We start from the raw sequence: 57,671 nt of genomic DNA on the forward strand, positions 1-57,671 counted from the left end.
ACACCTCTAATCCAGGGGGCTGGCCCCCTGCTATTTATCGCGAAAGAATGCTGTCACAAGCAGCTTAGCAACGGGATTTCTGTATGAGGGTGTTTTCAAACTGCACTTTTTTTGACAACTCCAAACCAACAATTGACGAAACTCACACGCGCAATAAACGAACCAACTTCCTGCGGTAGAAACATTACACTTTGAAGTAGGGTGCGATCAAAAATGATGTTTGAAACAAAAATGTTCTGAGCCCCCCCCTGTTTGTGGGTTACAGTAGAGACCCTGACCGAATCTTTGAAAAATGCAGTTTGAAATGGTTAACGTATCAAGAATTTGGTTCGTCGGGAGTTTAATCGCTATTCCGATAGGTGTGAAATCATTGTTTAGTTGTACGCAATCGCTGGAGTGCTCTCCGATTTGCAAGAAGTAAAAGGCGTTTTGAAACTGTACGTTTTCGATGGTTACCATCTGCGAGTTGATCAGTTTAATCGTCGTACCCGCTGTCTTTCCATTAGCATGAACGATGTTGATATCGGAAATACTGCCTGCACGCAGGGTTGAAATACTCGTACCGTCCCACTTAAGCAAATCAGATGTTAATGAGGTATGGGATATCTTGGTACACCACGCGCCAGACCCCTTAATAAACACACCGTACGACGTGATCGTAGTCAGGGCAGAGGAAACGACATAGATACCAGGTGGGAAGAATATAACACCTCTACCATTTGCATTGGCGGCGGCAATGCACATCATGCACATAACAAAAAAAGGGCGGCATCTCTGCCGCCCCCTCGCAACCTTGTCGCCCTAACTCTCTCCAAGCTCTTCACGCTCGCGCTTGGTTAACTTGCTCCGAACGAGAAGGTAGGACTGCTCCAGCATCGCAAGCACTTCCTTGTCCGGCACCTTGCCGTCCAAAACGACCGTGTTCCAATGCTTCTTGTTCATGTGATACCCCGGAAGAACCGATCCGGCATATTGTTGCCGAAGCAGCCAAATTTCTTCCGGATCGGCTTTCAGATTCACGCTTTCATGTTCTGCGGTGCGTCCGAACAACGCGAACATCTTACTTCCAACGTACAATACCGGCAGGTCCGGGTCGAAAGGATACCGGAGAGAAACGCCGCTTCGTTTCAACCCTAGCTCTATTAATCTCACGTGGTTCACAGGAACTCCACGTACTCTAGGAAACGTTTGATCATAATCGCCGCCTCCGCGCGCGTCGCGTTGCTCTGCGGATTAATCGTCTTGGTCGTCGAGCCTTGGATGAATCCGACGGACACGCACGTTTCCATCCCGGACTTCGCCCAGCTGCTTACTTTGGCTTTGTCTTTGAAACCGTTAAGAGCGCTGCTTGACGAGTCCCCTGCAACACCGGCATATTTCATCGCCCGCACCAGAATGGTAGCCATCTCTTCGCGCGTAATCTGAGCGTCCGGACGGAATCTGCCATCGGTGCCGCCCTCTACGATACCGGCTTCGCTTACGGCGCCGATATATGAGGCTTTCTTATGCGAAACTCCGACGTCCTTAAACTTCTTCGCTGCTTGGCTGTTGCCGGAAAGCCCCAAGCCGCGCGCGATATATTCTGCGAATTCGGAACGAGTGATCGCCCGCGTCGGAGAGTATGCCGTTAGCGTAGACCCTCGAACGATATACTTGGAAGCCAGCAGCGTAACCTCGTTTTTCGCCCAATGCTTGGTCATATCGGAGAATTCGATATTGCTCCTGATCGCTGCATAAACGCTGTTGCCCTTGCGTTTGAAGCTCACGTTCGCTCCCGCCGACGTCGTTCGAACGTTCGTCGGGACATACGTAACTTCTCCCGAATCGGGGTCGATTCGTACGACGGCTATCTGATTGCTCGGCACGCCGTTAGCGGACGATAGCACGAAGGTTCTTGTCACATAGGTTTCGTAGCTTTCGACTTCTCGCTCTTTGCCGCCTGCCAAGATACTGGCTGTAAAGTTCGCCGCCGACGTGATCAACGCTCCGCCTTTGCCTGCAATGGAAGTGGAGATCGGAGTCGTCGCTACTTTTTCGATATTGAGCAACAAGTACGCGGAAGATATGTCTCCCCCCGCTTCCTGCAACTGTTTGTTGTAATTAATCGCCTTGAGAGGCAAATCGAATTTCAAATCCCCAAAATCCAATTGGAACGATGTATTCGATGCTTTTGATGCGGCATCCACGACGGCTCTGAGAGGAATGCCGACTAGAGCGGCCGCTTCCGTAGCCGGAACCTTGAACGTAATCGTAGGTACGTTAACGCCGCTTCCCGGTTTAATCGCATCATAAGCAGCAAGAAACTTATCCGCGCTGATCATGTATCGATAAGTCGAGCGACCGGAAGGTGCGGCAGCCGAAACTCTGGTCGAGGTTTTGTCCGTAATGAACCGCTGCCCGCCCGCTCCGTCGGATTCCAGGAAATCGGGCAGTTTGCCGTTAGTAGGTGTCGTCGTACCGTTTCCGCCGTTATTCGTCACGACCAGGTCCGTAAACGCCACGACCGCTTGACTCAAATAATCTTTCAACGAGACGCCCGCTACTTTGTAGCTTACCGTGACTTTTTGTCCTACGTTGGCGGAAGAAGACATCGTTAATAAGACTTGTGGACCGGATACAGATACGCCTGTAACAGGAACGGTAACCCCGTCATACTTAACTGTATATTGCGACGTATACGGTGCAGTCGTAGCGCTTAGATTCGTCGAGTACGTCAACGCAATCTGGTTGCCCGATATAGCCAGAGTCGATAGCTGCGAAACAGCGCTCGAGCCGGAAGTAAAGCTGTATGCAACGATGGAATCCGCGATATTTCCGGATAGATCCGCAATGGCAGGGTTATTCGGATAATAGTAGAAAAGTAATGCAATATTCGCAGCCACATTCGAGGCCAGCGTGAGCTCGATCGTATTGTTGACCACAGCGACGTTCGTGATCGACGGAATCGTCGTATTCGTTCCGCTCGGCACAATAGAGAAGCTGTTCTTAGGCGGTACGTTAGAAAGACTTAGCCCTTCATTATAGGTCATCACGACTTTATTCGCATTCAAAGTAACGGAAGTCAATTCGGGTTTAAGGTTATCGTAGTGATTGCGGACATAGAAGTCCGTAAATGCCGGTACCAGATTTCCGCTCTGGTCACGCATCGGAAGCGTCCCCGTTCCCGGCAAATAAGAAATCGAGACCGGCAATGGAACTGTCGATGTCGTAGAAAGCGTGAGATAGATCGTCGTGCCGCTTATTATGGCACTGCTAATTCCGATGACCGTGTTATTCTGCTTGATCGTGAATTGCGAGAGCGCGCCTTCGGCTAAATTTGCGATCGAGCGGTTAAAGGTCAGAACAAGAGAATTCCCGTAAAATTGACCGCTTACCGGTTTGGGCAAAGTCGATTGCGTATTGTTCGTTACGACCCTATTGTTGAAAGTAGCCGCTTCTACTCCGCCGACGCTTTGCAACCTTCTTGCCGCAAGGGTACCATCCGGATAGTAGGAGATTTTGACCGTCTGTCCGACCAGCACGTTGTACAGCAAAGCAACGCGAACCTGTGAACCGCTAACGCTTACTCCGGAGACCGTCGTCACCACGTCGTTTACCGTCACATAGAAGTTGCCTGCAGACGGAACCTTGGTCGAATCCAGAGTCTCGCTGTAGTTCAAAACGATGATATTGCCGTCAATCTCCGCGCTGCTCACGACGGGCGTGCTGTTCGTGCCAGTTTGGAAAGTCCATTGATAGGGATTGGAGATTCCCGAATATTTATTGCCCGCCAAATCCTGAATTTTATTTTCCGGCACGGATATCGCATACAAAGTCGACGGGCTTAGTTTGGCAGTCCCGACAAGCTTGAACAATACCCTATTAGTCGCCGGATCGATCGACATCGTCAGTTCCCGCGTGCTTTTCGGATTATTTTGCGGGTAAATATAAGCCTTCGACGTACCGAGTAGCGGGCCTAAAGGTTTATTGAACGTTAGACTGAAATCCGTAATAGACGTACTTACGCTCGTCGATGACACCGCTGGGCTGTACACGGTAACCACAGGGGGTACAGTATCTACCAGAGCCGTAAACTGCCATGTTGTCCCGTCGAAATAGTTCCCGGTTGCATCACGATACACGTCCTTGTCAACGAACACCGAGTATTTGGTATTGTTGACGAGTTTAGGACAAGCGGATGTTGCCGGATTAATATTTATCGTAATCGTGTCGCTGCCTGCCCCTCCAACCGTTGACTCGGCGGCAATCGTACATACGATCGCATTCGTCGTCGCGTTCCGCATGACCACGCTTTTATTGCTGTTCGCGAATACCTTTTTATCGAATTGGATCGTCAGAGCGGTAGCGTTCAGATCACTTAGATTAGAGCCATTGGCCGGACTGAATGCGACTGCCTTCGGATTAGTTTTATCCAATGCCGGCTTCGTCGTGAACGTCCAGGCTCCTGCAGGGATCCCAGCGTAATCTCCGCCGTTATTGGCGTCTTTAATTACACCGGAGTCCATTAGAACATAATATCGCGTGTTGAACTCCAAACCTTTTAGCGGGCCGCTGACGTTCGTTCCCGACACCGTAAGTTCCGAAGCTGCAATGGTATGGACCGTGACGTTATCCGTCGCCCTTTTTATTTGTATGAAGCCTGCCCCCCCTTTAGTTACAGCGCGGGAGAACACCAAAGATAGCGTCGTTTGCACCGCGGGATCTACGGAAACGTATCCATTGTCCGGCGAGTAATTCGTGACGACAGGTAGTAGCGCTTCTACCCGGAACACCCAGTCCGTATAACCAATTCCTGCGAATTCGTTCGTTGTCGTATAACTCGTAATGGCACTTGAAGGAACCTCGACATGATAAGTTCCCGCAGTTAACGAGCCCGGAATAACGACAATTGATAATCCGGCGTCATCGCGCTGGACGGCAGTAGGATCCTGTACGTTAATATCCCTTCTGAAAGCCGAATCTTCTTCTTTCGTCAACGTAATGAGACCTGTCCCCGGAAGGACGACTTCTCCGAAAGTCAGTTTCAAGTTTGCATTCGTCACGACGGATTGCGTCCCATGGAGAGGGAAAAGCGTCGGCTTTAAATTGGCATCAACCGCCAGAGCCCGGACTTCCCACGGCGAAGGAGCCGCTGCGGCCGTTGTTGCAAAGAACAATTGTGAAAACAAGGAAACAATAAGTAGTAACGATAATGTACGATTACGTTGCAACCAAATAACCTCCCGGAAATAAACATAACTGTACTTATTACTTCGGCTAGAACGGGCCAGTTAATTAGCTTTCTCCGCATAAAAAAAACACATTGCGCCGGATAACCGGTAAGCAATGTGTTTCCGAATTTAATTCGCAAGTTAAGCTTGAGCTCCTTGCTTCAAAGCCTCGACTTTGTCCAAGCTTTCCCATGGAAGATCGATGTCCGTGCGGCCAAAATGGCCGTATGCGGCCGTCTGACGGTAAATCGGACGACGCAGGTCCAACATTTTGATAATGCCGGCCGGACGAAGATCGAAGTTGCTTTTGATCAATTCAACCAATTTCTCTTCGGCCACTTTCCCCGTGCCGTAAGTGTCGACGTTGATCGAAACCGGACTGGCTACGCCAATCGCGTAAGCAAGCTGGATTTCGCACTTATCGGCCAGGCCTGCAGCAACGATATTCTTAGCCACGTAGCGAGCCGCGTAAGCCGCGGAGCGATCAACCTTCGTCGGATCCTTGCCGGAGAACGCGCCGCCGCCGTGGCGAGCGTATCCGCCATAAGTGTCGACGATGATTTTGCGGCCCGTAAGGCCGGCATCCCCTTGCGGTCCGCCGATAACGAAACGGCCCGTCGGGTTAATGAAGAATTTCGTATCCGCATCCAGCCATTCGGCAGGCACTTCCGGATAGATGACGAATTCGCGAACATCTTGTTGGATTTGCTCCAAAGTAATTTCTTCGGAATGCTGCGTGGACACGACGATCGTATCTACGCGAACCGGCTTGCCGTCCTCGTATTGAACCGTAACTTGCGTTTTGCCATCAGGACGCAGATATCCCATTTTTCCGTTCTTGCGCACTTCGGATAAGCGACGGGACAAACGGTGGGCGAGTGCGATCGGAAGCGGCATCAATTCCGGCGTCTCGTTGGAAGCAAAGCCGAACATCAAGCCCTGGTCCCCTGCGCCGATGTCTTCGTTTTCCTTCTGTACGTCTTTACCGTCGCGCGATTCAAGCGCTGCGTTAACGCCTTGGGCAATATCCGCGGATTGTTCGTTCAGAGACGTTAACACCGCGCAAGTGCTCGAGTCGAATCCGTACTTCGCGCGAGTATAACCGATATCCTTAATCGTACGGCGCACGATGGCGGAAATATCGATATAATCGGCCTTACTGCTGATCTCGCCAATGACGAGTACAAGCCCAGTCGCAACGGATACCTCGCAGGCGACGCGCGCATACGGGTCCGCTTCCAAAAACGCGTCCAATACCGCGTCGGAAATTTGATCGCAAATTTTATCCGGATGGCCTTCTGTGACCGATTCGGACGTGAAGAGATGCCGTCCTTTAATCGACAATGTCTTCAACCTCCATATATAAAAATCAACCTTTCCCTATTGGAAAAGGCTGTTAAGATAAACCTTCAGGTAATAATGATATCGGAATTGTCAATCAGTGTCAACGAAAGACCTATAATTAGATAATGGTTTGCTGCGCCTGCTGAACCAACTTTTTTGTAATTCCTCCACCCAGAGATCCCGCTTCTCGCGAAGTCAGACTGCCAAGATAATTTTGCCCGAATCCGCCCGTTCCTATGCTTCCCAATTCTCCAGCAAATTCCGTATCGAATCCTTCTCCATGCTGCTGCCCGATCTGGACTCCAAGCTCGGAAGCGACCTCGTATTTCATTTGTTGAATGGCCTTCGCGCATTCGGGTACGATAAGTTTGTTGCTTCTATTCGCCATGATGAATGCCTCCTTGAATGTGATGGTTTTAGTGTGTCCGGTCCACGACATTCAAGGCCTATTACATTATGGGACTTGGGGTAAAAGAAGGTAAGGCGGCTTTTGATTAATGTTGGATTTTTCTACTTTGAACCAACTTACGCTTGCGCCATGCCGATGGCAATAGCCGAAATAAGTTTAACCAACTGACACCTAGCACTTTTGGATCGCGAGTCAGAAAATAACCGTTCAGAGCTATTTCATAAGCGACCAGCAATGGAAATCTCAACCACCAACGAAAATTAAAACGTTCATTCTTCAAAATCATCAGATATCGATTCTGATAAGAATGTCGGCGGATCTTTAATGCTATCTGCTTCCTATCGCTATTTACTCTCCACTGTCGTACATGAGAACCTTTAGCAGTTGGCTCATACCAAGCTTTCCAACCAAGTAATCCGGCTCGCCAAGCCACATCTACATCTTCTTTATATGCAAAAAAGTCTTCATCGAATAATTGTCCTTCGATTGAGATTTCATTAATCATCTTTCTTGAATACATGGCAGCCGCACCGGATACTCCGAATACTTGGCAAGCTTCGCAGTAATTATCCAAAGCTTGGTCCGCCCCTCGTTCAACCGCTTTACGCGTCCAATTCATCTCTAGACCAGTTGAGTCGATGAGCTTTGGATTATCAGCCAATGTTAAACAACCTGTAGTGCTTCCTAAAAGCGAATCAAGCTCTAGCCTTTCGACTAGCTTCTTCACATAATCAGGATCAAGCACCACATCCGGATTTAGGACAAGAACATAATCAGATGAACTCGATGAAATAGCTTGGTTCTGTCCTCCAGCGAACCCCATATTATCCCGATTTGCGATAATCCGAACATTAAGATCAATACTGTCGATAATCTCAACCGTATTGTCAGATGATGCGTTGTCCACCACGATTATTTTTAAGTTGGGCCACGATTGAAGCTTGATTCCCTGAAGGCACGCCCTAATATAATTCGCACTATTATAGGTGACAATACATACAGAAACCAACGGCTGCTTCAATAACCGACTCATGAATTCAATTCCTTCAAAAATGCCTGCAGGCCTTCTCTCCAAGGACGGAGATCCGTGAACCCATTCTGGCGAATAGCGGAGTGATCCATAACCGAATAGAGCGGACGGGGGGCTGGGCGAGGGAAGTCCTCTGTCGTACAAGCTTCAACCTTCATGGATAATTGATTTTCCTCGAAGATCGCTTGGGCAAATTCATACCATGTACATTTCCCTGCATTCGATGCGTGATAGATACCGTACGCTTCCGTCTGAACAAGCTCTATAAGGAATCGTCCCAAATCATATGTATAAGTAGGAGATCCGATCTGGTCGTGCACAACCGATACCGAGGACCGCTCTGAAGCGAGCTTTAGCATCGTTTTCACAAAATTGTTACCATACTTCCCATATACCCATGATGTTCTTACGATAAAGCTCTTTGAGGAATATTGTACTGCTGCCTGTTCTCCCTCAAGTTTAGTTTTCCCGTATACGGTTTGCGGTTCCGTAAGATCATCTTCACGATAAGGTTCACGTCCATTGCCATTAAAAACATAATCCGTGCTGATATAGCAAAACTTCGCGCCAACGGCCTCCGCCGACTTTGCCATATTGCTAGTTCCTGCCACGTTGACCATCCATGCCGCCTCTGGTTCGGATTCAGCCTGATCAACCGCCGTGTAGGCCGCCGCATGAAGAATAATATCTGGTTTTATCGACGCTACGGCGTTCATGCACTGTGCGGCATCCGTAACGTCCAGTTGCAATCGGTCAAGCCCGATAATTTCATAAGGTGTTCCCTTCAGCCGTACAATCTCCTCGCCTAATTGTCCCCCGGCTCCCGTAACCATAAGAACCGATTTCCTTCCGTTCATCTCCTATAGTCCCCCGTCGCGATCCTGGTCAGCCACTCCTGATTCTCTAGGTACCACAGGATAGTCTGCCTGATTCCGGATTCATAGTCGTATTTCGGCACCCATCCGAGCTCGTTTCGGATTTTGGTCGCATCTATCGCATAACGGCGGTCATGGCCTAGTCTGTCGTCCACATGTCGGATCAAAGAGGTCGGCTTGTCCAGCTCCCTCAGAATCGTCTCCACCACTTGAAGGTTAGTCCGCTCGTTGTTTCCGCCTATATTATAAACTTGCCCTTTGCCTCCTTGATGGAGCACGAGGTCGATCGCCTGGCAATGGTCTTCGACGTGAAGCCAATCCCGAACTTGCAATCCATCCCCGTATACCGGCAACGGCTTATCCCGCAATGCTCGCGTAATCATGAGGGGAATAAGCTTCTCCGGGAATTGATACCGGCCGTAATTATTGGAGCAGCGCGTGATATTGACATTCATGCCGTAAGTTTCATAGTAAGCGCGGACAAGCATATCCGCTCCGGCTTTACTTGCAGAGTAGGGGCTGTTCGGCGCAAGCGGAGTCGTTTCCGTAAATACCCCTTCCTCGCCCAGCGTTCCATAGACCTCATCCGTAGAGATTTGCACGAACTTCCCCACATGGTATTCTCTCGCTAAATCCAACAAAGCCTGCGTCCCCGTCACGTTACTGCGAACGAATATCCCCGGATCTTCAATGCTTCTATCGACGTGCGATTCCGCCGCGAAGTTAACGATAGCGTCAAAACCTTCTCGAATAACTTCATCCATTGCTATCCGATCCGCGATATCGACTCGAATAAACTTATATTTCGGAGACTCATCAATCCCGTACAGATTGTCCAAGTTGCCTGCGTAAGTTATAAGATCTGCATTTGTAATATGATAATTCTCATATTTGGAAAGTATATAGCGGATAAAATTACTCCCGATAAAACCGGCACCGCCCGTTACTAGAAGCCTCATTATATTCTCACCTTTAATAAACGAAATTATTGTCGGCATCACCGATGAGGGGATGACCGATGTCTTTGGATGAAAGTACCGGTGGAGTGACTGGCCATTGAATTCCAAGCCCCGGATCGTTCCAAGCAATTCCTCGATCATGCTCGGGGGAATAGAAGCAATCGACTTTGTACTGAACTTCCGTTCGAGATTCCAAAGTGCAAAAACCATGGGCGAATCCCTTGGGGACAAATAGCTGCAATTTATTCCGAGAAGACAGTTCAAATCCTTCCCACTTGCCAAAAGTCGGGGAGCCTTGTCTGATATCGACTACGATGTCATATATCGCCCCGGACGTCACCCGGACAAGCTTGCTCTGAGCATGCGGATTCAATTGGTAATGCAGGCCTCTTATCACTCCGACTTCGAGAGATAAGGAGTGATTATCTTGCACGAATTCTGCCGTTATACCGGCCTTCGCCAACTTTTCCTTATTGTAGCTTTCCAGAAAAAAGCCCCGATTGTCTTCGTAGACAGTCGGTTCGATGACTATTATATCCTTTAGTATTTGCCCTTCTCGGATCTTCATAGAAATCACCTTGACGTTATATAAGTTTTCCGAACTCGTCTCCGAACCGAATGTCTTTAGCCAGCTCGTTGGCTGCCATTAACGACGAATGAGTTCCTGCATCCGTCCACCATCCTTGGAGCATGTCGTACTCCAAAAGCCCCTTTTCGATATATGCGTTATTCACGTCGGTGATTTCAAGCTCGCCGCGGCCAGATGGTATTAAAGTCTTAATAATATCGAATACGCTGGGGGCGAACATATATATACCGGTTACCGCATAGTGACTCTTCGGATAGCGCGGTTTTTCTTCAATTGACTTAATTTTATTCCCGTGGAGCTCTGGGACTCCGTATCTAGTAGGATCTGGGACCTCTTTCAACAAAATCTTCGCGCCTGATCCATATTCCCGGAAGTTAGAAACGCACTTGGCAATGCTGTCTGAAAATACATTGTCCCCGAGTATAACGACCATGGAATCGTTGCCCACGAATTGCTCGGCCAAACCTAGCGCTTGAGCAATTCCTCCGGCCTCATCTTGCACTTTGTATGTAAAAGTGACCCCCATCTCTCTGCCGCTGCCTAAGAGATTTACGACATCCCCCATGTGCTCTTTGCCTGTTACGATCAATATATCCATAATATCTGCTTCTTTAAGTCTCGCAATTGCATGGAAAATCATAGGATACTTCCCTACCGGAAGCAAATGTTTGTTGGTTACTTTAGTAAGAGGCAGTAATCGGGAGCCTGTCCCGCCGGCCAAAATAACGCCTTTCAAAAGAAACACTCCTCTCGGACATCTCCTGCTAATTATACACGAAAAAATAACCGCCAACTTAATTAAGTTTGGCGGTTACTTCTCTTGATCGAAACCATCATTATTAAATCAATTTATAAGTGCCTCTGACTAGAACGGTCAGCCCTTTGGATTGTTTAGGATCCGCTTCGACGCCGCGTTCCCCTCTCGGGTTCAGGATAAGGTGATTGTTACCGACGAGCTTGCCCGGCTTGATATCCAACCCGTCCGTCAGATCCGACAAACCGTTGGCATCGGAGCTGTAAGCTAAAGCTCTGCCTGTCCTAACAATGAGCTCGCCCCCGTCCTCGACAATCAGCTTGGTACCCCATGGAACCGTCACGACCTCGAGTTTGGAAGATCCGCCCCCACCGCCAGATGCCCCTTGTTTACTAAGCTCTTGCTGAACCAGCTTAGCTACCATGGAGTCCACGTAACCCTTCGTCACAATAGGATCGTCTACCGACCCGGGAGTGGAGCTCGTATCGGCATAGGCGGACTGGTATAACCCGACAGCTCCGATGATTGCAGCGACGAGAAAAGCAACGGATAGCAATTGTAATAATTTCGAACGCATATTCATCATCCCTCTGCAAATTTCGACATTAATAAGTTAAAGAATATCTATCACTTTAATCATACACGCCAGAACATGCGATGCATACTAAACTTTCGAACGATTTTTCTCGGAATTCGTCGATAAGATAGCCCCATCCGATAACCCAAAAATTTGGCTACCGATTCAGCAAACCACCTTGGGAGCCAGATCCATAACTTAGGTCTGCATAGGTAGCGAAGCTGTGCCTTTATTAGACGTAGTCCTTCACCCTCAGGCCTCGCATATTGAAAAATCCAATCGTTCATCTTGAGAGAGACGCCAATGTCGAAATTCCTGCGGAACTCCTGGCTCAGCTTGTATTGATGGGAATGCAATACCGCAGCTTCCGAGGCATACGCAATGGAATATCCTTTAAGAATACACTTCGCGGCATATATCATGTCCTCATTGGAAATGATCGGTTCGGGAAAGCCCCCCACTTCCACAAATACGTCTTTCCGTATAGCCGAACAGACATCCGAAAAGAAAAAGGTCTTAATCCCGTACTTATCCACGTCCGCAATCGTTTTTAACTTGGAGTCATCAGGATAGTTGAACTCCCGAGTCATTTGTTCAATTGGAGTCGCTTCCGGTCTGGCGATCTGCCTCCCATAGGCGGCGGCCACTTTCGGATCAGAGAAAGGAGCTATCAGTTCTTCGATAAACGTATCGCTCTCAGGCAACGCGTCTTGTGTCATGAATACGAGTATATCCCCTTTGGCATGGGACGCTGCGAAGTTACGGGTCCCCCCATGATCGAAATCATTCCTTTCGACGGATAATATAGTTGCGCCCAATTTCTGTGCCTCGCCAACGGTGTTGTCTTCTGAATTGGAATCTACGACTATGATTTCATGGGGGGGGAGCGTTTGGTTTCGCAGTCGACTAACCAATACTGATATATACAATTCTGCGTTCAATGTGGGCAGGATAATAGATACTTTCATTAATCTGTTTCCTTTCAACGGCTAGGTTAACCCCTTATTATTTCAATAGGATGATACAGGGATACCTTTTTTTCCATTCCTCGCCTCTTGAACAGGACTGTTTATCTGTCTTTCAATAATAGTCATTGGTTTCTTCTTAACCTGTTGATATATTCTCCCTAAGTATTCGCCAATAATGCCCAAAAAAAGTGCATTCAAGCTTAGTGAAAGCAAAATAAGTATCGTAGTGGTTGCAAATCCTGCAGGCCAATTAGCCCCCATAAACTTTCCAACTAAGTAAACCAACAACGCAAGAAAGGTTATCGCGCTTACTATTAAACCTGTATATGTTGCCAAACGTAACGGCACAAGGGAGTGGTTCAATATTCCGTCGAATGCCAGACGAATTAACTGATTAAACTTAAATTTGGATTGTCCTCTTGTTCTTTCGTTCCTGTCATATGGAACTCCGATTTGATTAAAACCCATAGCCGCAATGGCGCCGCGAAGATAGGGTTGCTCATCCTTATATTCCTTTAATTGATCCAATATTTTGCGGTCCACTAATCTAAAATCCCCTGCGTCTCGCGGTATATGATCTTCACTCAGCTTATCTACGATTCGATAAAATACTTTTCTAGTAGTGTTAATTAAAAAACCTTCTTTACGGCTCCTTCTCTCGCCATATACCACTTCATTCCCATTTTCCCAATGTTCCAGAAATACTGGCACTAGTTCAATCGGATCTTGGAGATCACAATCTAATTGAATAGCTGCATCTCCTATTGCATTCAAATAGCCCGTATATATTGATTTCTGATAACCGAAATTCCTAGAAAATCTGATCACGCGAATTCTCTTATCATTTCGTGCCAGCCCTTCGAGTAAAGCGAAAGTACTATCCGTACTGTGATTATCAGTAAATAAGATTTCATAATCATACAATGGCAGTTGATTCATCTGGTACTTTACGGCTTCATACAGTGGGAATACATTTTCTTCTTCGTTAAATACAGGAACAACAAATGAAATAAACTTCTTGTTATTCATCCGCAACCACCACCTTCTGCCGGTCAAGTTGATTCACCATCCGGATAATACCCTCTTTCAGATCGACACGAGGTCTCCAACCCAACCCAACTAATGAACTGATATTCGCTTCTGAAGTTAATATTTCATTTTCCCGATAAGGAAGTTTTCCGAAAAGAAGTTCAGAAGTCGAAGCACACAATTCTTTTGACAGCTCTACAAAATGTCTAATCGAGCAGGTGTCACCTGTTCCTATCTGAAACTCCGAATAATTACCACTTAAACTCGGGAGTGATTCAATAATATTGAGATACGCTGATACGACATCGTCGACATATATAAAATCCCTTCTCTGTTCCCCGAGAGTTAGAGCGATAGGTGACTGATTGTCATAAAGCTGGCGTATAATATTCATAGTAAATTTAGATGGATCATCCAGTGGGCCGTAAATATGTTCAAGTCGAGCGTTAATTAAAACCAATTGTTTAGAAGCGATATAGCTCTGAGCCGTCTCCAAAAAGTACTTCTTGGATAAGCAATAACTATTCAAATATGAATATTTATATGAATTGTTATTATTAAAATAAGTGTCGGTATTGATAAAATAAGTTCCCGGTTGAAGGTTCTCCATGATTTGAAGAGGGAAAATAATATTATCGTTGAAAACCTCACTCGTAGATGCCCCATTTTTCCCGTAATTTGTTGCCAAATGAATGACAGCGTGAGGATTGAATTGCTCCACAATTTCGGATATCGAGGTGAGATCTACATCGAATGATTTTACTGCATGAAGAATCTCCCCAACCCTTGAGAGATTGGAGAAACTCCGTTTCACAATTGCAATATTATGATCTTTCTGCAGCAGCGCTTTAATTAAATAACTTCCTAGAAAGCCGGTAGCGCCTGTCACCAAGATATTCATACACTTTCATACTCCATTATTTGATCAAAGCATACTTTGGACATAGTCTCGCCCGATTCGTAAGCACGTGTCCACTCTACTATTTTATCCAGTGCCGTATCCAACCCCCATTTGGGGTGCCACTGCAAATGCTGTTTCGATTTTGAACAATCCAGCTTTAGATATGTCGCTTCATGGGGATGAGTGGAGTTGAGATCAATATCATAACAGTCCGAACCAAATCCCCATTTATCAGAAATTCTCTCTACGATCCACTGAACAGGTTTGGCGTCCTGATCATTTGGTCCAAAATTCCACGCATCCGCATATTTAACACCATGTTCATAGAGGAGCTGAGATAATAGTATATATCCCCCCAGTGGTTCTAGCACATGTTGCCACGGTCTTATAGAATAGGGATTGCGTATAAGTACTCTTTCACGTTTTAACATTGAGCGAATGATATCAGGAATTAGCCTCTCTGAAGCCCAGTCGCCTCCTCCGATAACATTTCCCGCTCTTGCCGAAGCTATAGCGACGCCATGCTCATGATAACGTACTTTCGGAAAGAAAGAATTACGGTATGCTGCCGTCACTAATTCTGAACACGCTTTGCTACTAGAATAAGGATCATGACCACCTAAAGGTTCGTTCTCTCTATAGCCCCATTCCCACTCATTATTCTGATAACATTTGTCTGTAGTAACATTCACCACAGCTCTAACTGTCGAAGTATTTCTAACCGCTTCTAATAAATTTGCCGTCCCCAATACATTTACCTGATAAGTTTCCAACGGAGATTTATAGGATTCACGTACCAAAGGCTGTGCTGCCATATGAATCACGATATCCGGTTGAGCATCGGTAATCACAGCATTCAATTTAGCGAAGTCTCTAATGTCCCCGAATATAGAGGACTTGATATGGCTTTCTACATTGGCAAGATTAAACAAAGAAGGATCGGTCGGCGGAGTTAATGAATAGCCTGTTACTGATGCACCTTTTTGAGATAACCAAAGAGAAAGCCACGAACCTTTAAATCCAGTATGGCCGGTAATAAATACTTTTTTTCCCCTCCAAAACTCGGTCAGACTTCCATGAACTCCCTGTCCCACGTGTTCCATGGTGCTTTTCCTGTTTTCCATAGTTCCTCCAAATGATTTTTATCTCTCAAAGTATCCATCGGTTGCCAAAAGCCCTCGTGCTTGTACGCCATTAACTCTCCGTCTTTAGCCAGTCTCTCAAGAGGTTCTTTCTCAAACACACTTTGATCGTTGTCGATATACTTGAAGATTTCTGGATTCACAACAAAGAAACCGGCATTAATCCACGAGCCATCTCCTTTTGGTTTTTCTTGGAATCCTTGAACTTCATTTTTACCTGTAATCTCAAGCGCTCCGAATCTTCCACCAGGTTGAACGGCCGATACAGTTGCTAATCTGCCATGATTGTTGTGAAACTTCACAAGCTCAGTAATATTAATATCGGAAACTCCATCGCCATAAGTCAACATAAACGGTTCATTATCTATATAAGGGAGTATTCTCTTTACTCTCCCTCCCGTCATGGTATCAAGCCCCGTGTTAACCAACGTTACTCTCCACGGCTCCGCCGAATGCTTATGAGTGATGATTTGATCTCCATTTCTGAAATCAAATGTAACGTCTGATTCGTGAAGAAAATAATGCGCAAAATATTCTTTGATATAGTATCCCTTGTATCCCAAACAAATAACAAAATCATTATATCCGTGCGTTGAGTAATGCTTCATTATATGCCATAAGATCGGTCTTTCTCCAATTTCAATCATTGGCTTAGGTTTTAAGTGGGATTCCTCGCTAATTCTTGTCCCATATCCACCCGCAAGTAAGACGACTTTCACGTTCGACAACCCCCTAGTAGAGTCATTAGCTCAATTATATCTTTACCACTCGACAAAAAATAGTGTTTGCGGTGTTAATTCATGCTGTATTATTCAGCAAATTTACTAACAAATTCCCTAATCTTGTGTACCGTGTAGTCAATCATCTCATTGGTAAGACCCGGATAGACGCCGACTAAGAATGTGTCATGCAAAATCTTATCCGTATTTTTCAAATCTTTATGGATCCTAAAGTTCACATTCTGAAATGCTGGTTGACGCACCAAATTACCTGCAAATAACATTCGGGTTTGAATTCGGTTGCTTTCCAAATATCTCACAATATCATTTTTGGTGAACTTCACACCATCTTGCAAAGTTAATATAAATCCAAACCAGCTAGGATCAGAATTCTCTGTTGCGGTAGGAAGTATAAAAAATTCCTCTAGATCCTGCAGTCCATCACGAAGGCGCTTAAAGTTATTTTTCCTGGCTGCTGTGAACATTGGAACCTTTTTCAACTGTTCTACTCCAACAGAAGCTTGCATGTCGGTGACTCTAAGATTATATCCGACATGAGAATAAGTGTATTTATGATCATATCCGAACGGTAATGAACCGAGTTCCCAACCAAATCGTTTCTTACAAGTATCATCGCATCCTGAAGGACACCAGCAGTCTCTGCCCCAATCCCGGAACGATTCGATTATCATTTTAAGTTGCGGGTCGTTGGTGTAGACAGCTCCGCCCTCTCCCATCGTCATATGATGCGGAGGATAAAAACTGGATGTTCCAATATGGCCGTGAGAACCGGTTAACTTCCCATTAAAAGTGGACCCTAAAGCATCACAGTTATCTTCTATAACCCACAGCTTATATTTCTTTGCGACTTCCATAACTTTGTCCAACTCAAAGGGATTCCCCATTGTATGAGCTATCATGATTGCCTTTGTCTTAGCCGTGACAGCTTCCTCAATTTGATCCGCGATAATATTGTACGTTCCCAGTTCTACATCCAAGAACACTGGAATGGCACCATTTTGTACGATTGGAGCTACCGTTGTCGGAAAACCAGCAGCAACTGTGATTACCTCATCACCTGGTTTTACCCTGCGATCTCCTAGTTTAGGAGAGGTGAGCGTCGAAAAGGCGAGAAGATTCGCTGAAGATCCTGAGTTTGTTAGAAGAGCATATCTTACCCCGAGAAATTGAGCAAACTCTCTCTCAAATTGTTTAGAGTATCTACCTGCCGTTAACCAGAAATCCAAAGAGGAGTCGACAAGATTCACCATTTCCTTTTCATCATACACACGACCACCATAGCTCAATGCCGTTTTCTCCGAATCAAAGGGCTGATCCTTCACATGGAATTGATGATAAAAAGTATCTACTTTAGAGAGAATTACTTTTCTGAATATAGATTCGAGACTTTCTTTGTTTAATGTTCCTAATACTGAAACGTTAGTTTCCGGAAGTATTTCTTTCTCAGAAACATCACATAAATATTTCCCACCGCCGTAGGTGATGAGTAATTGATAGTTTTCAATCGGGACTGATTGTTCCGGCTTTAATCTAACAATTTCCAATTTGCCTTTTAACACTTCAAGGACGATACCATACGATCGATCGTCTATTAATTCAATAACACTTCCAACCTTAATCATTTTGACACCTCTGTTTGGGATTTAAAACTCCAGTATTTGTGGCCTGTGTAACTCATCATTGTTGTAACAGTTAATGCTACGGCCTGGTTAATTAAGCTATTCCATAAGTTTGCACTCATTAGTATTTCTAACACTGCTAGATTTACTAAATACGTAAGGAAATATACCGAGATAAATTTCAAAAATGGAGCCATGCCACTATAATTTTGTAACCGAAAAGTCCATTTTCGATTCCAATAATAACTATTAACAATTCCAACTAGATAGGAAATGCCTAGCGACCAACTATGCGACAGATTAAAAATCTCAACACATATAACAAACAGCAAGTAAGATAACATTGTGTTCGAGAATCCAACCACGATGAATTTAATTGGTTGTTTATCTAATTTTGCTTTTTGTCTATTTAACCACATCAACAGTAACTCCTAAAGTTCTTTCATCGGTATTTATATTGTGCTCTTTGGGGATAAATGTCTTTTGCACTTCAATATCAATTTTCACGGTATTGGCTTCCGCGGAACTAATTGGAATCGCTATGATAGACTCTCCCGGTTTATCCAATTTAGCCTCCTTGCACAAAACGCCATCAACCCAAAAACGAATTTCATTAGACGAAAATACACTAGGCAGCATGACTTTAAAACTAACTTCTTTCCTACCCTGAGGATTCAATTCTACACTAGCCGTCTTTCCTATCCATCCATCTGGTTGTCGATCTGTCCATTTTACGAAATTGCTACTAACTACTTGATACAACTCATATCCAATATACGTATCCCCAAATACCGGCATCTTTGTATGGTAATCAACATAAATACTTTTTGAATCAACGCGATCTTGAGCAACCAGTTTTAAATCCATTCCTTCGTTTTTAAATATGGATGTGTCATTCATAAATGGACTTGTACCTCTTAGCACCCAATAAGCAGGTATATGTCCTTTAAGTAAAAGAATATAATCATTGACTTTTGGCATTCTATCATCAGTTTTCGGGATTTCATTAAACCGATAAAGCTTCTGAATTTCCGGAGTAACTAATGATGGATCAAAAATATCCCGTATACCATCAACCTTCAAATCTTTTCTTCCGTATATTTCAGCAACTAACGTATTCGTCAGTGTCGTCGGCTCTTGATAAAAAGCCCAATTCTCAATAATCAATCTTTGCCCACTCTGTGCAGTATTTACGTAGTGTTTGATGGCATCTGAATATAATTCAGCCATTGTCGTCTGCGTAGAAGCCATAAAAACATTATACGGAATGCTGTACAACCGAGTGGCTCCAGTTGCTAACATAACGCAAACTAAGATTAGCGTTCTATTACGAATTGATATTAATCTAAACCGCCCTATAAGCACGGACAGAACCAACACGAATATTGCCGCTATAGCATACAAGTAATATCCAAGAGACCATCTCCAAATCAACAATCCTCCTAAATAACTCCATGCCATAGCCAACATTCCTATGAGAATTGGCAGCTCTTGATCAAATCGAGCCCTTTTCCATAACATAAATGCAGCAATACAAAGGGCCAACAGACCAGTGATAATAACATCCGGCTGTTGGATAAAATAAAATTTAATGTTATTTAGGATCAAGTTCAAATCAATAACATAGGAGGTATAAGAAGCATCACCTTTCTGAAATAACAAACCAGGCAATTTAGAAGCTATTACTGCAGCTACCACCCCCACGTAGTAATACAATGACCCTTTTAGTTGAGTGGTTCCATATCTCTTGTCTAACATAAAACTAATAAGACCTGCCGCTATAGCATAAACGGCGATAACCAAACTTGTTTCTTTGGACCAGCACGCTAGAAGAGTACTCAGGACTCCCCCAGCTAGAGCAAGAATCTTTTTTATTCGACTAGTAGATTGAATATATCGAATCTGAAAGAAAACCAACAATAAAATAAAAAAGAGTATTAAATGTTCTTGCTTTCCAATGGTATATACATTTTCAGCTACCGGTGAGCATGTGAAAAATAAAAAAACTGCGAAAATTGCTATTAAGTTGCTTTTACTCATCCATTTCGAGATATAAATAATCAAAAGTGTGATAAGTAACGTAATACAGGATTGAATCAAGAAATACCAAAATAAATCATCAGCGAAAAAGAAATACGTTACTGCATAGTAGAACCAAAAAAACGGAATATAACGGCCGGTTTCATCCGGTATCAGCCATGTTGTATTAAAGAGATTCTTACCAATTTGTGTGAACGTTGCTGTGTCTAGATAAAACCAATCGACCTGAATTAATGACGGATAAACTACGAACATCCACGCCAACACACCAGCCATATATGGAAACAAGGTGCTTGGATTTATTTTTTTCAAGAAAGGGACACCTCTGCTCAAGAATAGATTCGGGTAAACTTATCAGCATTTAACGGAGCTGCAGCATTTTTTTCAAAAAAGAGGCCATTAATTGTTTAATGCATAGTACTGGATGTCTTCTATTTATGGTAATGAATTTTAACAAGGCATAAAATTTTAGTCTCGTTAAGCCTTTTGACGATTTGTACGCACTGCTGTTGTAAACGTAACCGTAAACCCATGTAAGTGGAACGAATCCATAATATTTTTTTACAGTAGTAACGGCTTCGGAATATACTTCATCCGTTCTGGACAAAGTTTTATTCGATTCATATAAACGGGAAGTGGCAAGATATTCAGAAATATATTTGATCTCGTAAGTTTGTCCAATTCTAATCCACAAATCGTAATCCATGCACAGTTGCAGATTCTTATTTAACCCTCCTAAATTTTCAATTACGTTTTTTCTAATAAAAGCTGTTGGCTGGCAGATGAAACAGGTTTGCGCCAGTTTTTCCCAATCGTACTTTTCTGTTGGATACCGATCTAGTATATCCCCATGTTCACTAATATGGTAACCTTCTCCGTATACCATATCAATCCCAGAATTAAGGTTAAATTCATTAGCTACCTTAGATATTGCTCCTGGAAGATACGTATCATCCGAATTCAACCATCCGATAACTTCACCGCGGGCCATACTTATGCCTTTGTTCACCGCATCCGCTTGTCCTTCATCATTCTCTGATATCCACCGAATTCGTTCCCCGTAGCTTTTTAGAATCTCAATAGTCTCATCTGTGGAGCCGCCATCTACTATTATATACTCTATATTCGGGTAATCTTGCGTGAGAACACTTTCAATCGTTTCCTTGATGAATCTACCTTGATTGTATGAAGGAGTAACCACAGTGACAAGCACAGCATCCACTTCTTTCTCTAAAACCAATGCAAGTCATCCCCCTTCATGAACTGCGTAGACTTCATATTCACGAAATTTTATTTGCTATTCGAACAGACAATTGCCGAGAGTCCCTACTATTTCTATCAATTTGAGCTGGGATGACTGTTTTGTTAGCAATAACTCGGATCTCATGCAATTGATCTGAACCCTGTACCTCAACCGAAACTTCTGTAGACTCTGCATGATCGATAGTTAACTTTTTATACAACTGACCATCACTATAGATTTTGATTTTGAGTGGAAGGATAGTGGCGATATCCGGCATAATCGTAAAATCGATTTTTTTGTTTCCAATTAGGTTAATCCGATACTCTTTTCCAACCCATCCATCTGAATATTGAATAGGTAGCTTTTTGTGCATATATTTAAGAAAAATATTAATGACTTTTGAAACTACTTTAAGGACAAAGGGCCTATGATTTAACTGTGTATATAACGTATCAGCACCGTAAAAAAAGTACCCCGGTGGATACTTCATATTGCCATGCTTCCTCATTAAGGATACAAGTTCTCTAAATCTTTTCCAGCCCCCTGTGCTCGTCTTTGTATCTTCATATTCTCTTGAATTCGCTAATACCTGATTGATATACCCAACTTCATGCTTCGAAGCCAGTTTAATCCATAAATCCCAATCCATACACCAATTTAATTTCTCTTCTAAGTACCCAACACTATAAAGCGCATCTCTCTTAAAGAATGTTGCCGGCTGCATAATATAGTCCGACATATGAATAAGGGTCCAAAGGTCAAATGCTTGTGTCCCGATAAATCGTTTCACTTTGTTCCCTTCTCGATCAATGATATCCCCTTCCCCATATACAAGTGCGACATCTTTATGGGCTTCGAAATATTTAACTGCAGCTTCAATTGCACCCGGTTCATAAGTATCATCCGAATTTAACCAAGCAACGATTTCCCCACTAGCCATCTTGAAACCTTTATTGATTGCATCGGATTGTCCCTTATCCTTCTCGGAAATCCACTTTAACTTCCCATCGTATTTTTTAATTATTTCCAATGTGTTGTCGGAGGACCCGCCATCGATGATTAGATATTCAAGGTTAGGATAATTTTGATTCAAAACACTTTGTATAGTTGCCTCAATGAATTGACCTTGATTATATGAAGGCGTCACTATTGTTACTAGTGGGTAATGTAACATCTTAAATACTCCTTTGACGATTTGATTTGATTTGATTTGATTTGATTAGCTCGGCTATATCTAGCCGTTAAATCTTTATTATTCTCTTCAACAACCATAATTTGTTGGCCGTATTTATTTCGTATTCTTTTAGTTTATCCGATAACTCCGTCAATAATTTTTCAGTCGCTTCCCGATCAGCCTCACTATCTAACAACTGGCTCTTTAATTGATTTATAACTCCCAATCGAGCTTGCCTATCTAACTCACTTTCTGCTAAATGCTTCTGTAGATCATTGATAACTTCCAATCGAGCTTGCCTATCTAATTCACTTTCTGCTAAATGCTTCTGTAGATCATTGATAACTTCCAATCGGGCTTGTCTATCTAACTCACTTTCCTTAAGCTTGCTTTCTAGATGATAAATTGTTTCTTCTTGAGTCTCAATTACTTCATCACTTTCTTTTAGCCAAGCCTCGTAGTATTTTGATTTGGCCTCGAGTGAAATGTTCACTATATTACAAAACTTTTTTGCATACAACAGAACATTTTCTTTCGCTTTAGTTCTGGCTTCAGCTTCTTTGCTTGCATTAGGCCCCGGTTCTGTTCTACGAATTAATTTCTCCATTTTTTCCGCTAAATCATTAGAGTCATTCCGTTTAAAAAACACTCCGTGCTCGGGTGCCTGTTCTATATTTACAATCAAATCTGACAAAAGTATATCTTTACCTAAAGCCCTGCTATCCTCAACAACAGTGCTCCATCCTTCAAATAAGGAGGGTTGAACGACAAACAGGCTGCCTCGCATTAACTGAATCTGTTCATCTCGAGGTATCATACCCAATAAATATACAACAGATGACAATCCAAGCTTTTGAATATATTCCTGAAGTTCTTGATAGTATTCTGCAGAACGATAGTCTTCGGTTGAACCTGTGCATACTAATGCAATTTCCGTTTCGGTTTGATCGATCTTAGAAAAAGCTTCGAATAATTTTTTGTGATTTTTATGCACCCAAAACTGGTTGGAACATATAATAAATCTTTCCGGAATCCCGTACTTTTCCCTTACTTCCTTTGGATCTGATTCATACCACGAATCTTGCGGCATAGCATAAAAGTGCAGTACTTCCGTTGTCGCTTTTGAGTTCGGGAAAAACTTTCGAAAATCGCTCCTTGCATCTTCACTGCTAAATATAATTAGATGTGACTGCTCTGCAAGCTTTTGGAACCTCGAGTGACGCCACTCCAAATCTGATTGAGAAAAAAATTCAGGTAAGTAGAAATGTTGGAAATCCGGAATCCAGGTACCTGCATTCTTACGAGGTAGTAGATCCGTATTAACTGGAAAATAAAAATCAATAAAAGTAAAAAGTTTATTATGAGATCGAAAATGAATAACATCGTGGCTGATGTATTTTTTCATTTCCGAATAATTTTCACCAATATAGATAATCCCGCTTACTAATGGAACTAGTGTTTCGTGTAAAGATAAGTCTTTCAAATTATGATCATAAACAATCAAATATAAATCCGGTCGAACTTCTTTTTTTAGTGAAGAAACAGCACGGACAAGTAATTCGATATAGGAGACTCCTCCCATCCACCAAGTGCCACCGATAATTGGAATACCGACACGAATATTTGGGATCATTATATCGCCCCCTCTCATTAATTAGTTGTACCTTGAAACTGTTATATTATTTCTTTCCATACCATTCGCAATATTCTTTAAGCCCTTGTTCTAGTGGTATTGTCGATCGAAATCCTAATTTAGAAATTTTATCTATATTCGCTTCCCAGTTTATTGGATCTCCTAGCCGTACTTCCCCAGTAAACCGAATAGATTTAGAGTTGTTATAATTTTTTTTGATCAGTTCCACGAGTTCAGAGACTGTGGTTTGTCTACCTGATCCTAAATTATATATTCCTTGCGCATTAGGCTTCATCACATAATCCATTGCTCTACAAATATCGAAAATATGTATAAAGTCTCTGCTCTCAGTTCCAGTTCCATATACTTCCACATACTCGGTTGTTGGATCGGTAAACTTCTTACACATATCATAGATGACTTGTTTTCTTAGTCCGATGCCGTAAGCCGAGAATACTCTAAGTATCGTATGAGAAACGCCATAACGTTGGAAATATTCTTCGATCAATTTTTCCGAAACCATTTTATGTGTCCCATAAGGTGATATTGGGGAACAGTTTACCGTCTCCGATATTGGTATGACGGATGGATTGCCATACACAGCTGCACTTGAAGGAAAAATAAGTTTGCATTCAGGAGCATCTTGACGAATAGCTTCAAGAACAGATGCAGTTAAACCAACCGTATTTAAGTAATCGTTATAAGGATCAGCCAATGAGCTTGCAATAGAAGAAGAACCTGCACAATGTACAAGTATCGTAGGTTTAACCTCACGAAGTATTTGATTTAATGTATTATCTGGAAGGCTAACCGTATAATAACCATCCATAGATTTAAACCACGTGGGTTCTGTCTTTGAGAAACGACCTGTGACGTAAACTTTATGATTCTGTGTTTTCAGGTATCGACTGATATGAGATCCCAGAAACCCACCTGCGCCAGTAATCAAAACACGTTCGATCTGAATTACTCTCCTTTCCTAATCGCAAACGCAACACCGTAACCTAATTCAGTGAATTCATATCCAACTAAAAAAGGATGCTGGGCTATTGCTCTTCTCCAAACATCTATCAAATACGGATGTGCCGGGTGTGAAATATCATCGAATACCAATACCCCACCAGGCGCTAGGCGAGGAATAACATTACATAAATCATCGAACGCGCCGTCCTCCGAGTGATCGCCGTCCACAGTGATCATATCATAAGTAACTTCTGGATTGCGCGCTAAAAAATCTGGTACCGTTACGTGGCTATCCCCGTTAATAAACTCCACGTTCCCTCGATGATTGTGTTTCTTTAACTCCGATTGCACAAAATCAGGGCCCGGATTATCCATGCCGGCATAATTGGATATCCACATATCGAATGCTGTGATATTCACGTCAGGGCATCCTCGAACAACCGTGCATACCGATCTGCCCCGACGTACACCGATTTCTAAATAGTTTTTTGGCTGAAGTACCTTGGATGCTCCGTATAATACATTAACGATATCCATATACTCCCAACTGTCACCGAACCGCTTAATACTTTCTCTATAGAAGGCATCCAAGTACTCAACATAATCATCACTTGCAAGCAAATGATGAAAATTCAGAACTTCAAACCAATTTTGCAATGAGGTACAAATATTCGCCATTGTCTTTGGATTCAGTATTACGGACCCATAGTAATTTTGTTTATATTCAAATAAATTATTATTCATAGTTTTTCCCGTCACACTAAGATTCTCCTTTACAGCGATAAAGGAATATAAATCGTATCCGTGAGTTCGGGCTTTAGCGGACTCAGAATCGAAATATTTTCCTTCTTCATATGGGCTTGGATACGTATTTATTGGAGAGGAGTATGGATGATCTATTCGTTTTAATGCTAAGCCTGAACTCTTAAAAGCAAATATATACTCATCTAGATAATAGCAGCCTTCGTCCTTAGTAATGGGATAGAACGGATGTGTATCAAAGAAGTGTTCCCTTTGCTCTTCATTCCATATCACCACATCTCGCAGACAGCAAATGATACCTCCCGGCTTCAAAATCCTTTTCAAATCTGTCAGAAAGGACTGCAAATCCTTAATATGATGAAGAACTTCTCTCATCCAAATAATATCAAAGCTTTCATCCTCGAACTCCAGCTTCTCCCCTTGAGAATGCTTTAAGGTAAAATGTACTCCGTCTAAACCAATGATTTTAGATGCGGCATTAATTCCTGCTATCTCTCCAAGAGATGAATCAATGCCTACTACAGTGTATCCAGCCCTAGCTAACGAGTAGGACGCTACGCCATTTCCGCATCCGAAATCTAATACGCGAGTATTTATATTCGCAGGTTTACCCAACGAATCAAATTGAGCAAGTGCGCTTGCAAATTCTTCACTCTCATAGAAGCGGTGTGCATTTTCACTAAAGTTAGGAGTTTTATAACATAAGAATACAAGCTCTTTGAATTGCTCTGTTTCCCATCCCCATTTATATGCAATATCATACAAATCTTCAGATGAATGTTCTGTATCTGGATAATTAATCATATTGCACCTCTAATCCTTAGTGTTGTATACCTTCGAATCCGATTTTAATTGAAAATTCGTTTTCATATAAGCAACTCCGTGAAAAGTACGCCATTCCGGCTTAACGATCTCCAGCGTTAGACAGCCTTCAATCCAAGTATAAATTTCATTTCCAACTTCTGTTTGGCAATCGCTTGCACCGATCGCTAAAGTATACAGGCCTTGATAGAGACTCATTTCGATCTCGAAGATGGCTTGAAACACTTCTCCCTGCTTTGCCGAAATTTTCCGTTTAGTGACCATATATGAATTCTGCCCAAAGACAACGGTATTGAATCGGTCCGTGAACTGATAAGCAAATGTTAGGTCAGCCACATCCTCTTTCGACTCGGCATAAATAACTAATTTCATCATCTCTCCGGTTTGCGCACTGGTTGTCATTTTTCCGGAATGATCGAGTAAAGCTACGCCCAGAATCTCTACCTTTCCATTTCCTCTTTGCATACCTGCCGCACCCGATATATTTAAGGTTGCTTCTAATGGAACCGAAACTTCTTCTTGGCTGGATTCTAGTAAAGCAACGTCCGTATTGTCTTCTTGAATGTTATGCAATGTATAGTAAAGGTTAACCATCTCGACTGGATGGCCCTCCATATAACTCTTTCCATCCTTCAACAAGATAACATTATCGCAAAACTGAAGAACAGTTTGCATATCATGAGTTACTAAGATGATGGATGTGCCATTATCCATTAATGTATTAAGGAAATTAAAACATTTCTGCTGAAAAAAAATATCGCCAACAGATAACGCTTCATCAACAACATAGATATCTGGTTCTAAATTTGCGTACATTGAGAATGCAAGCCTCACGTACATCCCCGAAGAATAGTTTTTGACAGGCTGATGTATGAAATCCCCTAGTTCAGAGAACTCAACGATCGCATCGATTTTCCCGGTCAGATACTCGTTCGAAAACCCAAGTAGTTTCCCACTATTCATAATGTTGTCTATACCGGATAGTTCCGGATGGAAACCCGTACCAAGCTCCAGTAATGATACCATCTTTCCATTTACACGGAACAATCCGCTTGACGGCCAAATGGCTCCGGATAATATTTTGAGGAGCGTGCTCTTACCTGCCCCGTTCACTCCGATAATCCCTAAGCATTGTCCTTTTTTCAATTCAAAGCTTATATCTTTTAACGCCCAGAACTCATCATGACGCTTCAGTTTACCCAAAGAAGCCCATTCCATCAACCGATGATATGGGCTTTTGTAGATTTTATAGCGTTTGGATAAATTCTTAACCTCAATTACGTTCTCCATTACAATACATCCCTTATCTCACTTCTTAATTTCTTTAATACCAAACTCCCTGTAACTAAAGAGATTATAGTCACGCTCGCCATGACAATCCAATGCATGAGTGAGGGTAATTCCGAGAATACAATGATTTTATGGAGAGAATCAATGAACCAGAATGCAGGATTATATAGAAAGATATCTTGTAAATAATCAGGAACGATCTCTTTCAAATAAACGATTGGTGTCATCCACATCCAGATTTGAATCAATGTTCCTAGAAATTGCCCTACATCCCTAAAGAATACATTGATGACGCCAAAGGTCAATGCAATGCCGAATCCAAACAACTGAAATAACATCAGCAGAGGAACCATTAGTAACCACATTGACGTTATCATGCCGCCATTGATCAATACTACTATTAATAACAGGATCATAGATACGCTGAGCAATAGGAATGAAGACAAGACTACTTGCGCAATGAAAATATGCTCAGGAACAGGCAATTTCTTGAGATAAGTAGCGTTGACGACTAATGCGTTTGTTCCACGCAGAACCGTATCTGTGAATGCCCCCCAAGGTAGAATCCCTGCGCATAAATAGGTTGCGAATGCACTAGCCGAATCAATTCCGGGGAGCCTGGCAACCATTATCTCCGAGAATATAAAAGTAAAAATAAGGATCTGAAATAGCGGCTGTATGATATTCCAAAGCACGCCTAGCAAGGACCCCGCATATCTATTTCGCAAATCTGCTATTGCATTCTCATAGATATATGTGCGATAGACCCATAGTTCTCGCAACATCTGATACTCACCTAATTACTTTGGTTATTTCTGTACCATTCAATCGTCTGTCTCAGCCCATCTTCAAACTTCGTTTGTGCTTCAAACCCGAACTCCTGCTTTGCTCTATTGATATCCAGGCATCTGCGAGGTTGTCCATCAGGTTTGGACGAATCCCAGACAATTTCCCCTTCAAACCCAGTTAATTTAGTGATCAACTCTACCAAATCCTTAATGGAGATCTCCATGCCTGAACCGATATTGACAGGCTCACTGTCGTTGTATTTCTCAGCAGCTGCAACGATTGCTTCAGCCGCATCATCAACGTAGATAAATTCCCGCGTAGCAGAACCAGTGCCCCAGCATACGATCTGCTTATCTCCCCTCTCAACTGCTTCGACGCATTTGCGAATGAGAGCAGGGATTACATGTGAAGATTCCAGGTCGAAATTATCATAAGGACCATATAAATTCACTGGCAGCAAGTAGATAGAATTAAATCCGTATTGTTGGCGATAAGCCTGAGATTGAACAAGCATCATTTTTTTAGCCAATCCATATGGAGCATTCGTTTCCTCTGGATATCCAATCCATAGATCATCTTCTTGAAACGGAACGGGTGTAAATTTCGGATACGCGCATATCGTTCCTACCGCTACAAACTTCTCTAACTCATACTGACGGGATTTTTCAATTAGTTGAGTTCCCATCATTAGATTTTCGTAGAAATATTTTCCCGGATTTACGCGATTAGCGCCAATTCCTCCGACAACCGCTGCCAGATGGATAACGTAGTCAGGCTTCATATCCTCGAACATCTTGACGATACCGGTCTCGGTAATCAGATCGTAATCTTTGCTGCGCGGCACATAAATTTCAGAACAACCGCGAAGGCGAAGCTTCTCTACTACATGACGTCCTAAAAAACCTGCTCCTCCGGTAACTACAATACGCTTATTCTTTAACATGAATATTCTCCTTCCAATATATGAACAAATCAGCTATTGTCTCTTCAATCGTGTATTTAGGTTTCCAATTCAATGTTAAAGTAAGTTTCGAGTTGTCGCCCAACCTTACTTTAATATCGGTTTTTCTAATTTTTTTCTGATCAATTCTTATTATTGGATCAACTATTCCAGCTTGTTGAAACAAGATATTAACAATATCCCGAATGGGCGTCGCATTTCCCGAGCAAACATTATATACGTCCCCAATGACTCCCTTTTCAAGTATGCACAAGTACGCTTCTACAACGTCCCTAACATCTAAAAAGTCTCGTTTCACATCAATATTGCCGGTATAGAGCTCTTGCTTACCATTTCTCTTCATCTGAGCAACTTGATAAGCAAAACTAGAACACACAAAATCCGTTGATTGACCTGGCCCCGTATGATTAAACGGCCTTGCTATCAGGATGTCCATTCCGTAAGACAAATAGTATTGCTTGCACAACAATTCAGCACAAGCCTTCGCAGAAGAATAGGGATTGTTTGGTTCGTATGGGTCCTCTTCAGAGAGAACCCCCTTAGTCGCACCACCGTAGATATCAGCTGAACTAACATACAAAATTCTCGTAACAAGTTGTAGCTCACGTATGGATTCCAACAAATTCAAAGTTCCGGTAAAGATCGTGTCATACGTATATTCAGGCCGATTAAAACAATCCGGTATATAAGCGGGACCGGCGAGATGGACGATATAGTTTGGCTTGTAGCTATTCAAAATCTCTTTGAGACTCTCTTTGTCGAGTATGTCGCATCTGTAATCCCCTGTCTCTATACCGTTCTTAAAACTCGTTGATCTGGAAACGCCTAGTACATCGATACCTTTGTTCATGACCGCTCGCGTCATAAACGTCCCCACAAATCCACTAGCGCCGGTAATTAGTGCTTTCAAAATGACCACACCTATCGTATTTCTTTCTCGATTCTGGCGATGTCGCTGTCCACCATCATTTTGACAAGCTTCTCGAAAGACGTCTTTCTTGGATTCCACCCCAATTTGCTTATGGACTTCTGTGGGTCACCAATCAATAAGTCGACTTCAGCTGCTCTGAAGAACTTGGGATCAACCACGACATAATCTTCATAGTTTAATCCAACATATTCAAATGCTATTTTGCAGAATTCCCTAACTGAGTAGGTTTCCCCTGTAGCAATGACATAATCATCACCACTTTCTTGTTGCAGCATTAGCCACATACACTCTACATAATCCTTAGCGAAACCCCAGTCTCGCTTAGCATCCAAGTTGCCCAACCGCAGTTCTTGTTGTACGCCGAGCTTAATTCTAGCAACCGCATCCGTAATTTTTCTCGTGACAAACTCAATCCCTCTACGCGGAGACTCGTGATTAAATAGGATTCCGGAGCATGCATAGAGATCGTAGCTCTCTCTATGATTTACAGTGGCCCAGTGCCCATAGAGCTTAGCTACACCATACGGGCTTCTTGGATAGAATGGAGTCGATTCTTTTTGCGGCACTTCAACAACCTTACCGAACATTTCACTGCTGCTAGCCTGATAGAATTTCGCTTCCGGGCTCGTAAGACGGTATGCTTCCAGCATATTAGTAACACCTAGGCCGGTTACTTGTCCTGTCAGCAACGGTTGCTCCCAAGAAGAACCTACGAAGGATTGTGCGGCAAGGTTATAGATTTCATCCGGTTTCGCAATTCTGTTCGCATTAATCAGAGAACTAACATCCAGCAGATCCCCGTCAATAAACTCGATTTCATTTTTAATATGTTCAATATTGGTGGTGATCGGCGTACTGGTTCTCCTTCTCAATCCATACACCTTATAACCCTTCTCCAACAATAGCTCAGCCAAATACGAACCGTCTTGCCCAGTAACACCTGTAACTAACGCTCTTTTAGCCATGAAAATCCTTTTCCTCCTAGTATAAATATCTTATAGGTATTGTTCCATCTTCTGCACTCGCAGTTCTTTCAACAATAGCTTCATTTCTTGAGCCTTTTCTTTAGAACATATCAAAGTCACATCATCGGTGTCGACTACAATCAGATCCTCGATCCCCAATGTAGCCACCAACTTGCCGTTATTGCTTTCAATGATGCATCTTTTTGTATCGATATTTAAAATATTCCCTTTTATTACATTCCCAAAGTCGTCGCGTTCGTTAATACGATCTAACGCCGTCCAACTGCCAACATCATCCCATCCGAATTTGCAAGGAATGACAAAAATGTTATCGGCCTTCTCCATGATCCCATAATCAATGGATTCTTCGGGCATTTTCGCAAAATCAAGATGAATGGCTTCTTGGGCGGCTCCTGCTTTGATCTTATGTTGGATCTCCATCATTATCTCATAGATTGCCGGCATAAACTTCTTGAAGCACTCAAGGATCGTCGATGACTTCCAGATAAACATGCCGCTATTCCAATAATAATTACCGGAAGTGACGTAGCTTTCCGCCGTAATCGAATCCGGCTTCTCGACAAAACGCCTAACGCGGTGAACTTCCAGATTATTTAATGTTGAGATTTCATTGGCGCTCTCAATATAGCCATAGCCAGTTTCGGGATACGTAGGCGTAATCCCTAGAGTTACGATATTCTCTCCTGATTCGGCGACCTCGCTAGCCGTCTTCAAAATATCGACAAACTCGCCTTCGTTCTTAATAATATGATCGGACGGCAGGACGATGATGGTACTATCCGGATATCGCTCTTCGATATAGAGTGATGACAAAGCTATACTAGGCGCAGTATTCCTGCCGGACGGCTCGATGATTAAATTCTCTATCGGCAGATGCGGAATCTGTGCACTGATTAACTCCGCATACAACTCATTCGTAACGATAAAAATCTGTTCAATCTGCATTAGCCTCTCAAGCCTTGCAACAGCCTGTTGAATCATAGACTTATTCCCGGATATATTTAGAAACTGTTTGGGAAGATTGGTTCTGCTCTTCGGCCAGAATCTCTCGCCTTTTCCACCTGCCATAATCAGACTAGTTATCATTCGATTTGCCTCCAAAATGCCGTTGTATGTACTTTAATCTCCTTGTAATCAACTCTCCTACAGCTGCGGGTGAAAAGTCTCGCTTAATCGTTTTTTGCCCGTTCGCGGCAATCCGAGAATAATAAGTCGGATCCTCGACCAACTTCTTCATGTATTCGCCGGCATGAACAATGTCTGGGTCCGCCCATCTTTGATAGGCTTGATATGGGCCATAGTCCTGACCCAGTGGAACGAGTTCGTATCTAACAAGACAAGAGTTCTGATCGTTCATAAAATCCACGTTCGACGACCAGTTCGTGCCGATGGCGGGTTTGCCCAAATACATGGCTTCTGCCAACCCTAATCCGAAGCCTTCGCTGCGATGCAAGGAAATAAAACTGTCCGTGCATTGAATGAGTGCATTCGTGTCGCTTCGACTTAGCGTCGTGTTAATCAGATGAATATTCTCATAGCCTTTTATGATTTCATTAATTTGCTTCATATTGCTTCGGTTGGAGCTTGCATGATTCACCTTCACGACTAAACCTACTGAACGATCGGTTGGCTTGAAAGCATGCTTGAAGGCATTAATCGCAGCCATTGGATTTTTCCGTTCTTGGAAGCTATTCATATCATACATGGTTAGAAATAGAAAGGTGTTCTCCGGTAAGCCATAGTATGACCTATTCCGCGGAGTCTCGATCTTGACTTCAATGCCATGAGGGATTCGTACGACAGGCACAGGACTCTTCATGGCTACCGAATTTGCGACGAAGGACGATGGTACCCATATCTCATCAACAAACTTGAAACCATCCAGCCAATCGTCCGGGAAATCTTCCAGCTCCCAATGCCAGAATCCTATATTATACCGATTTTCGAATAACTGTTGTCCAAAATAGGTATAGACTTCAAACATTTGCTCTGCGTTGAGATGAAATACATTTATATTGTATTCCGGGGCGTCGATTTCCTTATGCGTCCATGAGAGATCCGACATCTTTGACGAATTAGAACCAGTGAAATTAAGGATCCCATAATCAACCTGCGTAGTTGCTAAGCTTTTTGCCGCTATTCTGCAGGATTCGCCTATCCCCATCTCCGCGCGCGAATAGCCTACAAGGTTTACTCCCGTAATTCGATCTAATTTATCACGGTTACCGGCAAGAGCAACGCCTTCCAACTTTCGACTATACCCCTGTTCAACTACTATTTTTTTCAATTTTTTTCTTGCGTTCTGGGGAATTACCAAAACCAGCATTTTCTTAAATGGCAAAGCTACTGTATAAATCATCCTGAAGAAAACCGATTTCAACTCTACTCACCGCCAAGGCCGCAAAAAACGACATTTTACTCTATCATTTACATCAGTATAACACATAGGGAATATTCTTTGCCTAAATTCAAGCCATTTCGGGGCCTGTTATTTACAATATTAGGAAATACAATCGTGCTCATTATCTTTTTTCTTTATCCTTGACTCACTTTTTCGGCAGCCAATCTCACAGCCTCGGTGACCTTAAAACCTTTTAACAGAATAATCGTGTCAGGGAGATCGTCAACCATTTTTTGATGTCTCTCCATTTCCAGATAGAGGTCTTTTATTTGCTGTGCCACTTCGTTGCTTTCATTCGTTCCAGAAGCAAACGATTGCCATTTGTTGATCAAATCATTGGCAGCTAAATCGTACAATGATTCGTCGAATGGATAACGGTCTACCGCTTGCAAGATGATCTCAATGGCCTTGTTCTGCTCACCCATTCCTAAAGCGATTAGTCGATTGAATTCAACCGCTTCCCGATTACGAGGCTCGAACTTATTAAGCTTGCTTGCATACTCGTTCGCTTTCTCCAAGAATTGCGTATCCTGCGTTTGTTGAAATCCCTGGTAATACAGCGAAACGGCTTGCAATAATAGCACAGGGTGTTTCGGTGAATTCCGCAGTCCTTGGTCCAACTTATTCGCAATCCGGGTAAATTCCACATTGCCGCGAATGTCAGCTTGTACTTGTTTAAATTTGTCAAGCGCAACCAGTTGCCTGCTAGTTGGAATGACAATAATCAGAACGAGAGCGATCACCGCGACGGAAACCGCCCATTTTAGTTTTTGCTGCCCCTTCTTACCTAAGATCAGCTTCAATTGTTGCCGCTGCGTTCCGGCCATTATTCCTAAGCATAAAAATACGATCAACGTGTAGAACAAATAGCTCATCTCAAAATCAATCAAGGAGTGGAGAAGAATCGTAATCGGTACAATAAAATAGAAGATCATTCTATTACGGTCTTCCTCGCTCGCCTTCTGATAGAATCTGATAAAAGCGAACACTACGGAAACGATTAGGCCAAGATATACAATAACGCCCAACAAACCAATCTCTATCAATAATTGCATGAGATAGCCGTGTGTTTGCGAACTCAGATAGGAATATGATTGATGCTGCTCGTAGAAAGCCTCCCAGGCGCCTCCTCCGTGTCCGATAATCGGACTGCTTCTCCAGATGTCGAACGCATCCTTGTACATGGTAAGGCGTTCGTATACGGAGTGGGTTTGAAGATTAATGTTCCCTAGGCGACTGCGAATGACATCCGGCAACATTTTCGCCACCGCATCGCTCGTGATGACTAACGCGCCCAAGATAAACATAATCACAAGTACGATGGGTACCAGCTTGTTCGCCCATTTGACGTTAAGTTTGGCCGATACGTTCTCGATCCAAGGTTCTACATATTTGGCTATGAAATGTACGAAAATCGCCATGATAATCGAGATTCCGACAAGCAAAGCCCATGAAGAGATGGAGGGTGAGGAGAACATCGATTGCGTCTCGATTGGGGATTGCGCCCCGAACGCTTGTTGAATACGATCAAAAACTTTTGTCCCCGCATTCTCCAAGTGTGAATATATGGCCAGCGAGAGCCCCATTCCGATGGCAGAATACAAAATGATCATGATCTGTTGTTTAAACCTGAACATCATCAATATTACGATCGCGATAACCGGAAGAATAATCAAGGCACCGCGTGATAAGGTTAACAGGAACGAGACGCATACCGGAACCAACATGAAACCGTGCCACAGCCGAGCCCATTTGTTTTTCGTTCGGTTGATCTCAACCAGGATCGCCAACCACAGAGTCAACAAGAGCACCGCATATGCATTCGGGTATTGAAAGATAGACGTAATCCGTATGCCTTCATAATATGCCAGCGAATCCAATAAATAGGCATTACCCAACAGATTAAGAAAACCATAAAACACAATGATATATCCAAAGGCTAAATATACTTTCGGAAATGCATTCACAATTCGATCATGTTGCGTTATGAATGTACCTGCTGCAAAAAATAAAGCTATCATCAGGCTGGTCCAGATGCCATATTTCGACATGATCGCGGACTCGGAATTAAAGCTGCTAATGATCTGCATCAGGCAAAATAGAAATCCCACAGCCGCATATATCATCCTGCGTTCAAAGGTCAATCGATTTTGATAAACCTGAATCCCTACCCAGATGACAACCAAAGCACTGATAAACAATGCATATAGGATGGGACGTTCGTAGACTAATATTACATTACTTACGTGCAAACTAAGTCCTTCGAAGATCGCGTTCGTGCTCAGACTTAACAGCAGTAAAATTGCAATCCAGCCCCATGCCATCCATTCCATTGCATTTATCGTATTATGCTTCTTCAACGGTTACACTCCTCAGTATGCGCCGGCACCTTTAATGACGACCGGTATTGTTTTAAACAAAATTTTCATCTCAAGCATGAAGCTCCAATGCTCAATATAGTAAATATCGAGGTCTAGCCATTGTTCGAAATCTAAATCGCTTCGACCGCTTACTTGCCACAATCCGGTCATCCCCGGCAAAACGTCCATTCTTCTCCAGTGATAATCCGTATATTTCGCTACCTCATCTGGAAGTGGTGGTCGAGGGCCGATTAAGCTCATTTGTCCTCTGAGAACATTCCAAAGCTGCGGCAGTTCGTCTATGGAGTATCGTCTAAGTATACCGCCTACTCGAGTTACTCTAGGATCATTTCGCAGCTTAAAAACGGGGCCTGACATCTCGTTCCGATCCGACAGTTTCTCTTTTTCTGCTTCCGCGTTTTGCTTCATGGATCGAAATTTAATCATATTGAAGGGCAATCCATTTTTTCCTATTCGCTTCTGCTTAAAGAAAACGGGGCCTCGAGACTCCAGTTTGATCACAATTCCGACAATCAGGAAAAACGGAGACAGCATTGCAAGAAGACAAAAGCTGCCGCAGATATCAAAGAATCTCTTAATCAGTACGTTAACCCCTCTTAAAGGCGTCTTCACGACCTGTAGACATGGGTATTCCAAGTCGCTTCTGAATGAGAATACCGTAGACATACGGTCAAACATCTCAGGTATGATTCGAATATCAATATCGTATTTGTACACCGTCCGTAACATGGATTGGACGATATGTTTCTCGGAGGGTATCGTTATATAAAGGGTATCCACTCTCTGTTGCTGGAGCAGCTTCTCTAAATCCGATATCTTGCCAATGATATTTGTATTCGTTTTATAATCGTCCAAGTATCCTAAGAATCTCATTTCCCGGACGTTTGTTTTCACTATTTTATCGTATACATCCAAACCGACTTTACCAGCGCCTACGATCAACACATTATTATTTATTGAACCTTTTTGATACAGTTGACTCATAATCGTTCTTCGAGCGGCGATCCAGCACACGGACTCCACAATCATCGCTAGCAAAAATAGCATCAATGTTAATCGAGAGTATAAGAAGGTTGTTTTTAACAAAAAGGTTATGCCCAACGTAATCATAAATGAGGTTATGATCATTCGGAACTCAAATAAAAACTCTTCCGTAAAAGAGTTCTCTTGCCTAGAGGAAAAGAGTTTATTTTGCAGATGCATAAAGAACTGTAAAACGAGCAGAATTACTAGGAATAGGACATAGTCGGTAAAGATGGATATTTGCGCCCAATCGATTGGGTTGTATTGACTTATACCCTGGAAATCAGGGATAACCCTTAGAGATATTAACAAATAAAATGTTAACACATATCCGACAAACTTGGCCCAAAATATTGACCTATCCACAAGCACAGGCAATTTACTCACTTTAATGCGTTGTTCCGCAATCGAGCCTACGTGAAATGTCGTATTTGGATATGTATTCAGTGTAATTCGTTCATTAGAATTCATCCCATATATCCCCAATTTAATGTGATTCTACTTCCATTTTAACATATATATTTACTTGAGTGGTCTTTCGACAAGAAATATCTGTAATGATGTCGAAAGGGCTGAACAGACGTTCTGTTCAGCCCTTTGGGATTTTAGTTCAGTTTTTTATCGACATACCAAGGTAATTTCTGAGAAGCAATAAGGACTTTGAACCCAGGCTGAACTTGATAATATACATTCAAATGGAAATCCTTCAACACATCGATTAGGAATACGAATTTATCATTTACCCACGGTTGCAGCGCAATCTTGTTCTCGCCGATCATAAGGGCAGCGTTCTCGCTTCCGGATCCCGTAGGATTCGCAGAAGGTAGGGCTAATTCTCTAGAGAATGCATAATCGCGAGTATCGTCCTTGATCTCAAAAATAATTTTATGATCTTTCGTATTCGCCTTGGTCAAGAGATTCGTTTTTAGCGAATACTCGAAATTCAAGCTTACTTCATTTATATCGAATCTGGTTTGCGTTCCTACTCGCGTAATGGACAGTTCAAATGGACTCAGGTCGATATTTTGAAGCCCCTCCTGCGGAGCACTCAATGCCGGCAACTTAATCGAATGTGGGTCTGTGTAGCCTACAAGTGTCTCTGTGCCTTCACCCGATTGCGGTGTGCTTGATGCCGTTTCGGTAATCGCTTTGCCGACGACAAGATTAATATCTTTGATATCCGTATTTTTCGGAATTGCGGCCGACACATATACAACTGCAGTGCCGCCTGGACTTAGCTTTTCCGTGACGTTATCGAAAGTTGCAGGGAACACTGTGCCGTCCGGTTTTTCAAAATAACCTGCAAGTTTCTGCGCGATAATTTGGCGTTTTTCCTGGTTTTCAATCGTGACTTGAGCAACCAGCAAATCAACACTAACGCCAGTGTGCAATTTCTGATTTTTGACTTTTATTTCCGATCGATAGCCGACATCTTCGATTTTGTATCCTTTATCGTAAGAAACTTTATCTATCGCATCAAATTTACCTTTAGTCGTAAATTTAACCAAGTCATTCAACTGTTCGTTAGATCCGCTGGACTTTTCTTTTTGTTGCACGACAAGACTCAGATTCGAAATGTCGAACGTGTAAGGGACTCTGCTAACTAATTGAATATTAGCCGTGCCGCCTGGTTTAATCGAAATGATCTTATTCAAATTCGTGCTTGTTACCGTTTTTTCAATTGAATCGTTCAAAATGTATTTACCTGTCAAAACCGGGAAAGGTAACGTAGTATTACCTTTATTCGCGATAGTCAGATTGGAGATAACAAGATCTTCGTCATCAATAGGAAGACGATTCATTGAATTCAGCTTAATGTTATATATTCCTTGGGAATTCGAGAACGTATAATATTTCCCGACAACGTCTCCAGAATCCACTTGCGCCTTAGGCAAATTAAATAAAGCTAAAGGCTGTTTGTCTTTCCCTTCGTTGATTGAATTGATTACAGCCAGTTTCCAGCCGCTTTCTTCTACCGCGATCGGAATCGAGGCCGTCAATTGGAACTCTTTCTCCGTCAACGGATCCAGGGTCGCCCCCTTCATATCTTGTACCGTTAGCGGATACATAAGGTTATTCTTCGTAAGGATAAAAAGTTGATATTCCGGCAGGGTGATCGTACGGTTTCCGCTATTCTTGATAGTCAGCTTAATATCCGGTCTGTAATAACTTTCGCTCTTACCGATCGTTGCCTGCTTAACGACAAATGAAGCTTTAACATCACCCGTGATGACTGATCTACCATTGGTAGAAGCGGTAATCGGATTATATGTAGTCGGAACGGATAGTTGGCCTAATACTCTCATGTACGCTGGCGCCGAAAAATCCCATTTAATTACTTTGACGATTAGATCGGTGATTTTAATGGAGTTGCCAAGCGTACCGACAAAGTCTATATTTACCGTAGATTTTGCTGGTATTTTTCCTGCTTTGGAATCGGCCATCTGCAAGCTTAATTTGGTTCCGCTTTTGGTATACAGATTTACCCAATAATCAAGAAAGTTAATTTCTGCATTACTGTTATTCTGTATTGTCAGCGTTAGCCCCACGATTTGATTCGTGTTTGATGGCATTACGATTAAATTAGATACCTTCGCCATCACATTATCCTTAAGCTTAACGTTACCCAGTGTTACCGGTTCCAACACTTTGACTGTCGATGCAGCCGCGGCCTCTTTCGCATAGGGTACTGATTGTAGTGAAGTTCCGATTATACTGAATGCTAATACGAATACGGACAGCTTCTTGAATCTGTTCACCGTTCCCATCCTCCTGCTCTGGAATTGTCTACTAATATAAACGATTTGCAGATCAATATAGTTGCGCATAGATCATAAGAATAACAAAAAAAAGACTGCCGGGAGTATTCCCGGCAGTCTTTCTTGGTTCAGCTACAATTAAGGAGCGTATACCAAAGTGCTAGCGGACTTGCCATTAGCTGCAGTAGCAGTCAGCAAGAACTCTTTTACATTACCGTTAATCGAAACAATGTGGCTATTAGGATCAACATAGACTTTAGCCGTTGCATCACCTTTAATGCCAGTAATAGAGTACGTGATACCAATCAGATCGTTGTATTCAGCGATCTTCGTTTTTGTGTACTCGATATCATAGCTGTCAACTACTTTCAGATCCATCAGAGCGTAAGCATCTGTAGAAGTTCCAGAAGCTTTCTTGATGTCGCCGTTGCCAGCGGAGATCTTAGCAACTTCGACCGGATCAGCTTTCACTGTAACCGTGCCGGAAGTTTGGATGATCTCGCCTTTAGCGCCGTATACTGTTGCGTTAACAGTAGCGGTACCTGCTTTGTTACCCAATACGTAGTAAGCAGTTTGAGTTACAGATCCAGGAAGTTCTGGATTGTTCACTGTCAAGTCAGCTTTAGCATCAACAGCTACTCTGTTAGAAACCGTTACGTGTTGGACGAGCTCGCTAGGATATGCTACGTCGTTGCCAGCGGAATCCTTAACAGCAACTTTCACTTGTTTGTGAACATGGCTGGTTACAGGATCTTCGCCACGGTGCAATCCGGAATCTACAATTGCATACAGGTTGCCAAGATCTTTAAGGCTGTAAGTCAGATCAACCTTAGTTGGGTCGATCGATTGGATCGTTTGCGTAACAGCGGACAGAGTCGTGTCAGTCGTTACAGTACCGTGAGGTAGTTTGATCAGTTCTGCTTTGAATTGAACAGTACCGAATTGGTTAGGTTTCGTGTCGAACTTGAAGCCGGCGTTGAACGCAGCGCCGTCAGTGCTGCCGTAAACGAATGTTCCGGAATCAGCAGCACGCGTACCAACTACAGTGTTAGCAGCGTCTTTAGCAACGAGCAGCGTACCAGAGGTCGTTTGGTCAAGATTTGTGTAAGTAACGTTGATCTTGTGACCAGCCAGGCTCGTGTAAGTCTCGCCGTATTGGTCTTTGATCAGATACTTAAATTCGGAGTCAGCGCCCAGTACTGCTTTTGGAGCAGCGCCGCTGCCATCCAGAACCAACTTCGTAGGAACGCGTTGATCTTGGATCGTAATCGTCGTATTTTTGTAGTCTTGAGCATCGATTTGCGTGATGCTTGCACTTACGAAGATTACTTGTTTAGCGATTGCAGCAGCAGTAACGCCTTGAATTTCGATAGATCCTTTGTTAGGACCGGAATCAACGAATCTGAATCCGTTAACTGGACCGGAAACGTTAGGAACGATACGAGCAACGTTGATCGCATCGGAAAGCTCTTCTTTCGTCAACGTGTTGCCGTCAACGTCATATCCAATAACTGGAACGTAGAAGCTCTTAGCAGTGTCGCCAACAGCAATCGTTTTGTCGAAGTCGCCAAATGCCACTTTCGTTACAACCTTACCGTTAGTAACGCTGATTGTAGCTGTATCGGAAGCGCCGCCAGCATATACAGTCAATGTATACGTACCGGATTTAGCTTCTTTTTGGCTCAGCGTAACTTTTGCTTCATAGTCGTAATCGCCATTGAAGTCGTCAACTTTAACAGTCAACTTGTTCGGCTGAGGAGTTACGAAAGCATTGAAGTTTGCAGCGCTCAAAGTGATTTGTTCGCCGTTAACCGGGTTGCCGTATTGGTCAAACAGGTTAACTGCTACGTTAGCAACTTCGCCAGCGCCTGTGAGGCTGGTTTTCTTGCCGTCGTATTTAACTTCGCCAAGCTGCATTTTTTGTACGAAAGGAGCGTTACCTACTTTGAACGTTTTGGTAGCAGTCAGACGAGTATCGTTGAAGTAAATCGTCAACGGAATTTGGCTAACGCCTTGGATAATTCCAGAAGCATCCGTATCCAATACAATGTTCAGATGGCCATCTTCAGCTTTTACTACTCTTTCGTTCGTGTTGTTGTAACCAGTGAACACGGAGTAGTAGGAAGCTGGGAAGGAAGCCAGCTCTTCGTATTGGTTCTTAGCAGCAACTTTAACTTTCGCTTTCTTGGAATACGCGATTTCGGAAACGGAAGTTACGAAGTCGATGGACTTAACAGATTCGTTTTGCGCAGTGAATTTAGCGCTGTCCGTAGCAACGGAGTCAGCATCCAATCCGCTCAGCGTAACTGTGTACTCGCCTTCGGAGATCTTAACGTCTTTCAGAACGAGAGTCGCGACTTTTTTGTCTTCGGACCAAGTCGTTTTGTCAAGAACTACGTTAACGGAGCCCTTTTTCAAAGTGAACTTAGCTTTATCCGCATCGACAGCTTTGTCGAGAGTTACAGCAACTTTTTGAACGCCAGCTGCTTTAGCTTCTTTTACGGAAACTTTAGTAGGAACATCAGGGTTAGCTGCTTTGAAAACTGCATAACCGATGTCGATTGTTTGACCGCGAGTTGCTTTTGCAGCGTAGTCAAGACCTGTGGAGATCAGACCAGCGTCAAGAGCAGCTTGGATTGCACCAGCAGCCCAAGAAGCAGCACCTTCGACTTTTGCATCTTCAACCGGCTTAAGGCCAGCGATACCAGCAGCAATCTTGATAACTTCTTGAACAGTTACGTCGTTCTTAGGCGAGAACTTGCCATTGCCAGTTCCTTCAACCAAACCTGCTTTAGCAGCAGCTTCGATTGCGCCGTACCACCATTGTTTGGAAGTAACGTCAGTGAACGTAGCAGTAGCAGGCTTCTCTTCTTGCAATTTAGCAAGAGCGATAGCGATCGTAGCGAACTCTGCACGAGTCAGTGTTCTGCCCAGCTCGTCGCTGCCTGTTGTCGTACCCTTAAGGATACCTTTGTCTTTCAGTTCTTGGTACTTTTGTGCAGTCGTCAGCGTAGTGTCGGCTGCGGATGCCATGGATGCGAACAAGCCGAATACCAGGGCAAAGGAAAGCAGAAGAGATAAACTTTTCTTCATAACCTTTTTTTCTCCTCCTCGAGAAAATTTCTGTTGTGTTTGTGTGTGAAAATTGTAGCTCGAATCTCTCATCGGCGTTTTCACCCCCTTCCTTGAGAAGAGCATTGTCTATAATTGATGTCTGACGGCATGTCTATTTAGTAGATACATGTCGCAGAAACTTGTAAACTGGCAGAAAAAATATCCTTACAAACAAAAATCAGGCAGGGTAAAATATGCCACTTTACTCATTATACATGAGACTCTTGCCCAGCGTAAAGCACAATTTCGTTGAGAGAATAGAAGATTAGTTCTTCGGACCCTCTCGCGGAGACACATCACTTTAAACGCACGAGATCGGGAAAAGTTGCGGTCTGATTTGATTTCTTCAAACATTTTTTAACCTTATGCCTGGCGAACGAACCATATTCGTTATGTAGGGCGCTTCGCTACTCTAGTATAGCTTGGCCTAGTCTTTAAATCATTGCCAAATCTTTTCCTATTCCGCCAAGATGAAGCATTCAAGACGAGAGAGCACCTCTAACCTCAACAACCGGTCAGAGGTGCCTCATCTTTAGTAGATCTTAGGCAGACGTTTCTGATCCGCCAGTACTCTGGCAACCAGAATTGCCGCTTCGGCACGGCTCAGTTTCGAACTCGGTTCGAACACGAAGCCCTTCTTAGGATTTTCCGGATCAACCTGCGTGCCTGTCAGGAAGCCTTTTTTCGTTACGGCCGCAACTGACGCACGTGCATAGTACTCGATCGTCGTGTAATCCTTAAACTGCTTTTGCAAGGTAGCGTTTATTTTTTTCGGATCGGTCTCTAGCTTCAGATTGAGCGTACGCGCAATAATGATTGCTGCCTGCTCTTTTGTTACCGGAGCTAGAGGTTCGAAAGCCCTTGGCGTCGTGCCACGGATGAGCCCTTCGCGAGCTGCCGTCTCGATGTAACGATAATCCCATAGCGCTTCGGCATTAATCGTATACGGCACGTCATCAAAGTGAGATTTGCTCAGTTCGTAGTTCAAAGGAATATTGGCCGCTTTGACCATCATCCTCGCAAACTCGCCTCGGCTCGTGAATAGGTCCGCGCCGAACTGGTCGTAACCGACCGGGTTCATGACGCCCTTAGCGTAGATTGCTTCCATATAGTTCTTCGCAGTTGGATGCTGCGTAATGTCGTAATAAGAGTAAACCATCTTGCCGACGACATAGTATCCGAATTGCGAGAACGGAACCGTAATCGTATGTTTCTTCGTATCGACGACTCCGCCGATGTTTTCCCAATACTTATTCTTCACGTCGTAACGGAATGCCGTGATGATCGTACCTACCGTATCTCTCATGTTCACATCGTACTTCAGTTCAAGCGTACCGATCTTCGAAGTCATGAGCTCGCGGTTGTCAGGACGGTCATCGTAAGTCGGGATCCAAGATCCGTTCGGAGCCCGGGCTCCCGGGAATTGGTACGGATCGACGCCCATGGTGAGCGGATCGTACGTGGTTGTCGATGGATCGTCCGCAAGACCCGCATCGATCCAGAACACCGGACTCGATTTCGTAAAGTGCGTCGGGAACGATACGTTGAATCGGGTTCCGAAGCTTTCGAGAATCAAATCGAAGTTCGCCGGCAGCGTTTCGAATTCGCGGCGATCCACGACTCCGTCCTCGGGGTTCGCTATCGCGAACAACAATTTATGTCCGTCGAAGATCTGGTTCTTCAAATTTTGCGGAACGTTAAAATCTTGGCGAATCAGCGTCGTGCCTTTAGGGAATTTCAAATTCAGGCTGCCGTCGAATTGCTTGTGATTAGCCTTCATCGTTTCCAAGAATGCCGCGCCTGGAATGTTGGTCGGAACATACTTAATCTCGATGAAATCCTTGGACGAATCGTTCTTGTTCGAGATCGTAAATTCGATCTTATTCGCTTTGCCCGGTTTCAGTCCCGTCACGAAGTAACGGAATGCGCCAGGGTAATCGATAGTGCCGTCATTATCGGTATCGAAATCGATCTTCTCCATCTGGGCCGACTTCACATCGCCGCCCTTAATGATGATCTTATCCGCGCCAGGAGCGTCGATCACAACTTCGATAAAGTTTTGGTTCACAATATTCTTCTGCGGCAAGATCGGCCTCAACAACGAATACGGGATAGCGGTCGGATCGACTTCCAAGCGATACGAGGCGCGCGGTCCTGCTTCTCCGCTGTTGTACACGAAGAAATTATAGATCTTAGGGCTGCCGTCTTTGTTCAACTTCTGATTTTTAAGAATGAAGGAGAACGTCTGTGATTCCAGATCGTACTGAACGGACAGGTTACCCAGATCGCTGCCCGGGTTGATCGTCGTTACAATCTCTCCGTTCCTCATCAATTCAAGGGACTGGGACAAGTCCCACATCCATGGATCTTTCTCGGCAGGCGTCGTAATTTTAAGAATGTATTTTTCCTTGATCGTGGTAGCAATGCCTGCCAATTTGCTGGAAACGGTGGTCTCATCTGTTCCGAGATCTATGAAATCAAACGTTCCGAATATGTTCATTTCCGATAATGTCGTGGTATAGATACTACCCCGCATAGGGAAGTTCGGATCGTTCGGCAACGGCTTGTCGTACTGCTTGCTATAAGGGAATACTCCGGAAGTACCGGGAGCCGGAATCACCGGCAGATTCGTCGGTACTATGTTCACTTTGATCGTTTTCTCGTAGTAGTCCTTATCCGATTGATAGAGAATTCGGATGCTGTTCTCTCCGGTAAAGAATTTGTTGTAAGCGTCTTTTAGAGATATATCTCCTTGAGCTGTACCTTCGGCAAGCACGAAGTCGGTTGCCTTCCCGTTCGTATCTTGCTTCAAAGGAACAAGCGAGTTGTTGATGTAGAAGAACACCGTCTGCCTTCTATTATCGCCGGCCGTCGGCCCATCGTACTTGATATCGCCAACGTTAGGGATATTCTTGAATGTACCGGCGAAATCCCCCAACATATCGGTGATGACATACTTTGCTTGAAGATCCTCGTCCAACGTCGTATCGACGCTGATAATCAAACCGTCGACGGCTTTCGCATAATTCACAAATGGTCCATAGAGAAGATTAACCGTAGTCGGCTTGACGGCCGCCGATCCCGCTAGCATCTTGAAGTTAATCGTTTGCGTGCCGGTTACCGGCATTTCATCGAACTCGTATACGAGACGATAAAATGTTTTGGTTAACCCGTTGACCATTTTCGTAACGGTAGTTACGTCGCCTGCCTGGGTATTCACGCGTTTGTAACTAAACTTTGGCGGATTATCCGTTAGGTTATAGGTCTTGCCCGATACGTCTTTGATCGAGTTGATCACAACTGCTTCTTCGTTATCAGCGTACGCAGTTGGATTACCGATGAGAATCTCGACGCCGAAAGGCATCGCGAAAAGATTCGCTCCATCCAACTTGCCGCCCGTAATGTTCTCATAGTTGGTACCGTTATAGGATTGGAGATAATTGACCTCGTAAATATATGGACTGGATCCGTTTTGCAGCCTGAATCCGAGGTCGCTTGTTCCTTCGGAGATCGGCGTAATGTTAAGATGCTTATTCACTTCGTTATCGGACATCAATTGCAGGTTATACAGCGTATCGTCTGCTAATCCGGTGGACACTAGATCGGCAGGAGACAGCGTAAACTCATAAACGAAAAACTTATCTTTCGGGTTGGTACTGGTGCTGGTCGCGTATACGGAACCGCTAACGGATGTCGTGGTGCCCGTCATTAGCTTATAGTTGACCTTGACTAGCTTCGAACTGGTTAACGGACTCGTGCTGTTAACCGGCCATGCAGGATCCGGATGCGGCTCAAGCTGCCCGTTGGGCACGTCTGCATATTCCGAGTTCGGAACAATGACTTTACCTGTGATTTGGACATTGCCTTTGCCATTAGCAGTATAATTATAGTTCGGATAGTACTCTAACGCCATTCCGTTGTCGGTGCCCTCGTTAATATTCACGTCGTAGTAGGTGACGCTGCCATTGTAGAAGGCGATTTCGCGCGTCGTCTCTAACGTCTGCGAATTGTTCTTCACCCGGATCGTGACCAGGTTTTTCCCCTTCTTTAAGTTGATCGGGGAAGCGACGAAACTATTGTTATTGCTTTGGTTTACATTATAGGTTTTACTGTTGCCGTTTACGATAATCGTTACGCTCTGCGCGTTAGGAGCGTTACCCGTAAGGCTGATATCGTAGGTGCTCCGCCCCTTGGATGCAGCGGAATGAACGACCGTCGTCTTACCGTCTTGAACAGGGAACGCTTGTCCGTCGATCTGCGCAGTCAGGTTATAAAACAACGGACCGTTACGGTAGTCAATGTAGAAAGAGTCGGAGACTTCTCCGCCACTTTGAACGCCCTTAAACGTAATTTTGTTTTTGCCCGGGAATAGGGCAACGTTAAATACCGTAATCGAATTGCCTTCCGTATAGACGTTATTCGATTGATCGAGTCTGGAAGAACCGATGACGTCGTTTTTATCATCGATGATTTGGTATATACTATACGATATTTTGTTCGGATTGACGTTATTGATGGAGCCTTGGAGCGTAAACAGCCCATCCGTCGTGATGGTGTACGAATTCGGATCCGAGCTGACGCTCGGGAAAACAAAGCTACCGTTGCCGACCGCCGCGTTCGCCTTTTGCGCTGGAGCAGGGAACAGCTGTAACAGCAGTGCGAATACTAGAAATACGGCACTAAATTTTCTAAACACTATAAGTTCCTCCTTACCTGTCTTCCCGGCTTTATGGGTGTATCTCTGTTATCGGACACGAGGGGAGGAATATTTAGGCGAAAAAAATAAAAAATCTCCGAAACTTGGAGAAGTTCGGAGATTTCACACCCTCATTAGAGAATGTTAATTGAGTAAAGGTCGCTTATTTCCGCGAATCCGTCTGAGGCTTCATCCGAAGTCTCGCCAGGAAGTCGAGCACCGGACGGCGGGTTTTGTCGACGATGCCGATAAGCTCGGCGCCGATCTGCAACAGGAAGACGAGCGCGCAGATGACGATAAACGTGATCCAGTTGCCGAAGCCCTTGCTCGATACGGAAGATTGGATAACCGCGCATGTACCGAAGAACGCTGCGATCGCATAGATGATCAGCACCGTCTTGCGATGGCTGAAACCAAGCTGTTGCAAGCAGTGATGCAGATGACCTTTGTCCGCTTCGAAGATCGGTTTCTTCTGAACCCAACGCCGGATGATGGCGAAGAAAGTGTCCGACAACGGCACGCCAATGATCAAGAGCGGTGTCACGAAGGATACGATCGTAATCTGCTTAAAGCCGAGCATAGATAGAGTGGCAAGAGCGAAGCCGAGGAATAGCGCCCCCGAGTCGCCCATGAATATTTTCGCCGGATGGAAGTTGAAGAATAGAAATCCGCCGATGCTTCCGAGCAGCAATGTAGCCAGCAAGATGACGGCCTCGTTGCCCATCACGATGCCCATGACGAGAATCGTCGCGATCGCGATACCGGAGACGCCGGCCGCGAGCCCGTCCAATCCGTCGATCAGATTGATCGCGTTCGTGACGCCGACGATCCAGACAATCGTGATCGCGATACTGACCCATTCGCCGAGCGGTTGTATGGCCGAACCGAACGGAATATTCAGCAAGTTGATCTTAACGCCGTAACCGAATACGACGATACACGCCGCGCCGATCTGCACGAGCAGCTTCAGCTTGGCATTCAAATCAAATCTGTCATCCAAAGCGCCAAGCAGCACGATCACAGTGCCGCCGACGAGCAAAGCGCTTATCAGGTTGCGATCATAGGCACTGAGTAAACCTTCGGGCACCCAGGGCATCATGACCAACAAGCCGATCGTGAACGCGCTATAGATGGCTAAGCCGCCAAGACGCGGCATCGTTGTCGTATGCACTTTACGATGGTTCGGCACGTCGACCGCGCCTACCTTATGAGCAAATTTCTTAACGAGCGGGGTTAATACGAGCGCCAATGCCATAGCCGCGATAAATGAAATAATTGCAACTCCGAGCATCCCAACAGACACGATTCACAACTCCCCTTTTCTGTACCGGAATGAATTATACTCCCGTCACCAGAAATTCAACAAGGTGATCTTTCCGCCGTTTTCAGCCGTATTTCAAGAAAAACGCGATTTTCGTGGAATTTTCAAGATGGATCGTTAGGTTTCAAGACTTTATCTCCGTCTTTAATCACTTTGAGCGCAAATTGAGGAAGTACCATCATGCGACCGATACGCGACGGCTCTTTCAGCAATCTATAAAACCATTCCATGCCGAGTTTCCGGAACAATGCCGGGGCCCGTTTGCTCTTACCCGACACGACGTCGAAGCTTCCTCCGACACCCATAACGAGCGGAACCCCGAGCTCGGAATGGTACTTCTCGATCCACGGCTCCTGATTCATCGTCGAACGCGCCACGAAAAGCATGTCCGGCTTCGCCTCTTGAATCCCGGCGACGACCTGTTCATCCTCTCCTTCGGTAAAATAACCGTCCCTGCAACCTACGAAACGCACGCCCGGGAATTGCGCAGACAATTTATCCCGCGCCGCTACGATGACTTCCGACGACGCACCCAGCAGGTAGACCCTCCATCCGCGGCGATCGCCTTCCTTCAGAAGCTCATGCATCAGATCGATGCCGGCAACACGCTCTTGCACGGGCTGCTTCAGCCTGCGGGCCGCCCAGACGACGCCGCTTCCGTCTGGCACGACAAGATCCGCCGTAGCCAGCGTATGGTGGAAGGATGGATTGCTTAGCCCCGCCATCAGCATAATCGGATTGCCGGTAATCACCCTTTGGGGCCTTCCCGCTTCGATCGCTCTCGCGAGATAACCGACCGTTTCTTGCATATTCATCTTCGAAAAAGATACGCCGTACAAGGAAACCGTCGGATACGGCTTCGGTTTGGAATTCACTGCGAGTCACTCTCCAGCTAGTTGGATGCCGCCATATTTTGTCAATGGCCGCATGCCTATATTAATTACGTATGAGATCCATAATTTGTTGCGCGGGCCTTTCCGCCTCTTTCTTCAGCCGAGCGATCGCCTCGTCGCACGCCTTATGCCAAGCCGCCGGATCGCGCAATACATCGCCGGCCCGCTGCGCCGCGAAATCCGGATCGAGCGATTCGGTCGTGCCCAAAGCGCGTTGACCGAGGCGCTGCAGGAACTGATCGATCTTAGGGTCGTAAGAGATCCCCAAGAGCGGAACGTTCCGATTCGCTGCATAGATCAGCGAATGAAGCCGCATCCCGATGAGCAGCGCGCATCGGCCAACCTCCCGCAGCATCCGCTGCGGGTCATCGTGCGCCGGGGCCAGCTCCAGCTCATGCTCCGCATATGCCCCCGAGCGCATGAGCCGTTCCATCACATAACGCGACGCGTCCTCGTCCGCCCCGCGATGGAACGGCAGGAAGCGCAGCCGGACCGCCATACGCCCGGCCAGCGCTTCAAGCGCCGCAGCCGCGCGATCCAGGTCCGCGCGGTCGCTGCGCCAGAACCTGACGGATACGCCCACCACGGGCGGCGTTTCCTCCCTGCCAGAGGCCGCATCCCCGGCCTCCTCCGAACCCGTGCCCGCCGGCAATCCCATAACCGGGTCGGGCACGACTTCAATGCTGTCCGGCGGTACCCCGTACCTCCGGAGCAGCGTCGCCGATTCCTCGTCGCGCACCGAGACGTAAGCCGCCTTCTTGAACGCTCGCGCGATATAAGGCTGGAACATGCCGCGGTTCACCGGGCCGATCCCTTGCGCATAGACGAACGTCGGCTTCCCGCACCAGCGTGCAATCGCCATAATACCTAAGTAATACGGAATGGAGCCCAATCCGGTTGCGTCCTGCAGCAGACTGCCTCCCCCGCTGATCAGTCCATCGCTGTTCTTTAGCGCTCGGCGTACTTCGCCGAGCTTCGTGCGGTGAACCGCCTCGACGCCGTATTGACGGCTCGTCCACTCGGGGTCGCCGGATAGCACGATCGGCTCGATTCGCACGCCCGATCTGGCTGCCGCTGCCTCAAGTGCCGTTAGAATGCTTTTGAGCACGGCCTCGTCTCCACTGTTGCGGAAGCCGTAATAACCGGACAAGACCAAACGAAAGGTCTTCGCCCCGTTCTCTCCGCCGTTTCCTGTACGCCGTACGATTGCTCTCCGCCCCCATTCTCGCGTTGCTACTATATTATCCGTAGGATGCTCCATTTCGCGATTGCCTACTTGTTCTTCATCGATTCATGTGTACACCGGGGGCTACCGTGGAAAAATCCGCTTCCACAACTTAATGTAACGTTACACCATATCCCCGGCATATTTCCATAAAAATATTTTCATAATCATCATTTCACAACAAAATCCCCCCCGCTTCGGACCTCTCCGAGCGAAGGGGATTTCGTCCTCTAACAATCAGTCCGCCGATGCGGGCTTGGCCCATCGTATCCACAACTTCTCGATGACCTGCCATACGCCAATAGCCGCAAGTCCGACTAGGAATCCGATGCCTAGACCAAGCAAGACACGGATCAACGACAACAGGAACGGCGTGTGAATATGCGCGAACGTGTCGACCATCGACAATTGCGCGATCGTCCCCGCGACCAGAAGCACCACGCCCCAACGGTAACGCAAGGCCAAGAAAATTCCGACGAGGAACAGAGGATGCCCGAACATAAATTCTTTAATGCGCGGACGCACGCCGAATGTATTCTCCATCGCCGAGCGGAATAGCAGCTCGATACCCGACACTTGGCCGCTGTTGCCGGTTCTGGACAAGTAATAATAGCCTACCGCCCCGATAACCGCGACTGCGACGATCCAGAGCACTGTCAGCGGCATCGCCAATATTTTTTTCACGTTGCCAAGCACTGTGTTGCCAGGGCCGTACAGGAAGACGTACACCGCCACTAGGGCGAGCGGTATCAGATGAAGCGTGCTTACCCCGCGGAACTGTTGCAGCACGAGGCTGTAGGAAATATGGTTCAGCATCGCCACGACAAGCGGAATGGCTGCCAGCGATAGAATCGTGGTGCGGACGAACAGCAGTATGGCTCCGCCCAGTCTGCGCATGCCCGGTATCGTCTGATCGCCTGCAGTCTCCCTCAAAACGCGGATCCGCTTGACGAGCAGCACGACCGAAGCCGTCGGTGCAGCTATAGCCGCGAACAACGCCAGCGCCTGAACCATAATCGTGGAATTCAGCACGTACAGTCCCGCTCCGCCGATCGCTCCCGCTACAAGTACGGGTAGCAGCAGAGACGGAATAAACAATCCGACGGCAAGCGCTACGAGTACGATCGCGCCCAGCATCGCAAGCGCCCGAAGGATTTTCTCCGCCGGCGCGTGATGCACGTCGAATGCCTTCGGAGACCCGATCTCGAAGCCGAAGTCTCGCAATTGCTGAATGACGCCGACGGAGCTCGTTCCTTCGTCTTCGTCCTCCACTTCCTCTCCTTGCAACGCTTTGACGATATTTCCGAGCGGGTTGGTCACTTGGCCTTTCGTCGCATCCCGAACCGGGGTCGCGTTTAGATAGAGAAGCCGGATATTGCGATCTTTAACGGCCAGAACAAGCCGGTCTTCCAGAACAGGTTTCTTGATGGCCGTCATTTCTGCCGCTCCGACGGAGTGCGCCCGAATCGCATCGTAGCCAAGCAGATTGGAAAGCTTGGCCATCCCCTTCTGCGGAACCTTCAGATTCTCGAAGATGCCCACGCCGATATGATGCTTCTTCAGCAGATCGGCGAATTTCTGCACGCCTTTATACTTGATTCCTTTGCCATAACCCGTGACGGCTTCTCCGTCGAACAACACCCGATCGATGCCCAGGTCTTCGAACGACTGCAGCCATTTGTCCACTTCCGCCGGATCGAACGGTTCGAAACGGTCGGACAGCCGCGGGAACACGAGGAACCCTGCGTCTCTTAATTCCTTGATCGCGATCGGATTGGGCTGCATCGGGCGCAGCAGCGCGTCGTCGTAACCCATGCCGATGCGTAAGCCCGAGTGCCCTTTAACCGTCCAGCTCGTCACGTCCGCGCCATGATGGCGGAAAGCCCACTCGATGATCGGACGCAGTGTTTGCTCATGTTCCGGCCGGTTAAAGACAACATACGTTCCGTTGTCTTCGGGCGGAGACACTCTGTCTTCCAGCAGCGCTGCCTGCAAAGCATTATAGACGTTAATCTCGCCAGCCCAGGATAACTCCTCCAGGGTGCTTTCGAATACGACCATTCCGTTGACGCCCGCATTCTTCAGAAGCTCAGTCTGCTCATGCGCGAATTTCCGGGGATCGGCTTGCGAGTTGGACACTTGCAGCAGATCGCGATAGTTCATGACGACCGCGACCTGGTCGGCGGAAGATTCCGTCTGCACTCTCGCGTATACGACAGGCAAAGACGCCACAACGCCGATCAGCACGACCCACCAAAGCCATTTCGCCATTTTTGCATTCCATGTATTCAACCACTGGGGCACAACGGTCACTCCTTCGTTTCTTCTACGCCAGCGAATCGACGCGCGCCATTACGGCGTCCACGAGCTTCTTCAAGGAAGATGAAGCCTCTTCCAAGCCGCCTGCGCGTACCGCAAAATAAATCTTGATCTTCGGTTCGGTCCCCGACGGCCGCAAGCAAAACCACGACCCGTCCGCGAGCATAAATTTCAGTACGTTCTCTGCCGGTAAACCGTCCAACCCTTGAGCGTAATCGAGCATTCTCGTAACGGCGACGCCCTCGATTTCCTGAGGAGGCGCGGAACGCCACTCGTTCATGATCGCGCCGATTTTCTCAACGCCGTCTTTGCCCTTGAGCGTGCGGGATTCCAGCTTCTCCAGATAGGTCCCGTACTGTTCGTACAGCTCGAGCAATACTTCGTACAAAGTTTTCCCTTGCGATTTATAATAAGCAGCGGCTTCGCAGATCAGCAGAGACGCGACCACCGCATCCTTATCCCTCGCGTAAGTACCGGTCAAATACCCGTAGCTTTCCTCGTAGCCGAATAGGAAATCGTGCGAACCGGTCTCTTCGAACTTCGTCATCAGCTCGCCGATATATTTAAAGCCGGTAAGCGTGCTGAACACTTCGCAGCCGAACGACTGAGCGATGTCCGCACCCATTTCACTCGTGACGATCGTTTTGATAACCGCACCATTAGCCGGCAATTTACCTTGTTTCTTCAGGTTCGATAATAGATATTGAACCATAATGGCGCCCGACTGGTTGCCGGTCAACACGACGAATTCACCTTTATCGTTCTTGACGACAGCGCCCATGCGATCGCAATCGGGATCCGTTCCGATGATAATATCGGCGCCCGTCTCGCCGGCAAGCTTGATCGCAAGCGCGAACGCTTCCTGCTCTTCGGGATTCGGCGATTTGACCGTCGGGAACATGCCGTCCGGCTGTTCCTGCTCCGCCACGACGCTGACCTTCGCGAAGCCCGCTTGCGCCAGCACCCGTTGAATCGGGACGCTGCCCGCGCCGTGCAAAGGCGTGAACACGATACCCAGATCCGCCCCGGCACCGTTCTTGATCAGCTCCGGTTGAACGACCTGCGCTTTCACCGCGTCTACGAAACGTTGATCCTCATCGTCGCCTAGCCATACGAGCAGCCCTTGGGCTTCCGCTTCCGCTTGGGTTAATCTTTTGACTTGGTCAAAAGATTCGACAAGCCGGATTTGCCGGATGACCTGTTCGGCATCATGCGGGACAAGCTGTCCCCCATCCTTGTCGTATACCTTGTATCCGTTGTATTCCGGCGGGTTATGGCTGGCAGTCACGACGATGCCGCCTGTCGCTTTCAGGTCGCGCACCGCGAACGACAACTGCGGAGTCGGACGGAGAGATCGGAACAGATAGGTGCGAATTCCGTTAGCCGCAAGTACGCAAGCCGCTTCCAAGGAGAATACGTCTGAATTTCCTCGGGAATCATGGGCAATCACGACGGAAGGAGAAGAGGATACCCCTTTCAGGAAGTTCGCGAACCCTTGCGTCGCTTTGCCGATTACGTAACGGTTCATCCGGTTCGTTCCAGCGCCCATGACGCCGCGCAAACCTCCTGTGCCGAACTCCAGCTCGCGATAGAATCGATCCTCGATTTCTCCCGTCTGACCCGCGATCTCTCTTAGTTCCTTTTTCGTCTGCTCGTCAATGCTCGGATCATTCAGCCATCTTTCGTATTGGCTTTGCGGATTTACTGTCATCATATCTCCTCCCAGTTGTCTTAACCTTTGGACGGATCGGCCAGCGCGAACATCAATTCGCCTTCGGCGACGATCGTTTCGCCGACCCGCGCCGTACCTCGGCCTTTGCCGATCGTTCCTTTGAGTCTGGTCACCTCCAATTCTAATGTCAACGTATCGCCCGGCTTTACTTGCCCGCGGAATCTGAAATCGTCGATCCCCGCGAAGAAGCCCAGTTTCCCTCTGTTCTCCTCAAGTGCCATCATTGCCACCGTGCCGACTTGAGCCAACGCTTCAACGATCAGCACGCCCGGCATGACCGGATAAGACGGAAAATGGCCGACGAAATAAGGCTCGTTCATCGTCACGTTCTTGAGGCCAACCGCCCGCTTGCCCGGTTCAAGCTCCAATATCCGGTCCACGAGCAGAAAGGGCGGGCGATGCGGAATCAATTCCTGAATTTGTACAATATCTAACATGTCATATTCCTCCTAATTTAGGTGATACCAGCGCGCGAAGCGCATAAATGTACCAGATGCGGTTAATAATAGCGACATCCCCCAGGCGAGCTGCAGCAGTCGGGGTTGATATAAGAGAGCCTGCCGCCGCCTGCGTCACAACAGCCGGAAGCGGGCTCTTTTGTGGCCCCGGAAAACTCCCGGCCTACGAAGTTCGGGACACCTGGTTGATCTTCTTGAACTTCATGAAATAAATGATCGATGCGACGAACGACAGAATGATTCCGCCCCATAACACAGATACGCCGCCCGGTTGCTCCAGGAACATGAGCGTAATCGCCAGATAATAAATGACGGTCGTCGCTTTGCCGAACATATTGGCGGGTACCGTCTGCAGACCGCGGAAATAAAAAATCGCCGAACCGACGATCATCGCGACCTCCCTGAACGCCATGACAACGAAAGCAGCCAGAGGCATCGCGCTTTTGATCAGGAGGGCCAGCACGACGGAAAGCATCATCAGCTTATCCGCGAGCGGATCCAGCATGCTTCCCGTAACGGTAACCTGACCGCTGCGCCGAGCGATGTAGCCGTCCAGAAAATCCGTCAATCCGGCCACGAGCAACGTGCATAACGCGGCTATCGGCATTTCGTTGAAATATAAAACCAAAAATAGGGGGATTAACACAAAGCGGGACATCGTCAACAAGTTAGGTAGATTCATTCCCAGTGTTCCCCCATTTCTCTAAAGTTCCCCACCATTATAACGCTCACCCCTGCCAAATGAAAACTCCCCGAGCAGAAGCCGGGGAGTTGCGGTCCCGGTTGCAAGGCGCAGGCCAGGCCTTAGCCGCCTTCCGCGAACACGAGATCATACATATGCTTCCAGGTATCGAGTTCGAATACTTCCGATACAGGCCGATCCCCCAGAACGGAAAATCCGATCGCAAGCCCTACGATTAAAGCCGCAATGCAAAGTACGGGAATAATTAATATTTTAATACTCACCCAAACGATTCTCGCGATGACCTTCCCAGAAGAAGGTTTGCTTTTACCGTTTGAACGGGATGCTGCTTTCATGAAGCTTTCGTCTCCTTCGACGCGCAACGAAACGGAACAGGCGCTAACCGCCGCCGCCTCGCGCATCAACCGCGAAGATTGTTCGCCATCCCCATCATCTGCTCGCTGGAGGTCAGCGCTCTTGCGCTCAATTGATACGCGCGTTGCACGATCATTAAATCTGCCATCTCGTCCGCCATGTTCACGTTGGATTGCTCCACGAAACCTTGACGAACCGATATCGACCCTTGTACGGGAACGTCGCGAACGACGTTGAGCGGATCCACGTTCTCCGGAATGCCGAATAGATTGTCGTCAATCGCCCGCAACAGATCGGCGTTGGCGACTTGCACGACCTTAAGCCGGCCCAACGCGATCGGATCGGTTCCGTCTCCGATAACCCCTGTCATCGTTCCGTCCTCGGCGATTCTTAGCTCGTAACCGTTCGGAACGCGGACGAAGTCGTCTCCGTTGCCGGTATCCGCTACGACGAGTTGTCCGGAATTCGTCGTGAGAAGCCGGCCCCCGTTCGTCGCGTCGGGAATCAAATGGAACGGGCCGTGGCGAGTGAAAGCGCGTGGTCCGCCGATCA

44 protein-coding genes (1 of these 44 running past the window's edge) are annotated in these 57,671 nt (G+C 45.6%); all 44 read right to left on the reverse strand.

What is annotated here, in order from left to right; genetic code table 11:
- Nucleotides 1-801 precede the first annotated feature (801 nt).
- Entirely contained in the window at nucleotides 802-1,161 is a 360-nt protein-coding gene (locus FPZ45_RS19015) for an MmcQ/YjbR family DNA-binding protein (RefSeq protein ID WP_144705415.1), read from the reverse strand.
- Entirely contained in the window at nucleotides 1,158-5,210 is a 4,053-nt protein-coding gene (locus FPZ45_RS19020) for a SwmB domain-containing protein (protein ID WP_144705417.1), read from the reverse strand. The genes FPZ45_RS19015 and FPZ45_RS19020 overlap by 4 nt, the downstream gene beginning before the upstream one ends.
- Nucleotides 5,211-5,351: 141 nt before the next feature.
- Entirely contained in the window at nucleotides 5,352-6,554 is a 1,203-nt protein-coding gene (metK, locus tag FPZ45_RS19025) for a methionine adenosyltransferase (RefSeq protein WP_144705419.1), read from the reverse strand.
- A 118-nt stretch (nucleotides 6,555-6,672) separates the two neighbouring features.
- Nucleotides 6,673-6,942, reverse strand: coding sequence for an alpha/beta-type small acid-soluble spore protein (locus tag FPZ45_RS19030; protein WP_144705421.1), 270 nt, complete (start codon nucleotides 6,940-6,942; stop codon nucleotides 6,673-6,675).
- A 106-nt stretch (nucleotides 6,943-7,048) separates the two neighbouring features.
- Nucleotides 7,049-7,996 carry a glycosyltransferase family 2 protein gene (locus FPZ45_RS19035; RefSeq protein ID WP_144705423.1) on the reverse strand — a complete coding sequence of 316 codons (948 nt, stop codon included), beginning with the start codon at nucleotides 7,994-7,996 and terminating at the stop codon, nucleotides 7,049-7,051.
- Entirely contained in the window at nucleotides 7,993-8,826 is an 834-nt protein-coding gene (rfbD, locus tag FPZ45_RS19040) for a dTDP-4-dehydrorhamnose reductase (RefSeq protein WP_246120504.1), read from the reverse strand. Before rfbD ends, FPZ45_RS19035 begins: the two co-directional genes overlap by 4 nt.
- Nucleotides 8,827-8,846: 20 nt before the next feature.
- The gene (gene rfbB / locus FPZ45_RS19045; protein ID WP_144705427.1) at nucleotides 8,847-9,827 is read right to left on the reverse strand and encodes a dTDP-glucose 4,6-dehydratase; all 981 of its coding nucleotides are present in this window, start codon (nucleotides 9,825-9,827) and stop codon (nucleotides 8,847-8,849) included.
- 13 nt (nucleotides 9,828-9,840) lie between these two features.
- Nucleotides 9,841-10,395, reverse strand: coding sequence for a dTDP-4-dehydrorhamnose 3,5-epimerase (gene rfbC / locus FPZ45_RS19050; protein WP_144705428.1), 555 nt, complete (start codon nucleotides 10,393-10,395; stop codon nucleotides 9,841-9,843).
- A gap of 16 nt (nucleotides 10,396-10,411) precedes the next feature.
- Nucleotides 10,412-11,152 carry a sugar phosphate nucleotidyltransferase gene (locus FPZ45_RS19055; RefSeq protein WP_144705430.1) on the reverse strand — a complete coding sequence of 247 codons (741 nt, stop codon included), beginning with the start codon at nucleotides 11,150-11,152 and terminating at the stop codon, nucleotides 10,412-10,414.
- 103 nt (nucleotides 11,153-11,255) lie between these two features.
- The gene (locus tag FPZ45_RS19060) at nucleotides 11,256-11,747 is read right to left on the reverse strand and encodes a hypothetical protein (RefSeq protein ID WP_246120505.1); all 492 of its coding nucleotides are present in this window, start codon (nucleotides 11,745-11,747) and stop codon (nucleotides 11,256-11,258) included.
- A gap of 59 nt (nucleotides 11,748-11,806) precedes the next feature.
- A complete protein-coding gene (locus FPZ45_RS19065) occupies nucleotides 11,807-12,715 on the reverse strand; it encodes a glycosyltransferase family 2 protein (RefSeq protein ID WP_144705432.1) in 909 nt (302 codons plus the stop codon).
- Between the two features lie 42 nt (nucleotides 12,716-12,757).
- Nucleotides 12,758-13,744, reverse strand: a complete 987-nt coding sequence (locus FPZ45_RS19070) for a glycosyltransferase family 2 protein (protein ID WP_144705434.1) — start codon at nucleotides 13,742-13,744, stop codon at nucleotides 12,758-12,760.
- Complete coding sequence (locus FPZ45_RS19075; protein ID WP_144705436.1) at nucleotides 13,737-14,645, reverse strand: NAD-dependent epimerase/dehydratase family protein; 909 nt, start codon at nucleotides 14,643-14,645, stop codon at nucleotides 13,737-13,739. The genes FPZ45_RS19070 and FPZ45_RS19075 overlap by 8 nt, the downstream gene beginning before the upstream one ends.
- The gene (rfbG, locus tag FPZ45_RS19080) at nucleotides 14,642-15,748 is read right to left on the reverse strand and encodes a CDP-glucose 4,6-dehydratase (RefSeq protein ID WP_222430791.1); all 1,107 of its coding nucleotides are present in this window, start codon (nucleotides 15,746-15,748) and stop codon (nucleotides 14,642-14,644) included. The genes FPZ45_RS19075 and rfbG overlap by 4 nt, the downstream gene beginning before the upstream one ends.
- Nucleotides 15,712-16,506: a glucose-1-phosphate cytidylyltransferase gene (gene rfbF, locus FPZ45_RS19085; protein WP_144705440.1), complete on the reverse strand. Its 795-nt coding sequence runs from the start codon at nucleotides 16,504-16,506 to the stop codon at nucleotides 15,712-15,714. The genes rfbG and rfbF overlap by 37 nt, the downstream gene beginning before the upstream one ends.
- An 89-nt stretch (nucleotides 16,507-16,595) precedes the next feature.
- A complete protein-coding gene (gene rfbH, locus FPZ45_RS19090; RefSeq protein ID WP_246120506.1) occupies nucleotides 16,596-18,149 on the reverse strand; it encodes a lipopolysaccharide biosynthesis protein RfbH in 1,554 nt (517 codons plus the stop codon).
- Nucleotides 18,146-18,565 (reverse strand): GtrA family protein, encoded by a 420-nt coding sequence (locus tag FPZ45_RS26060; protein ID WP_144705442.1) that lies wholly within the window; start codon nucleotides 18,563-18,565, stop codon nucleotides 18,146-18,148. The genes rfbH and FPZ45_RS26060 overlap by 4 nt, the downstream gene beginning before the upstream one ends.
- Nucleotides 18,552-20,498 carry a hypothetical protein gene (locus tag FPZ45_RS19100; protein WP_144705444.1) on the reverse strand — a complete coding sequence of 649 codons (1,947 nt, stop codon included), beginning with the start codon at nucleotides 20,496-20,498 and terminating at the stop codon, nucleotides 18,552-18,554. Before FPZ45_RS19100 ends, FPZ45_RS26060 begins: the two co-directional genes overlap by 14 nt.
- 49 nt (nucleotides 20,499-20,547) lie before the next feature.
- Nucleotides 20,548-21,426, reverse strand: a complete 879-nt coding sequence (locus FPZ45_RS19105) for a glycosyltransferase family 2 protein (RefSeq protein WP_144705446.1) — start codon at nucleotides 21,424-21,426, stop codon at nucleotides 20,548-20,550.
- 40 nt (nucleotides 21,427-21,466) lie between these two features.
- Complete coding sequence (locus FPZ45_RS19110) at nucleotides 21,467-22,603, reverse strand: glycosyltransferase family 2 protein (protein WP_144705448.1); 1,137 nt, start codon at nucleotides 22,601-22,603, stop codon at nucleotides 21,467-21,469.
- Between the two features lie 67 nt (nucleotides 22,604-22,670).
- Nucleotides 22,671-24,236, reverse strand: a complete 1,566-nt coding sequence (locus FPZ45_RS19115; RefSeq protein WP_186438467.1) for a glycosyltransferase family 4 protein — start codon at nucleotides 24,234-24,236, stop codon at nucleotides 22,671-22,673.
- A gap of 46 nt (nucleotides 24,237-24,282) precedes the next feature.
- On the reverse strand, nucleotides 24,283-25,185 hold the full coding sequence (locus FPZ45_RS19120; protein WP_186438468.1) for an NAD-dependent epimerase/dehydratase family protein: 903 nt from the start codon (nucleotides 25,183-25,185) through the stop codon (nucleotides 24,283-24,285).
- A gap of 17 nt (nucleotides 25,186-25,202) precedes the next feature.
- Nucleotides 25,203-26,765: a methyltransferase domain-containing protein gene (locus FPZ45_RS19125; protein WP_144705454.1), complete on the reverse strand. Its 1,563-nt coding sequence runs from the start codon at nucleotides 26,763-26,765 to the stop codon at nucleotides 25,203-25,205.
- Nucleotides 26,766-26,774: 9 nt separating this feature from the next.
- Nucleotides 26,775-28,073 carry an ABC transporter ATP-binding protein gene (locus FPZ45_RS19130; RefSeq protein ID WP_144705456.1) on the reverse strand — a complete coding sequence of 433 codons (1,299 nt, stop codon included), beginning with the start codon at nucleotides 28,071-28,073 and terminating at the stop codon, nucleotides 26,775-26,777.
- Nucleotides 28,073-28,858 carry an ABC transporter permease gene (locus FPZ45_RS19135; protein ID WP_144705458.1) on the reverse strand — a complete coding sequence of 262 codons (786 nt, stop codon included), beginning with the start codon at nucleotides 28,856-28,858 and terminating at the stop codon, nucleotides 28,073-28,075. The genes FPZ45_RS19130 and FPZ45_RS19135 overlap by 1 nt, the downstream gene beginning before the upstream one ends.
- An 11-nt stretch (nucleotides 28,859-28,869) precedes the next feature.
- Complete coding sequence (locus FPZ45_RS19140; protein WP_144705460.1) at nucleotides 28,870-29,805, reverse strand: GDP-L-fucose synthase family protein; 936 nt, start codon at nucleotides 29,803-29,805, stop codon at nucleotides 28,870-28,872.
- A complete protein-coding gene (locus FPZ45_RS19145) occupies nucleotides 29,792-30,733 on the reverse strand; it encodes a GDP-mannose 4,6-dehydratase (protein WP_144705462.1) in 942 nt (313 codons plus the stop codon). The genes FPZ45_RS19140 and FPZ45_RS19145 overlap by 14 nt, the downstream gene beginning before the upstream one ends.
- Nucleotides 30,734-30,744: 11 nt before the next feature.
- Nucleotides 30,745-31,719, reverse strand: a complete 975-nt coding sequence (gene gmd / locus FPZ45_RS19150) for a GDP-mannose 4,6-dehydratase (protein ID WP_144705464.1) — start codon at nucleotides 31,717-31,719, stop codon at nucleotides 30,745-30,747.
- Nucleotides 31,720-31,749: 30 nt separating this feature from the next.
- A complete protein-coding gene (locus FPZ45_RS19155) occupies nucleotides 31,750-32,826 on the reverse strand; it encodes a mannose-1-phosphate guanylyltransferase (protein ID WP_144705466.1) in 1,077 nt (358 codons plus the stop codon).
- Nucleotides 32,816-34,120, reverse strand: coding sequence for a glycosyltransferase family 4 protein (locus tag FPZ45_RS19160; RefSeq protein WP_246120507.1), 1,305 nt, complete (start codon nucleotides 34,118-34,120; stop codon nucleotides 32,816-32,818). The genes FPZ45_RS19155 and FPZ45_RS19160 overlap by 11 nt, the downstream gene beginning before the upstream one ends.
- A gap of 155 nt (nucleotides 34,121-34,275) precedes the next feature.
- Nucleotides 34,276-36,501 (reverse strand): O-antigen ligase family protein, encoded by a 2,226-nt coding sequence (locus tag FPZ45_RS19165; protein WP_144705468.1) that lies wholly within the window; start codon nucleotides 36,499-36,501, stop codon nucleotides 34,276-34,278.
- Between the two features lie 12 nt (nucleotides 36,502-36,513).
- Complete coding sequence (locus FPZ45_RS19170) at nucleotides 36,514-38,016, reverse strand: sugar transferase (protein WP_144705470.1); 1,503 nt, start codon at nucleotides 38,014-38,016, stop codon at nucleotides 36,514-36,516.
- A 134-nt stretch (nucleotides 38,017-38,150) separates the two neighbouring features.
- Entirely contained in the window at nucleotides 38,151-40,304 is a 2,154-nt protein-coding gene (locus tag FPZ45_RS19175) for a hypothetical protein (RefSeq protein WP_144705472.1), read from the reverse strand.
- Nucleotides 40,305-40,442: 138 nt separating this feature from the next.
- The gene (locus FPZ45_RS19180) at nucleotides 40,443-43,469 is read right to left on the reverse strand and encodes an S-layer homology domain-containing protein (RefSeq protein WP_186438469.1); all 3,027 of its coding nucleotides are present in this window, start codon (nucleotides 43,467-43,469) and stop codon (nucleotides 40,443-40,445) included.
- Nucleotides 43,470-43,950: 481 nt separating this feature from the next.
- Nucleotides 43,951-48,114 carry an S-layer homology domain-containing protein gene (locus tag FPZ45_RS19185; RefSeq protein ID WP_144705476.1) on the reverse strand — a complete coding sequence of 1,388 codons (4,164 nt, stop codon included), beginning with the start codon at nucleotides 48,112-48,114 and terminating at the stop codon, nucleotides 43,951-43,953.
- 163 nt (nucleotides 48,115-48,277) lie between these two features.
- The gene (locus tag FPZ45_RS19190) at nucleotides 48,278-49,405 is read right to left on the reverse strand and encodes a glycosyltransferase family 4 protein (protein ID WP_144705646.1); all 1,128 of its coding nucleotides are present in this window, start codon (nucleotides 49,403-49,405) and stop codon (nucleotides 48,278-48,280) included.
- Between the two features lie 134 nt (nucleotides 49,406-49,539).
- Nucleotides 49,540-50,310: a WecB/TagA/CpsF family glycosyltransferase gene (locus FPZ45_RS19195; protein WP_246120508.1), complete on the reverse strand. Its 771-nt coding sequence runs from the start codon at nucleotides 50,308-50,310 to the stop codon at nucleotides 49,540-49,542.
- 61 nt (nucleotides 50,311-50,371) lie between these two features.
- On the reverse strand, nucleotides 50,372-51,589 hold the full coding sequence (gene csaB, locus FPZ45_RS19200; RefSeq protein ID WP_144705478.1) for a polysaccharide pyruvyl transferase CsaB: 1,218 nt from the start codon (nucleotides 51,587-51,589) through the stop codon (nucleotides 50,372-50,374).
- Nucleotides 51,590-51,790: 201 nt separating this feature from the next.
- Nucleotides 51,791-53,857: a DUF5693 family protein gene (locus FPZ45_RS19205; RefSeq protein WP_144705480.1), complete on the reverse strand. Its 2,067-nt coding sequence runs from the start codon at nucleotides 53,855-53,857 to the stop codon at nucleotides 51,791-51,793.
- Nucleotides 53,858-53,879: 22 nt separating this feature from the next.
- Entirely contained in the window at nucleotides 53,880-55,586 is a 1,707-nt protein-coding gene (locus tag FPZ45_RS19210; RefSeq protein ID WP_425457026.1) for a phospho-sugar mutase, read from the reverse strand.
- 17 nt (nucleotides 55,587-55,603) lie between these two features.
- Nucleotides 55,604-56,041, reverse strand: a complete 438-nt coding sequence (gene fabZ / locus FPZ45_RS19215) for a 3-hydroxyacyl-ACP dehydratase FabZ (RefSeq protein ID WP_144705482.1) — start codon at nucleotides 56,039-56,041, stop codon at nucleotides 55,604-55,606.
- A gap of 184 nt (nucleotides 56,042-56,225) precedes the next feature.
- On the reverse strand, nucleotides 56,226-56,744 hold the full coding sequence (locus FPZ45_RS19220) for a CDP-alcohol phosphatidyltransferase family protein (RefSeq protein ID WP_144705484.1): 519 nt from the start codon (nucleotides 56,742-56,744) through the stop codon (nucleotides 56,226-56,228).
- A gap of 122 nt (nucleotides 56,745-56,866) precedes the next feature.
- Nucleotides 56,867-57,100 carry a DNA-directed RNA polymerase subunit beta gene (locus FPZ45_RS19225; RefSeq protein WP_144705486.1) on the reverse strand — a complete coding sequence of 78 codons (234 nt, stop codon included), beginning with the start codon at nucleotides 57,098-57,100 and terminating at the stop codon, nucleotides 56,867-56,869.
- Between the two features lie 65 nt (nucleotides 57,101-57,165).
- Nucleotides 57,166-57,671, reverse strand: the 3' portion of a protein-coding gene (locus tag FPZ45_RS19230; RefSeq protein WP_144705488.1) for a flagellar hook-basal body protein. 328 nt of this gene lie beyond the right edge of the window; the window shows 506 of its 834 coding nt (coding positions 329-834); the start codon falls outside the window, past its right edge — the gene reads right to left on this strand; its stop codon occupies nucleotides 57,166-57,168.

This window comes from Cohnella terricola (assembly GCF_007786475.1).
GTDB classification, from domain to species: Bacteria; Bacillota; Bacilli; order Paenibacillales; family Paenibacillaceae; genus Cohnella; species Cohnella terricola.

What these genes read in the sequence shown, in the direction of transcription:
- FPZ45_RS19075 (WP_144705436.1), bottom strand. Translation starts at nt 14,645, where the DNA reads ATGAATATCTTGGTGACAGGCGCTACCGGCTTTCTAGGAAGTTATTTA.
- FPZ45_RS19110 (WP_144705448.1), bottom strand. Translation starts at nt 22,603, where the DNA reads ATGTTACATTACCCACTAGTAACAATAGTGACGCCTTCATATAATCAA.
- FPZ45_RS19170 (WP_144705470.1), bottom strand. Translation starts at nt 38,016, where the DNA reads ATGAATTCTAATGAACGAATTACACTGAATACATATCCAAATACGACA.
- FPZ45_RS19180 (WP_186438469.1), bottom strand. Translation starts at nt 43,469, where the DNA reads ATGAGAGATTCGAGCTACAATTTTCACACACAAACACAACAGAAATTT.
- rfbH (WP_246120506.1), bottom strand. Translation starts at nt 18,149, where the DNA reads ATGATTAAGGTTGGAAGTGTTATTGAATTAATAGACGATCGATCGTAT.
- FPZ45_RS19070 (WP_144705434.1), bottom strand. Translation starts at nt 13,744, where the DNA reads ATGAATAACAAGAAGTTTATTTCATTTGTTGTTCCTGTATTTAACGAA.
- FPZ45_RS19115 (WP_186438467.1), bottom strand. Translation starts at nt 24,236, where the DNA reads ATGATCCCAAATATTCGTGTCGGTATTCCAATTATCGGTGGCACTTGG.
- fabZ (WP_144705482.1), bottom strand. Translation starts at nt 56,041, where the DNA reads ATGTTAGATATTGTACAAATTCAGGAATTGATTCCGCATCGCCCGCCC.
- FPZ45_RS19220 (WP_144705484.1), bottom strand. Translation starts at nt 56,744, where the DNA reads ATGAATCTACCTAACTTGTTGACGATGTCCCGCTTTGTGTTAATCCCC.
- FPZ45_RS19035 (WP_144705423.1), bottom strand. Translation starts at nt 7,996, where the DNA reads ATGAGTCGGTTATTGAAGCAGCCGTTGGTTTCTGTATGTATTGTCACC.
- csaB (WP_144705478.1), bottom strand. Translation starts at nt 51,589, where the DNA reads ATGGAGCATCCTACGGATAATATAGTAGCAACGCGAGAATGGGGGCGG.
- rfbB (WP_144705427.1), bottom strand. Translation starts at nt 9,827, where the DNA reads ATGAGGCTTCTAGTAACGGGCGGTGCCGGTTTTATCGGGAGTAATTTT.
- rfbD (WP_246120504.1), bottom strand. Translation starts at nt 8,826, where the DNA reads ATGGTTACGGGAGCCGGGGGACAATTAGGCGAGGAGATTGTACGGCTG.
- FPZ45_RS19190 (WP_144705646.1), bottom strand. Translation starts at nt 49,405, where the DNA reads ATGCTCGGAGTTGCAATTATTTCATTTATCGCGGCTATGGCATTGGCG.
- rfbG (WP_222430791.1), bottom strand. Translation starts at nt 15,748, where the DNA reads ATGGAACACGTGGGACAGGGAGTTCATGGAAGTCTGACCGAGTTTTGG.
- FPZ45_RS19130 (WP_144705456.1), bottom strand. Translation starts at nt 28,073, where the DNA reads ATGGAGAACGTAATTGAGGTTAAGAATTTATCCAAACGCTATAAAATC.
- FPZ45_RS19065 (WP_144705432.1), bottom strand. Translation starts at nt 12,715, where the DNA reads ATGAAAGTATCTATTATCCTGCCCACATTGAACGCAGAATTGTATATA.
- FPZ45_RS19060 (WP_246120505.1), bottom strand. Translation starts at nt 11,747, where the DNA reads ATGCGTTCGAAATTATTACAATTGCTATCCGTTGCTTTTCTCGTCGCT.
- gmd (WP_144705464.1), bottom strand. Translation starts at nt 31,719, where the DNA reads ATGGCTAAAAGAGCGTTAGTTACAGGTGTTACTGGGCAAGACGGTTCG.
- rfbC (WP_144705428.1), bottom strand. Translation starts at nt 10,395, where the DNA reads ATGAAGATCCGAGAAGGGCAAATACTAAAGGATATAATAGTCATCGAA.
- FPZ45_RS26060 (WP_144705442.1), bottom strand. Translation starts at nt 18,565, where the DNA reads ATGTGGTTAAATAGACAAAAAGCAAAATTAGATAAACAACCAATTAAA.
- FPZ45_RS19155 (WP_144705466.1), bottom strand. Translation starts at nt 32,826, where the DNA reads ATGATAACTAGTCTGATTATGGCAGGTGGAAAAGGCGAGAGATTCTGG.
- FPZ45_RS19210 (WP_425457026.1), bottom strand. Translation starts at nt 55,586, where the DNA reads ATGATGACAGTAAATCCGCAAAGCCAATACGAAAGATGGCTGAATGAT.
- FPZ45_RS19030 (WP_144705421.1), bottom strand. Translation starts at nt 6,942, where the DNA reads ATGGCGAATAGAAGCAACAAACTTATCGTACCCGAATGCGCGAAGGCC.
- FPZ45_RS19225 (WP_144705486.1), bottom strand. Translation starts at nt 57,100, where the DNA reads ATGAAAGCAGCATCCCGTTCAAACGGTAAAAGCAAACCTTCTTCTGGG.
- FPZ45_RS19135 (WP_144705458.1), bottom strand. Translation starts at nt 28,858, where the DNA reads ATGTTGCGAGAACTATGGGTCTATCGCACATATATCTATGAGAATGCA.
- FPZ45_RS19125 (WP_144705454.1), bottom strand. Translation starts at nt 26,765, where the DNA reads ATGATTAATTATCCAGATACAGAACATTCATCTGAAGATTTGTATGAT.
- FPZ45_RS19140 (WP_144705460.1), bottom strand. Translation starts at nt 29,805, where the DNA reads ATGTTAAAGAATAAGCGTATTGTAGTTACCGGAGGAGCAGGTTTTTTA.